General features: G+C 70.0%; 48 protein-coding genes, 2 pseudogenes and 1 riboswitch (2 of these 51 only partly in view). Of the genes and pseudogenes, 37 read left to right on the forward strand and 13 right to left on the reverse strand.

The genetic code is table 11. The annotated features are described in order from the left end of the window. From OG883_RS07955 to OG883_RS07965, 3 genes are all read left to right on the forward strand, one after another. Positions 1-580, forward strand: partial view of a FadR/GntR family transcriptional regulator gene (locus tag OG883_RS07955; protein WP_266536873.1) — the 3' portion only. 308 nt of this gene lie to the left of the window's left edge; only the last 580 of its 888 coding nucleotides appear in the window; its start codon lies beyond the left edge, outside the window; its stop codon occupies positions 578-580. Between the two features lie 339 nt (positions 581-919). Then, complete coding sequence (locus OG883_RS07960) at positions 920-2476, forward strand: RNA polymerase sigma factor (protein ID WP_266541346.1); 1557 nt, start codon at positions 920-922, stop codon at positions 2474-2476. A gap of 131 nt (positions 2477-2607) precedes the next feature. After that, positions 2608-3423: a trypsin-like serine protease gene (locus OG883_RS07965; protein WP_266536876.1), complete on the forward strand. Its 816-nt coding sequence runs from the start codon at positions 2608-2610 to the stop codon at positions 3421-3423. Between the two features lie 147 nt (positions 3424-3570). Here the strand turns inward: OG883_RS07965 and OG883_RS07970 are convergent, their stop codons facing one another. Continuing rightward, positions 3571-3801 carry a hypothetical protein gene (locus OG883_RS07970; RefSeq protein ID WP_266536878.1) on the reverse strand — a complete coding sequence of 77 codons (231 nt, stop codon included), beginning with the start codon at positions 3799-3801 and terminating at the stop codon, positions 3571-3573. A gap of 433 nt (positions 3802-4234) precedes the next feature. Between OG883_RS07970 and OG883_RS07975 the strand changes: the two genes are divergently transcribed. The 5 genes from OG883_RS07975 (at position 4235) to OG883_RS07995 (ending at position 10537) form a co-directional block, all read left to right on the forward strand. Then, positions 4235-6352: a type IIA DNA topoisomerase subunit B gene (locus tag OG883_RS07975; protein ID WP_266536881.1), complete on the forward strand. Its 2118-nt coding sequence runs from the start codon at positions 4235-4237 to the stop codon at positions 6350-6352. Positions 6353-6457: 105 nt separating this feature from the next. Then, positions 6458-7621, forward strand: coding sequence for a sensor histidine kinase (locus OG883_RS07980; protein WP_266536884.1), 1164 nt, complete (start codon positions 6458-6460; stop codon positions 7619-7621). Further along, positions 7618-8292, forward strand: coding sequence for a response regulator transcription factor (locus OG883_RS07985; RefSeq protein ID WP_266536887.1), 675 nt, complete (start codon positions 7618-7620; stop codon positions 8290-8292). Before OG883_RS07980 ends, OG883_RS07985 begins: the two co-directional genes overlap by 4 nt. A 98-nt stretch (positions 8293-8390) precedes the next feature. After that, the gene (locus OG883_RS07990) at positions 8391-8948 is read left to right on the forward strand and encodes a DUF485 domain-containing protein (RefSeq protein WP_266536890.1); all 558 of its coding nucleotides are present in this window, start codon (positions 8391-8393) and stop codon (positions 8946-8948) included. Then, positions 8945-10537 (forward strand): cation acetate symporter, encoded by a 1593-nt coding sequence (locus tag OG883_RS07995; RefSeq protein ID WP_266536893.1) that lies wholly within the window; start codon positions 8945-8947, stop codon positions 10535-10537. The genes OG883_RS07990 and OG883_RS07995 overlap by 4 nt, the downstream gene beginning before the upstream one ends. Position 10538: 1 nt before the next feature. Here OG883_RS07995 and OG883_RS08000 read toward each other — a convergent pair whose 3' ends face one another. Then, positions 10539-11219: a response regulator gene (locus tag OG883_RS08000; RefSeq protein WP_266541348.1), complete on the reverse strand. Its 681-nt coding sequence runs from the start codon at positions 11217-11219 to the stop codon at positions 10539-10541. A gap of 29 nt (positions 11220-11248) precedes the next feature. Beyond that, positions 11249-12892, reverse strand: a complete 1644-nt coding sequence (locus OG883_RS08005; RefSeq protein ID WP_266536896.1) for a sensor histidine kinase — start codon at positions 12890-12892, stop codon at positions 11249-11251. Between the two features lie 56 nt (positions 12893-12948). On the opposite strand from OG883_RS08005, the pseudogene OG883_RS08010 reads away from it, so the two are divergent. Together OG883_RS08010 and OG883_RS08015 are read left to right on the forward strand one after the other, a co-directional pair. Then, a pseudogene (locus OG883_RS08010) lies at positions 12949-13306 on the forward strand (alpha-glucosidase); the annotation flags it as partial. Positions 13307-13377: 71 nt separating this feature from the next. Beyond that, positions 13378-14460, forward strand: a complete 1083-nt coding sequence (locus OG883_RS08015) for a GTP-binding protein (protein WP_266536906.1) — start codon at positions 13378-13380, stop codon at positions 14458-14460. Here OG883_RS08015 and OG883_RS08020 read toward each other — a convergent pair. Continuing rightward, a complete protein-coding gene (locus OG883_RS08020) occupies positions 14457-16907 on the reverse strand; it encodes a DNA topoisomerase (ATP-hydrolyzing) subunit A (protein ID WP_266536909.1) in 2451 nt (816 codons plus the stop codon). The two genes, OG883_RS08015 and OG883_RS08020, sit on opposite strands and share 4 nt — an antisense overlap. A gap of 158 nt (positions 16908-17065) precedes the next feature. On the opposite strand from OG883_RS08020, the gene OG883_RS08025 reads away from it, so the two are divergent. The 4 genes from OG883_RS08025 (at position 17066) to OG883_RS08040 (ending at position 21931) form a co-directional block, all read left to right on the forward strand. Beyond that, positions 17066-18424, forward strand: coding sequence for a pitrilysin family protein (locus OG883_RS08025; RefSeq protein ID WP_266541350.1), 1359 nt, complete (start codon positions 17066-17068; stop codon positions 18422-18424). Further along, entirely contained in the window at positions 18421-19809 is a 1389-nt protein-coding gene (locus OG883_RS08030) for a pitrilysin family protein (protein WP_266536911.1), read from the forward strand. Before OG883_RS08025 ends, OG883_RS08030 begins: the two co-directional genes overlap by 4 nt. Positions 19810-20037: 228 nt before the next feature. Further along, a riboswitch (cyclic di-AMP (ydaO/yuaA leader) is annotated at positions 20038-20202 on the forward strand. 12 nt (positions 20203-20214) lie between these two features. Further along, positions 20215-20985, forward strand: a complete 771-nt coding sequence (locus tag OG883_RS08035; protein WP_266536913.1) for a M23 family metallopeptidase — start codon at positions 20215-20217, stop codon at positions 20983-20985. A 268-nt stretch (positions 20986-21253) separates the two neighbouring features. Then, positions 21254-21931: a GntR family transcriptional regulator gene (locus OG883_RS08040; RefSeq protein WP_266536915.1), complete on the forward strand. Its 678-nt coding sequence runs from the start codon at positions 21254-21256 to the stop codon at positions 21929-21931. A 182-nt stretch (positions 21932-22113) separates the two neighbouring features. On the opposite strand, the gene OG883_RS08045 is transcribed toward OG883_RS08040, so the two are convergent. After that, a complete protein-coding gene (locus OG883_RS08045; RefSeq protein WP_266536917.1) occupies positions 22114-22395 on the reverse strand; it encodes an HPr family phosphocarrier protein in 282 nt (93 codons plus the stop codon). A gap of 174 nt (positions 22396-22569) precedes the next feature. On the opposite strand from OG883_RS08045, the gene OG883_RS08050 reads away from it, so the two are divergent. From OG883_RS08050 to OG883_RS08065, 4 genes are read left to right on the forward strand one after another with little or no spacing between them, the layout of a single operon-like run. After that, entirely contained in the window at positions 22570-25545 is a 2976-nt protein-coding gene (locus OG883_RS08050; protein WP_266536919.1) for a GNAT family N-acetyltransferase, read from the forward strand. A gap of 37 nt (positions 25546-25582) precedes the next feature. Further along, on the forward strand, positions 25583-26167 hold the full coding sequence (locus OG883_RS08055; protein WP_266536922.1) for a DUF5998 family protein: 585 nt from the start codon (positions 25583-25585) through the stop codon (positions 26165-26167). Next, the gene (locus OG883_RS08060; RefSeq protein WP_266536925.1) at positions 26167-27360 is read left to right on the forward strand and encodes an alkaline phosphatase family protein; all 1194 of its coding nucleotides are present in this window, start codon (positions 26167-26169) and stop codon (positions 27358-27360) included. The genes OG883_RS08055 and OG883_RS08060 overlap by 1 nt, the downstream gene beginning before the upstream one ends. Positions 27361-27398: 38 nt before the next feature. Then, on the forward strand, positions 27399-28049 hold the full coding sequence (locus tag OG883_RS08065) for a thymidine kinase (RefSeq protein ID WP_266536928.1): 651 nt from the start codon (positions 27399-27401) through the stop codon (positions 28047-28049). 311 nt (positions 28050-28360) lie between these two features. Here the strand turns inward: OG883_RS08065 and OG883_RS08070 are convergent, their stop codons facing one another. Together OG883_RS08070 and OG883_RS08075 are read right to left on the reverse strand one after the other, a co-directional pair. Further along, complete coding sequence (locus OG883_RS08070; protein WP_266536929.1) at positions 28361-30664, reverse strand: serine/threonine-protein kinase; 2304 nt, start codon at positions 30662-30664, stop codon at positions 28361-28363. A 155-nt stretch (positions 30665-30819) separates the two neighbouring features. Then, complete coding sequence (locus OG883_RS08075; RefSeq protein WP_266536932.1) at positions 30820-32700, reverse strand: serine/threonine-protein kinase; 1881 nt, start codon at positions 32698-32700, stop codon at positions 30820-30822. Between the two features lie 339 nt (positions 32701-33039). Here OG883_RS08075 and OG883_RS08080 point away from each other — a divergent pair. After that, a pseudogene (locus tag OG883_RS08080) lies at positions 33040-33213 on the forward strand (thymidine kinase); the annotation flags it as partial. Here OG883_RS08080 and OG883_RS08085 read toward each other — a convergent pair. Beyond that, positions 33185-33958, reverse strand: a complete 774-nt coding sequence (locus OG883_RS08085; protein ID WP_266536935.1) for a VOC family protein — start codon at positions 33956-33958, stop codon at positions 33185-33187. The pseudogene OG883_RS08080 and the gene OG883_RS08085 sit on opposite strands and share 29 nt — an antisense overlap. A gap of 220 nt (positions 33959-34178) precedes the next feature. Between OG883_RS08085 and OG883_RS08090 the strand changes: the two genes are divergently transcribed. Beyond that, positions 34179-35009, forward strand: a complete 831-nt coding sequence (locus OG883_RS08090; RefSeq protein WP_266536937.1) for a sulfurtransferase — start codon at positions 34179-34181, stop codon at positions 35007-35009. Positions 35010-35138: 129 nt separating this feature from the next. Here the strand turns inward: OG883_RS08090 and sepH are convergent, their stop codons facing one another. After that, on the reverse strand, positions 35139-36191 hold the full coding sequence (sepH, locus tag OG883_RS08095; protein ID WP_266536940.1) for a septation protein SepH: 1053 nt from the start codon (positions 36189-36191) through the stop codon (positions 35139-35141). Between the two features lie 464 nt (positions 36192-36655). Here sepH and OG883_RS08100 point away from each other — a divergent pair, with 464 nt between their 5' ends. After that, positions 36656-37492, forward strand: a complete 837-nt coding sequence (locus OG883_RS08100) for a hypothetical protein (protein ID WP_266536943.1) — start codon at positions 36656-36658, stop codon at positions 37490-37492. A 19-nt stretch (positions 37493-37511) separates the two neighbouring features. Here the strand turns inward: OG883_RS08100 and OG883_RS08105 are convergent, their stop codons facing one another. Further along, positions 37512-38831 (reverse strand): D-arabinono-1,4-lactone oxidase, encoded by a 1320-nt coding sequence (locus OG883_RS08105; RefSeq protein WP_266536946.1) that lies wholly within the window; start codon positions 38829-38831, stop codon positions 37512-37514. Next, positions 38791-40035: an MFS transporter gene (locus OG883_RS08110; protein ID WP_266536949.1), complete on the reverse strand. Its 1245-nt coding sequence runs from the start codon at positions 40033-40035 to the stop codon at positions 38791-38793. Before OG883_RS08110 ends, OG883_RS08105 begins: the two co-directional genes overlap by 41 nt. A gap of 175 nt (positions 40036-40210) precedes the next feature. On the opposite strand from OG883_RS08110, the gene OG883_RS08115 reads away from it, so the two are divergent. Then, entirely contained in the window at positions 40211-41335 is a 1125-nt protein-coding gene (locus OG883_RS08115) for a ferrochelatase (protein WP_266536952.1), read from the forward strand. Between the two features lie 37 nt (positions 41336-41372). Further along, complete coding sequence (locus tag OG883_RS08120; RefSeq protein ID WP_266536955.1) at positions 41373-42173, forward strand: inositol monophosphatase family protein; 801 nt, start codon at positions 41373-41375, stop codon at positions 42171-42173. Positions 42174-42331: 158 nt separating this feature from the next. Here the strand turns inward: OG883_RS08120 and OG883_RS08125 are convergent, their stop codons facing one another. Next, on the reverse strand, positions 42332-42499 hold the full coding sequence (locus OG883_RS08125; RefSeq protein WP_266536957.1) for a hypothetical protein: 168 nt from the start codon (positions 42497-42499) through the stop codon (positions 42332-42334). Between the two features lie 324 nt (positions 42500-42823). On the opposite strand from OG883_RS08125, the gene OG883_RS08130 reads away from it, so the two are divergent. The 4 genes from OG883_RS08130 (at position 42824) to OG883_RS08145 (ending at position 46357) form a co-directional block, all read left to right on the forward strand. Then, positions 42824-43477, forward strand: coding sequence for a response regulator transcription factor (locus OG883_RS08130; RefSeq protein WP_266536959.1), 654 nt, complete (start codon positions 42824-42826; stop codon positions 43475-43477). A gap of 4 nt (positions 43478-43481) precedes the next feature. Further along, a complete protein-coding gene (locus OG883_RS08135) occupies positions 43482-44714 on the forward strand; it encodes a HAMP domain-containing sensor histidine kinase (RefSeq protein ID WP_266536962.1) in 1233 nt (410 codons plus the stop codon). Between the two features lie 404 nt (positions 44715-45118). Further along, positions 45119-45415, forward strand: coding sequence for a DUF4193 domain-containing protein (locus tag OG883_RS08140; RefSeq protein WP_108153055.1), 297 nt, complete (start codon positions 45119-45121; stop codon positions 45413-45415). Between the two features lie 15 nt (positions 45416-45430). Further along, positions 45431-46357, forward strand: coding sequence for a hypothetical protein (locus OG883_RS08145; protein WP_266536964.1), 927 nt, complete (start codon positions 45431-45433; stop codon positions 46355-46357). 39 nt (positions 46358-46396) lie between these two features. Here OG883_RS08145 and OG883_RS08150 read toward each other — a convergent pair whose 3' ends face one another. Continuing rightward, positions 46397-46855 carry a DUF3093 domain-containing protein gene (locus tag OG883_RS08150; protein WP_266536967.1) on the reverse strand — a complete coding sequence of 153 codons (459 nt, stop codon included), beginning with the start codon at positions 46853-46855 and terminating at the stop codon, positions 46397-46399. Positions 46856-46913: 58 nt separating this feature from the next. On the opposite strand from OG883_RS08150, the gene OG883_RS08155 reads away from it, so the two are divergent. The 10 genes from OG883_RS08155 to OG883_RS08200 form a co-directional block, all read left to right on the forward strand. Beyond that, entirely contained in the window at positions 46914-47540 is a 627-nt protein-coding gene (locus tag OG883_RS08155) for a PaaI family thioesterase (protein WP_266536969.1), read from the forward strand. Continuing rightward, positions 47540-48052: a dUTP diphosphatase gene (gene dut, locus OG883_RS08160; protein ID WP_266536972.1), complete on the forward strand. Its 513-nt coding sequence runs from the start codon at positions 47540-47542 to the stop codon at positions 48050-48052. Before OG883_RS08155 ends, dut begins: the two co-directional genes overlap by 1 nt. Before the next feature lies 1 nt (position 48053). After that, a complete protein-coding gene (locus OG883_RS08165) occupies positions 48054-48848 on the forward strand; it encodes a DUF3710 domain-containing protein (protein ID WP_266536974.1) in 795 nt (264 codons plus the stop codon). A gap of 290 nt (positions 48849-49138) precedes the next feature. After that, positions 49139-49228 (forward strand): K(+)-transporting ATPase subunit F, encoded by a 90-nt coding sequence (kdpF, locus tag OG883_RS08170; protein WP_266536976.1) that lies wholly within the window; start codon positions 49139-49141, stop codon positions 49226-49228. Positions 49229-49232: 4 nt separating this feature from the next. Further along, positions 49233-50897: a potassium-transporting ATPase subunit KdpA gene (gene kdpA / locus OG883_RS08175; protein ID WP_266536979.1), complete on the forward strand. Its 1665-nt coding sequence runs from the start codon at positions 49233-49235 to the stop codon at positions 50895-50897. Then, entirely contained in the window at positions 50894-53044 is a 2151-nt protein-coding gene (gene kdpB / locus OG883_RS08180) for a potassium-transporting ATPase subunit KdpB (protein ID WP_266536981.1), read from the forward strand. The genes kdpA and kdpB overlap by 4 nt, the downstream gene beginning before the upstream one ends. A gap of 5 nt (positions 53045-53049) precedes the next feature. After that, on the forward strand, positions 53050-53727 hold the full coding sequence (locus OG883_RS08185; RefSeq protein WP_266536983.1) for a potassium-transporting ATPase subunit C: 678 nt from the start codon (positions 53050-53052) through the stop codon (positions 53725-53727). Between the two features lie 252 nt (positions 53728-53979). Then, entirely contained in the window at positions 53980-56523 is a 2544-nt protein-coding gene (locus tag OG883_RS08190) for a sensor histidine kinase KdpD (RefSeq protein WP_266536985.1), read from the forward strand. Positions 56524-56597: 74 nt separating this feature from the next. Then, the gene (locus OG883_RS08195) at positions 56598-57284 is read left to right on the forward strand and encodes a response regulator (protein ID WP_266536986.1); all 687 of its coding nucleotides are present in this window, start codon (positions 56598-56600) and stop codon (positions 57282-57284) included. A 33-nt stretch (positions 57285-57317) separates the two neighbouring features. After that, a protein-coding gene (locus tag OG883_RS08200; protein WP_266536988.1) for an OB-fold nucleic acid binding domain-containing protein crosses the window boundary here: on the forward strand, positions 57318-57671 show its 5' portion. 63 nt of this gene lie beyond the right edge of the window; only the first 354 of its 417 coding nucleotides appear in the window; it begins with the start codon at positions 57318-57320; the stop codon falls past the right edge of the window.

Here is a 57671-nt window from a genome sequence, read left to right on the forward strand (position 1 = left end):
TGTCGTCCGGGAGTCCCTGCGCGTCCTCGAGGCCAAGGGCCTGGTCAGCGCCCGTCCCAACGTCGGCACCCGGGTCCGTCCGGTCAGTGACTGGAACCTGCTGGATCCCGACATCATCGAGTGGCGTGCCTTCGGCCCGCAGCGTGACGATCAGCGCCGGGAGCTGAGCGAGCTGCGGTGGACCATCGAGCCGCTCGCCGCGCGGCTCGCCGCCGGGCACGGCCGCGAGGACGTCCAGCAGCGCCTCACCGACATGATCGAGATCATGGGCCACGCCCTCGCTCAGGGTGACGGGATCACGTTCTCCCGGGCTGACGCGGAGTTCCACTCCCTGCTCATCCAGCTCGCCGGCAATCGCATGCTCGAGCACCTCTCCGGGATCGTCTCCGCAGCCCTCCAGGTCTCCGGCGGCCCGGTCACCGGCTGTGACCGCCCCACCGATGCCTCTCTGGCTCACCACGCGCGCATCGCCGACGCCCTCGCTTCCGGTGACCCGCACGCCGCGGAATCGGCCATGCGCCAACTGCTCACCGTGCACCCGGAGGTGGAGCGGGTCGTGCCCGCACCCCGCGAGCACTGATCGCAGGGCGCGGTCGGGGAGTATGAAGGCGTACGCATCGTGTGTCGCCGGATTCCACGGGGGTCCGGCGGCACGATTGTGTGGTAAACGCCCCATCTGGCCGGTTCGTCGTAGATGAGGTGTGACTCGGGCCACGTGGATTGGGCGTAACACTCCTCGAAACCGTGCGATGACCTAAGAGGTGACCGCCGAGGAGGGAATACAGCAGCCATTCAGGGCGCTGTGTCAGCTCCGAGGTCCACTCCGCGCCACCGGCACATCCGCAGCCTGGTGGTCGTCGGCTCCGGCCCGATCATGGGCGGGGCCGGAAGCCGTTTCCATCGTTCCGAGAGGTTGTTCGTGTCGGCCAGCACATCCCGTACGCTCCCGCCGGAGATCGCCGAGTCCGAGTCTGTGATGGCGCTCATCGAGCGGGGAAAGGCTGATGGGCAGATCGCCGGCGATGACGTGCGTCGGGCCTTCGAGGCTGACCAGATTCCGCCAACCCAGTGGAAGAATGTTCTGCGCAGCCTCAACCAGATCCTCGAGGAAGAGGGTGTGACGCTGATGGTCAGTGCCGCGGAGTCGCCGAAGCGCGCCCGCAAGAGCGTCGCAGCGAAGAGCCCGGCAAAGCGCACCGCCACCAAGACCGTCGCGGCCAAGACCGCCACGGCGAAGACCGTCGCGGCCTCCGCGGCGCCGACGGCCGATTCCGTCGACGTCCCGGCCGACGAGGCATCGGCGACAGCGACTGCCAAGAAGACGGCCGCCAAGAAGACGGCGGCCAAGAAGACGGCGGCGAAGAAGACCGTCGCAAAGAAGACTGTGGCCAAGAAGACCGCGGGCAAGAAGGACTCCGACGAGGCCGCCGAGGGCGAAGAGCTGCTCGATGAGGTCCAGCCCGGTGGCAAGGGCGAGGAGGAAGAGGCCGAGGGCGAGAACAAGGGCTTCGTCCTCTCAGACGACGACGAGGACGACGCGCCTGCGCAGCAGGTTGCCGTCGCCGGTGCCACCGCCGACCCGGTCAAGGACTACCTCAAGCAGATCGGCAAGGTCCCGCTCCTCAACGCCGAGCAGGAGGTCGAGCTCGCCAAGCGCATCGAGGCGGGCCTGTTCGCCGAGGACAAGCTGGCGAACTCCGACAAGCTCGCACCGAAGCTCAAGCGCGAGCTGGAGATCATCGCCGAGGACGGCCGCCGCGCCAAGAACCACCTGCTGGAGGCCAACCTCCGCCTGGTGGTCTCGCTGGCCAAGCGCTACACGGGCCGCGGCATGCTCTTCCTGGACCTGATCCAGGAGGGCAACCTCGGTCTGATCCGCGCGGTCGAGAAGTTCGACTACACCAAGGGCTACAAGTTCTCCACGTACGCCACCTGGTGGATCCGTCAGGCGATCACCCGCGCCATGGCCGACCAGGCCCGCACCATCCGTATCCCGGTGCACATGGTCGAGGTCATCAACAAGCTCGCGCGTGTGCAGCGCCAGATGCTCCAGGACCTGGGCCGCGAGCCCACCCCGGAGGAGCTGGCCAAGGAACTGGACATGACCCCCGAGAAGGTCATCGAGGTCCAGAAGTACGGCCGAGAGCCGATCTCCCTCCACACTCCCCTGGGTGAGGACGGCGACAGCGAGTTCGGAGACCTCATCGAGGACTCCGAGGCGGTCGTGCCGGCCGACGCGGTCAGCTTCACGCTCCTCCAGGAGCAGCTGCACTCGGTACTCGACACCCTGTCCGAGCGTGAGGCGGGCGTGGTCTCCATGCGCTTCGGTCTCACGGACGGCCAGCCGAAGACTCTGGACGAGATCGGCAAGGTCTACGGCGTGACGCGTGAACGCATCCGTCAGATCGAGTCCAAGACCATGTCGAAGCTGCGTCACCCGTCGCGTTCGCAGGTTCTGCGCGACTACCTCGACTAGGTCGCCTCAGCAGTACGCCGCCGAGGGCCCGGATCCCGCCAGGGAGCCGGGCCCTCGGCGTGTCCGGGTGCATGCAGCGGCGGACTGGATGACTCTGAGTGGACTGAATTTACTCAGAGTCAGGAGTCCATATGCCTCGTCCCATCGCCCGAGCATTGACGGGTGCGCTGGCCCTGACCGCCGTAGTGGCCCTGGCACCGCTCGCCTCGCCTCTGCCTGCCGTCGCCGACAGCGTGGTCGTCGGCGGCTATCCAGTGGAGGTCGACGACAGCCCCTGGGTCGTGGCGCTGTCCAGCCGTGACCGGTTCGGAGGAACCCGAGCGGGTCAGTTCTGCGGCGGAGTCCTGGTGGCGCCCACGAAGGTGATGACGGCCGCCCACTGCCTGAGCCGGGTGGTCCTCGGTCAGGAGGTGAGCGAGGTACGCGATCTGAAGGTCATCTCGGGACGCTCGCAGCTGCTCGGAGCCGGGGGCCAGGAGATCCCGGTGAGCGGCACCTGGGTCAATCCGGAGTACAACCCGCTGACGAACAGTGGGGACATGGCCGTGCTGACGCTGTCCGAGGCCCTTCCCGCATCCAGCGCGATCGGCCTGGCGGGCGTCGGTGACCCGGCCTACGTGGCGGGCACGAGCGCAACCGTCTACGGCTGGGGCGATACGAGGGGGAACGGCAGCTACGCGTCCTCGCTGCGCGCCGCGCCCGTGACGGTGCTGTCGGACGCGGAGTGCGGGCAGGCGTATCCCGGCGGCGTGGGCGGGAGGTACCTGGAGTCCACGATGCTCTGTGCGGGAGACCCACGGGGCGGGCACGACGCCTGTCAGGGCGACAGCGGAGGGCCGCTGGTGGCGCAAGGCCGACTCATCGGCCTGGTGTCCTGGGGCAGCGGCTGCGGCTTGGCGCAGAACCCCGGGGTGTACACCCGTGTCTCCGCTGTGGCTCTGCCGTAGTCCGGCTTGGCGCCGAACGCTCGGAGGATCCTGGCTTCGCGGTTACGGTATGCGAGCGGGCGACTGCCCCTGGTATTCAGGGGCAGTCGCCCGTCGGCCGGTCCTGGATCGGCCCTTGGCTCGTCGTGGATGCGAGGTGTCTGCGTGTCAGCGGTCCTCTTCACCAACGCTGGCCGGCACGGCCGTCAGTCGGTCGGTCTCATCCTGTATTTCCGCGGCGATCTTCTTGAGTTCCGGCTCGAACTTGCGCCCGTGGTGGGCACAGAAGAGCAGCTCACCACCGCTGGTCAGGACGACGCGCAGATAAGCCTGGGCGCCGCAGCGGTCGCAGCGGTCAGCGGCCGTCAGCGGGCTCGCGGGGGTCAGAACAGTAGTCACGTCGCCTCTTCTCTAGCTCGACGAGCTGTCGTACCAGGGTCAACATCCAACCAGGCCGAAAACGTTCCCGCTCGTGGCTTTTCCTCGAAACTTCTTCCCAAGGTGGCTGTCTGTTGCCGGTTGGCGGCGAATGAGCCGTATTGCTTCGCTCTACGGGTTTCGCGTTGCTTGTCTCGTTTGGCCCTCCCGGCTGGGTTGCCGGTTGTTGATGAGGACGTGCCCGGAGCCTAAATGGTTCATGCCTGGAAGGGAACGTGATGTGCACGTCACTCCATCGAGGGATCGAACACGTATGCGACGCTGGACTAGCATGAGAAATCACGAGGGTGGCGTTACATCGGCTCTACCAGGCCTCGGTACCCTCTGACGGGCGACCGACGCCGGGCCTTTACCCCACTGGGCCACATTTGAAATTCAGCGAGGAGCGAACCGCGTGACCGCCGAAACGTCCGTGCCGTCCACAGCGCTGCTGACTGCAGACCGTGACGGTTCCAACTACACCGCGCGGCACCTGCTCGTACTCGAGGGGCTCGAGGCGGTCCGCAAGCGCCCGGGCATGTACATCGGGTCCACCGACAGCCGCGGCCTGATGCACTGCCTCTGGGAGATCATCGACAACTCCGTCGACGAAGCCCTCGGCGGCCACTGCGACCACATCGAGGTGATCCTCCACGAGGACGGGTCCGTCGAGGTCAAGGACAACGGCCGGGGCATCCCCGTCGATGTCGAACCCAAGACCGGCCTTTCCGGCGTCGAGGTCGTGATGACCAAGCTGCACGCCGGCGGAAAGTTCGGCGGCGGCTCGTACGCCGCGTCGGGCGGTCTGCACGGCGTGGGTGCCTCCGTCGTCAACGCCCTTTCCGCCCGCCTCGACGTCGAGGTGGACCGCAGCGGAGCGACCCACCTGATCAGCTTCCGCCGCGGTGTCCCCGGAATGTTCACCGAGTCCGGGCCGGACGCGCCCTTCGACCCGGCGAACGGGCTGCTCAAGGGCAAGCGGGTGCCCAGGACCCGTACCGGCACGCGCGTGCGGTACTGGGCCGACCGGCAGATCTTCCTCAAGGACGCCAAGCTCTCCCTGGAGCACCTCCACCAGCGCGCCCGCCAGACCGCCTTCCTCGTGCCCGGGCTGACCCTCGTCGTCCGCGACCAGCGGGACCTGGACGGCGAGGGCAAGAGCGAGGAGATCTTCCGCTTCGACGGAGGTATCAGCGAGTTCTGCGAATACCTCGCGCAGGACAAGGCCGTCTGCGACGTGCTGCGGCTGACCGGACAGGGCACCTTCAAGGAGACCGTCCCGGTCCTCGACGACCGCGGTCATATGACCCCCACCGAGGTCACCCGCGAGCTCGGCGTCGACATCGCCATGCGCTGGGGCACCGGATACGACACCGGCGTCAAGTCCTTCGTCAACATCATCGCCACCCCCAAGGGCGGCACCCATGTGAGCGGCTTCGAGCGCTCCGTCACCAAGACGATGAACGAGGTGCTGCGCTCGGCCAAGCTGCTGCGCGTCGCCGAGGACGACATCGTCAAGGACGACGCCCTGGAGGGCCTCACCGCGGTCGTCACCGTCCGGCTTGCGGAGCCGCAGTTCGAGGGCCAGACCAAGGAGGTGCTGGGCACCTCGGCGGCGAACAGGATCGTCGCCAATGTCGTGGCCAAGGAGCTCAAGGCCTTCCTGACCTCCGCCAAGCGCGACGAAAAGGCGCAGGCCCGTGCGGTGATGGAGAAGGCCGTTGCCGCCGCCCGTACGCGTATCGCTGCCCGCCAGCACAAGGACGCACAGCGCCGGAAGACCGCCCTGGAGACCTCCTCGCTGCCGGCCAAGCTCGCCGACTGCCGCAGCGACGACGTGGAGCGCAGCGAGCTCTTCATCGTGGAGGGGGACTCCGCGCTCGGCACCGCCAAGCTCGCGCGGAACAGTGAGTTCCAGGCGCTTCTGCCGATCCGCGGAAAGATCCTGAACGTACAGAAGTCGTCCATCTCGGACATGCTCAAGAACGCCGAGTGCGGCGCGATCATCCAGGTCATAGGAGCGGGATCGGGCCGGACGTTCGACATCGACGCCGCCCGCTACGGCAAGATCGTTCTGCTGGTCGACGCCGATGTCGACGGCGCCCACATCCGCTGTCTGCTGCTGACGCTCTTCCAGCGCTATATGCGGCCCATGGTGGAGGCGGGCCGTGTGTTCGCCGCCGTACCGCCGCTGCACCGGATCGAGCTGATCCAGCCCAAAAAGGGCCAGGACAAGTACGTGTACACGTACTCCGACAGTGAGCTGCGCCAGACGCTGCTGGAGTACCAGCGCAAGGGGGTCCGCTTCAAGGACTCCATCCAGCGCTACAAGGGTCTGGGCGAGATGGACGCCGACCAGCTCGCGGAGACCACGATGGATCCCCGCCACCGCACCCTGCGCCGGATCAACATCGGGGATCTCGAGTCCTCCGAGCAGGTGTTCGACCTGCTGATGGGCAATGAGGTCGCGCCCCGCAAGGAGTTCATCACCAGCTCCGCGGCGACACTCGACCGCTCGCGCATCGACGCCTGAGACCGCCCCGTCCACCCAGGGGTGGAGCCGTGAGCTCCACCCCTGACCCGATCCCGGGCCGGGCTCCTCCTCCGTAGCATCGTGGGCGATGGAGGAGGACCCAAGGTGCCCAGCAGCAAGTGGACCGAATGGCCCACGCGGGAAGCGCTGTCCCGCCTCGGCGTACCGCGCGTCCGTATCGCCCTCGACATCGTTCTGCTTGCCGCGCTGGCGGCATTTGCGGTGTACAGCGCGTACCGCTCGGACGCATTCCACGGCTGGCGGGCGGTGCTCCCACCCATGGCTCTGCTCTGCTGCACCGCGGCCTTCCTCACCTACCACCACACGACCCTGGGCAACAGACTGCTGCCTTCTCTCGGGCTGCTTGCCGGCGTCGCCGCCTGCGGAGCAGGGTCGTACGCCGCCGGGGCCGCGATCCCGGCAGCGGTGCTGTGGGTCAGCATCTCCGTCATGGCGTTGGAGCGACTTCCGCTCGGTGCTGCCCTGGGGGCCGTCACGGTGATGGTGACCGGCTTCCTGCTGACCGATGACAGCGGTGCCCTGGGAGCAGGATTCACGACGGCCGCGGTGCTGCTCGCCGGCTATTCGCTCCGCCTCGATGCCCAGGCCCGTGGCGCCGGATTCCGGCTGCTCGCCCAGGAACGTGCCGCCCGTGAGGCGGAGGCCACCTCCGCCGCCCTCGGTGAACGGGCGCGTATCGCACGCGAGATCCACGATGTCCTCGCGCACAGCCTCTCCGCGCAGCTGGTGCATCTGGAGGCGGCCCGGCTGCAGATCGAGCGCGGCCCGGAAGGGCCGTTCCGCGAACAGATCCTGGAGCGGGTGGTGGCGGCACGCGGCATGGCCCGCGAAGGTCTCGCCGAGACTCGGCAGGCACTCTCCGCCCTGCGCGGCGAGATGGTCCCCGTCGAGGACTATCTGAGGGAGCTGGCCGTCATGGACGGGGCCCAGAACGAAGTGGCGGGGGAGCGGCGGCAGTTGCCCGCCGAGGCCTCGCAGGCCGTACGGAGAGTGGCGCAGGAGGCCCTGACGAACGTGCGCAAGCACGCGCCGGGGGCCAAGGTGCGCATGCTGCTCGTGTACGAGGAGGGTGAAGTGGTCCTGGAGGTACGGGACTCGGGCACCACAGCGAAGGCCGGTGAACTCAGGACTGCCGGCTGCGGGTACGGTCTGCTGGGGATGCGTGAGCGGGCTGAACTGCTCGGTGGCTCCCTGGAGGCGGGACCGGAGGGAGAGGGCTTCGTGGTGCGGCTGCGAGTGCCGGCATGACCGCGCAGATCGCCAGGGTGGTCGTCGCCGACGATCAGGCGGTGGTGCGCGAGGGCATTGTGATGCTGCTGGGACTGCTGCCCGGCATCGAGGTCGTCGGCTCGGCGAAGGACGGTGAGGAGGCGGTCGCCCTTGTCGCCGCACTCGCCCCCGACGTCGTGCTGATGGACCTGCGGATGCCCCGCTGCGACGGTGTGGAGGCGACCCGCCGTATCCGCGGCGAACACCCCGCCACCCAGGTCGTCGTGCTCACCACCTACGCGGACGACGACTCGCTCTTCCCCGCGCTGCGGGCGGGAGCGCGGGGCTACCTCACCAAGGACGCCGACGGCGACGAGATCGTACGGGCCATCCAGGACGTACTCGCCGGGCGGGCCGGGCTCTCACCGGTCGTACAGCGACGGCTGCTCGAGCAGATCACCGCGCAGCCCGAACCGACCGGACCGAAGCTGCCCGACGGCCTGACCGCCCGCGAGGGCGAGGTGCTGATCCTGATCGCGGAGGGCCTCGCCAACACGGACATCGCGCGCCGTCTGCACATCTCCACAGCCACCGTGAAGACCCACATCAACAACCTCTTCTCGAAGGCCGGCATCCATGACCGCGCCCAGGCGGTGCGGTACGCCTATCGGGAGGGCCTCGCGCAGCCACCCGGGACGAGCGTCACCTGATGGGGTGAAGAGCGGCGGGAGAAGAGTCCGGGATCTCCCTGATCTGTCCATTCTTGGTCAGCGAGCCGAAACGGTTCGCTGACAAGGAGAGTTGATCGGTGGAGAAGCAGGAAGGGCAGCACGCCACAGCGGTGCGGCTCGACGACCCGTGGTACGACGCGCTGGCCTCGGGCTGGGGCGAGCTGGACGGCACGGGTGCCCCCGCTCCCGTCGTGGCTCCCGCGCCGACGGACCGTGGGAGCGCCGGACCCTGCGCGGCCGACATCTACCTGGAAGTGCATCGCAGCGCCGCCTTCCAGGAGGTGCGCAGCCGCTACCGAAGGTTCGTCGTGCCCGCCGCCCTCGCCTTCCTCGCCTGGTACTTGGCGTATGTCGTCGCCGCGACCGCCACGCCCGGGCTGATGGCCAGGCCGGTGGCGGGAGCGGTGAATGTGGCGATGGTTGCGGGGCTCGGGCAGTTCCTCACCACCTTTCTGCTGACCTGGGCGTACGCGCGCCATGCGCGGCTGCGCCGGGACCGTGCGGCCCTCGAGCTGCGCTGGACCGTGTTCGATCAGACGAGGGCACAGGAAACGAGAGCACAGGAAACGAGAGCACAGGAGACCGGGGTACAGGAGACCGCGGTACCGGAGATGACGCGGGGGGCCGGGCGTTGAGCGGCGACCACCAGACCCTGGCACTGCTGCTGTTCAGTGCGTTCATTGCCGCCACCCTCGCCATCACGACCTGGGTGAGCCGCAACCGGCGTGGCTCCGCGGAGGAGTTCTACGCAGGCGGACGGCTCTTCTCGCCCATGGAGAACGGTTTCGCCATCGCCGGCGACTACATGTCCGCCGCCTCCTTCCTCGGAATCTCCGGACTCATCGCCCTCTACGGCTACGACGGAATGCTCTACTCCGTCGGTTTCCTGGTCGCCTGGCTGGTCGTGCTGCTCCTCGTCGCCGAACTCGTGCGCAACTGCGGCCGGTTCACCCTCGCCGACGTCGTCGCGTCGAGAATGAGCGAGCGACCTGTCCGTATCGCCGCGGGAACTTCTTCGGTCGCCGTGTCCGTTCTCTATCTGGTGGCGCAGATGGTGGGAGCCGGAAGCCTGGTCGCGCTGCTCCTCGGTGGTACGAGCGAGGCCGCGCGCTCGTGGACCGTGATCGGCGTGGGTGCCCTGATGGTGATCTATGTGTCGTTGGGAGGGATGCGAGCCACCACCTGGATCCAGATCGTGAAAGCCGTGCTGCTGATGGCGGGCGCGATCGCGATGACCGTGCTCGTACTGACCCGCTTCCACGGCGACTTCAACCAGCTGCTCATCTCCGCCGCCGAACGCAGTGGCCATGGCAAGGACTTCCTCTCGCCCGGCCTCAAGTACGGCGGGAGCTGGACCGCGCGCCTCGACTTCATCAGCCTCGGCCTGGCACTGGTGCTCGGTACGGCGGGACTGCCGCACATCCTGTCCCGCTTCTACACCGTGCCGACCGCGCGGGCCGCCCGCCGCTCGGTCGTCTGGTCGATCGGTCTCATCGGCAGCTTCTATCTGATGACGATCGTGCTCGGCTTCGGTGCGGCCGCCGTGCTCGGCACCGACGAGGTGCGGCAGTCGAACGCCGCCGGGAACACCGCGGTTCCGCTGCTCGCACTGGACCTCGGCGGTGGAGCGGGCTCCACCGGAGGAACGGTTCTCTTTGCCGTCGTCGCGGCGGTGGCCTTTGCGACCATCCTCGCTGTCGTCGCCGGGATCACCCTCGCCTCCTCCGCCTCGGTGGCCCACGATCTGTACGCCTCGCTCCGGTGGCGCCATGCCAAACAGCACAGCGAGGTCGCGGTGGCCAGGGTCGCCGCGGCCGGCATCGGGGTGGCCGCGATCGCGCTCGGCCTGCTCGCCCGGGACCTGAACGTCGCGTTCCTGGTGGGCCTGGCCTTCGCGGTCGCTGCCTCCGCCAACCTGCCCGTGCTGCTCTACTCGCTGTTCTGGCGGAACTTCACCACGCGCGGCGCGGTCTGGTCGGTGTACGGCGGTCTGATTCCGGCGGTGGTCCTGGTGGTGCTCTCACCAGTCGTCTCGGGGAGCCCTGAGGCACTCTTCCCGGGGATGGACTTCCATGTCTTCCCGCTGCAGAACCCGGGCCTGGTCTCCATCCCGCTGGGCTTCCTGGCGGGATGGATCGGCACCGTCACCTCGACGGAGCCGCCGGACGCGGCCAAGCACGCGGAGACGGAGGTACGTGCGCTGACGGGTGCTGGTGCGGTGTGAGTCAGACGCTCGCCGACCAGAGGTAGCGGTGTTCCGGGCGGCCCGTCTCGCCGTACCTCAGGCTCAGCCGCACCCGACTCGCCCGCTCCAGCAGCTTCAGATAGCGCTGCGCGGTCTGCCGGCTCACCCCTGCGCGTTCGGCGATCTCCTGGGTGGAGAGCGGCCCCTCGGCGGTCAGCAGCACCTGGCGTACCAGCTCCGCCGTGGTCGGTGAGTGGCCCTTGGGCAGTTCGGGGGCGACCGAGCCCGCCGACAGGGCCCCGAAGATCCGGTCCACCTCGGCCTGTTCCGCCTCGCCGCCGCCGTCCAGGGTGCGGCGCAGCCCTGCGTACGCCTCCAGCTTGGAACGCAGCCCGGCGAAGGTGAACGGCTTCACCAGGTACTGGAGCGCACCGTGGCGCATCGCCGCCTGGACGGTGGCAACATCCCGCGCCGCCGTCACCATGATCACGTCAGTCTGGTGGCCGAGCCTGCGCAGCTCCCGTACGACCGCAAGACCGTTCCCGTCCGGCAGATAGTGGTCGAGGAGGATCAGGTCCACCGGGCACTCGGCGATCCGCTCCAGGGCCCCGGCAGCCGAGTGCGCCTTCGCGCAGACCCGGAAGCCGGGCACCTTGGACACATAGGCCGCGTTGATCTCCGCGACCCGGACATCGTCGTCCACCACCAGGACGTCAATCAGTTGGCCGGTTGCCTCGGCGCCCCTGTCCGTCATCGCGCCTCCACGGCAGTGGCCAGCCCCGGTTCGGCCAGCGCCTCCGGGAGTACGACGGTGAATTCGGCGCCGCCGCCCGCCGGCTCGCGCACCCGCGCGCTGCCGCCCTGCCGCTCCGCGAGCCTGCGCACCAGCGCCAGCCCGAGACCGCGCTTGCCGTGCGCCGGAAGCTCCTTCGTGGACCAGCCCTCCGTGAAGATCAGCTCCCGCTGGCCGGGTGCGACTCCGGGGCCGCTGTCCGCGATCCGCAGCACCGCCGTACGGCCCTGCGCATACAGCTCGACCTCGATCTGCGGGTCCTGGGAGCCGGCGGCCGCGTCCAGGGCGTTGTCCACGAGATTGCCGACGACCGTCACCAGACCGCGCGGGTCCACCAGCCGGTCGGGCAGCAGTGTCCCTGGCGCGATGCGCAGCGAGACGCCGCGCTCCGCCGCCACCGTCGCCTTGCCCACCAGCAGCGCGGCCAGCAGCGGGTCATGGATCTTCTCGGTGACCTGCTCGGCGGTGGCCCGGTGCACCCCGACCACCTCGGTGACGAATTCCACCGCCTCCTCGTGCATCTCCAGTTCCAGAAGACCGAGCAGCGTGTGCAGCCGGTTGGCGTGCTCATGATCCTGTGCGCGCAGGGCGTCGATCAGTCCGCGGGTGGAGTCCAGCTCGCGGCCCAGCTGCTCCAGCTCGGTGCGGTCGCGCAGCGTGGCGACGGCGCCGCCGTCGTCGGTCGGCATCCGGTTGGCGACCAGTACCCGGCTTCCCCGTACGGTCAGCAGATCCTCGCCGGTGACCTGCCCCGCCAGTACATCGGTCGTACGGCCCTGACCCAGCACCTCGTCGAGCGGCTGCCCCATCACCTCGGGACCCAGGCCGAGCAGCCGCTGCGCCTCGTCGTTCATCAGCCGTATTCGCCCGGACGCGTCGAGGGCCACGACGCCCTCCCGGATGCCGTGCAGCATCGCCTCGCGCTCGGCCAGCAGCGCGGAGATGTCGGAGAAGGCCAGGTCGTGGGTCTGACGCTGGAGCCTGCGGGAGATCAGATACGCGGCCAGGGCCCCGACGGCCAGCGCTCCGCCCGCGTACGCGAGCAGCCCCGGGATCGCCGCGAGCAGCCGGGCGCGCACGCTGTCGTACTCGATGCCGACCGATACCGCGCCCACGATCTCACCGCCCTCGTCGCGCAGCGGCACCTTCCCCCGCGCGGAACGGCCGAGCGTCCCGCTGTCGATCTCCATCACCTCCCGGCCCGCGAGGACCTCGCTCGGATCGGTGGAGACGACACGCCCGATCTGGTCGCGCGAGGTGTGGGACCACCGCACCCCGAGCTCGTCCATGACCACGACGTACTCGGCGCCGGTGGCCTGTCTGATCCGCTCGGCCTCGGCCTGCACAGGTCCGTCGGCCGTCGGCCGCGAGCCGATCAGCTCGTCGGCGACCTCGGGGGACGCAGTGGTCTCGGCGATGGCGAGCGCCCGGCGCATCGCCTGGTCGTCGAGCTGGGCGCTGAGGGGCGCGAGAAAGAGACCGGTGGCCAGCACGGTCACACCGGTGGCGATGGCCAGCTGCATCAGCAGGACCTGCGAGAAGACCCGCTGCGGCCAGCCGAACCGCCGTCGCCGGGCGGGGGCGGTCGGTACGGGATTCATGCCTACGAACGGTAAGGGCCAGATGGCCCTTTCTGAAATCTCCGGCACAACGCAAGCGCATCCAGGAACCGACACACCTCCGCTCCGAGGGCGTGGCCCCCGGTCCTGACGGCTGCCGGGTTGCCGCTGCCCCGGACTGCGGCTGCGCCGTACTCAGGATTCGTCTCGGGTGCTCCGCCGTGGCCGCCGCAGCCCGCCGGCTCGGCCGCGTACGCCGCCGGCCGCCCAGGCCGCTGACCCTTCCTCGATGCTGAGCCTCTACCGAAAAGCTGTGCGTCTGCGCCGCACCGAACTCGCGGTTTCGGGGACGGCCCGCTGCACCGGCTGCGATCGCGAGCCGGTGTTCTGGCCTTCGCCCGCACATACCGTCCGACCTGCGTCGGCAACCTCGTGGATGACCCCGCCGAGCTCCCCGCCCCTATCCTGGGAGGCCGCCCCAGCCGCCGAGACCACGGTCGAGAACCCCCAGAGGTGCCACGTTGAGCATGCCGCAGATCCCCGTCGTCGTCCTCGCGGGCTTTCTGGGATCCGGCAAGACCACTCTGCTCAACCATCTGCTCCGCCGGAACGGAGGCAACCGGATCGGCGTGATCGTCAATGACTTCGGCTCCATCGAGATCGACGCCATGACCGTCGCAGGGCAGGTCGGCTCCACCGTCTCCCTCGGGAACGGCTGTCTGTGCTGCGCCGTGGACGCGAGCGAGCTGGACGACTATCTGGTCAGACTCACCCGGCCCGCCGCGCGGATCGATGTCATCGTCATCGAGGCGAGCGGACTTGCCGAGCCGCAGGAACTCGTACGGATGATTCTCGCCAGCGACAATCCGCGCATTGTGTACGGGGGACTGGTCGAGGTCGTCGATGCGGCCGAGTTCGAGGCCACCCGGGAGCGGCACCCCGAGATCGACCGTCATCTCGCGATCGCCGACCTGGTCGTCCTGAACAAGACGGACCGGGTGGGGCAGGCCGCGCTGGACGGCGTGCTCGGGACGCTCGGCGAGCTCAGCGGGGGCACGCCGGTGATTCCCGCGGAGTACGGGCGGGTCGATCCCGAGCTGCTCTTCGACCCCGCCGCGCGGCCGGAGCGGGAGGAGAAGGTCCGGCAGCTGTCCTTCGAGGACCTGTACACGGACGAGCACGAGTACGGGCACGACCACGGGCATGGGCACGGGCGCGCGGGTCATCTGCACGCCGCGTACGAGAGCGTCTCCGTAGCGTCGGAGGTGCCCATGCACCCCCGGCGGCTCATGGGCTTCCTGGACTCCCGGCCCGAGGGGCTCTACCGGATCAAGGGATTCGTCGACTTCGGGGCGGCCGATCCGGGCAACCGGTACGCCGTGCATGCGGTCGGCCGGTTTCTGCGGTTCTACCCCCAGCCGTGGGCGCGCGGCGGCGAGCGCCTGACCCAGCTCGTGCTGATCGGGTCGGGCATCGATGCCGACGCGCTGCGCAAGGAGCTGGAGTCCTGCGGACAGACCGGTCCGCAGGACGCCCCCGACGAGCGGAGCATGTGGGGCGTCCTGCGGTACGTACCTGCGGCAGCGGACGAGACGGCGGAGGCCGACTAGCTCGCCGGGCCCGCCAGCACGGCGATTGCCGAGGTCAGCGGCGTGCCCGAGCCGTCGCGGCGCGGGTCCGGCTCCGGGAGCTCGGCCGGGGTGCCGTTCTTCTGGGCGGCCCGGACCGGGACCGCGCCCGCCCAGGCCAGCACCAGCACGTCCTCGCCCTTGAGGAAGCGCTGGCAGCGCACGCCACCCGTGGCCCGCCCCTTGCGGGGGTACTGGTCGAAGGGCGTGAGCTTCGATGTCATGACCGAGTCGTCCAGCGTGCCGTGCGAACCCGCGATCGTGAACACCACCGCGTCCACGGCCGGGTCCACCGCCGTGAAGGAGATCACCTCGGCGCCCTCCGCCAGCTTGATACCGGCCATGCCGCCCGCGGCCCGGCCCTGCGGCCGTACCTGCGAGGCCTGGTAGCGCAGCAACTGGGCGTCGGAGGTGATGAAGACCAGGTCCTCCTCGCCCGTACGCAGCTCGGCCGCGCCGACGATCCGGTCCCCGTCCTTGAGGGTGATGACCTCCAACTCCTCCTTGTTGGAGGGGTAGTCGGGCACGACCCGCTTGACGACACCCTGCAGCGTGCCGAGCGCGAGGCCCGGTGAGGACTCGTCGAGTGTGGTCAGACAGACGAGCGTCTCGTCCGCCTCCAGGGAGAGGAACTCCGAAAGCGGCGCCCCGCCCGAGAGGTTGGGCGCGGACGCCGTGTCCGGCAGCTGCGGCAGATCGATCACCGAGACCCGCAGCAGCCGCCCGGTCGACGTCACCGCCCCCACATCACCGCGCTGCGTGGCCGGCACAGCGGAGACGATCACGTCGTGCTTGGTGCGCTTTCCGGCCTCGTCCGTCAGGGGCCGGCCATTGGCCGTACGCGCCAGTAGTCCGGTCGAGGAGAGCAGCACCCGGCACGGGTCGTCCGCGACCTCGAGCGACGCCGCCGCCACGGGCGTGCCCGCCGACTCCAGGAGGACCGTGCGCCGCTCGGTGCCGAACTTCTTGGCCACCGCGGCCAGTTCGGTCGAGACCAGCTTGCGCAGCTCGGTGTCCGAGTCCAGGATCCCGGTCAGCTCGTCGATCTCGCCGGTCAGGCGGTCGCGCTCGCTCTCCAGCTCGATCCGGTCGAACCTGGTCAGCCGGCGCAGGGGAGTGTCCAGAATGTACTGCGTCTGGATTTCGCTGAGCGAGAAGTGCTCGATCAGCCGCTCCTTGGCCTGCGCGGAATTGTCACTCGACCGGATGAGACGGATGACCTCGTCGATGTCGAGCAGCGCGACGAGCAGGCCCTCGACCAGGTGCAGCCGGTCGCGCCGCTTGGTGCGCCGGAACTCGCTGCGCCGGCGCACGACCTCGAAGCGGTGGTCGAGATAGACCTCCAGCAGCTCCTTGAGTCCGAGGGTGAGCGGCTGGCCGTCCACGAGCGCCACGTTGTTGATACCGAAGGACTCCTCCATCGGCGTCAGCTTGTAGAGCTGCTCCAGCACGGCCTCCGGAATGAAGCCGTTCTTGACCTCGATGACCAGACGCAGACCGTGCGCACGGTCGGTGAGGTCCTTGACATCCGCGATGCCCTGGAGCTTCTTCGAGGAGACCAGATCCTTGATCTTCGCGATCACCTTCTCCGGCCCGACGGCGAAGGGCAGTTCGGTGACGACCAGACCCTTGCGGCGCGCCGTGACGTTCTCCACGGAGACCGTCGCGCGGATCTTGAAGGTGCCGCGGCCGGATTCGTACGCGTCCTTGATGCCGGTCAGACCCACGATCCGGCCGCCGGTCGGCAGGTCGGGCCCGGGGACGAAACGCATCAGCGTCTCGAGGTCCGCGCCCGGGTGCTTGATCAGATGGCGGGCGGCGGCGATGACCTCGCCCAGATTGTGCGGCGGCATGTTCGTCGCCATGCCGACCGCAATCCCCGACGCGCCGTTGACCAGCAGGTTCGGATACGCGGCGGGGAGCGCCACGGGCTCCCGCTCCTGGCCGTCGTAGTTCGACTGGAAATCGACGGTGTCCTCGTCGATCGACTCCGTCATCAGGCTGGTGGCATCCGCCATCCGGCACTCGGTGTACCGCATCGCGGCCGGCGGGTCGTCGTTGCCGAGGGAGCCGAAGTTGCCATGGCCGTCGACCAGCGGCAGGCGCATCGAGAACGGCTGTGCCATCCGCACGAGGGCGTCGTAGATCGACGCGTCTCCGTGCGGGTGCAGCTTACCCATGACCTCGCCGACGACGCGGGCACACTTCACATAGCCGCGGTCGGGGCGCAGGCCCATTTCGTTCATCTGGTACACGATCCGGCGGTGCACCGGCTTCATTCCGTCACGTGCGTCCGGCAGGGCCCGGGAGTAGATCACCGAGTACGCGTACTCGAGGAAGGAGCCCTGCATTTCGTCCACGACGTCGATGTCGAGGATCTTCTCCTCGAAATCGTCCGGCGGCGGGGTCTTCGTGCTGCGGCGGGCCATCGCGGCTGCTGCTCCTTCGCGTACCAGGTCTGAACTGACGCCGACCATTGTGGACCGTCCCACTGACAACGCCGACCGCGACCCGGGAACTTCGCCAGGTGTCACTGCGCTTGCATACAGTGGCAGGACTTCTCCGTATCGCGATCGAAGGGACGTACATGCCCATGGGTCACACGGCCACAGCGCAGGCCGGTTCCGGCGGCCTGACAGCGACTGAGCACCGGCTGGACAACGGCTTGCGCGTGGTGCTCTCCGAGGACCACCTGACCCCGGTCGCCGCGGTCTGCCTCTGGTACGACGTCGGTTCGCGCCATGAGGTCAAGGACCGTACCGGCCTCGCTCACCTCTTCGAGCACCTGATGTTCCAGGGCTCCGGCCAGGTCAAGGGGAACGGCCACTTCGAGCTGGTGCAGGGGGCCGGCGGCTCGCTGAACGGCACCACCAGCTTCGAGCGCACCAACTACTTCGAGACCATGCCCACGCACCAGCTCGAGCTGGCGCTCTGGCTGGAAGCCGACCGCATGGGCTCGCTGCTCGTCGCGCTCGACGACGAGTCGATGGAGAACCAGCGCGACGTCGTCAAGAACGAGCGCCGCCAGCGGTACGACAACGTTCCGTACGGCACGGCCTTCGAGAAGCTGACCGCCCTCGCCTACCCGGAGGGCCACCCGTACCACCACACCCCGATCGGCTCGATGGCCGACCTGGACGCGGCGACCCTCGAGGACGCGCGCGCCTTCTTCCGTACGTACTACGCGCCGAACAACGCCGTGCTGTCGGTCGTCGGGGACATCGACCCGGTGCAGACGCTCGCCTGGATCGAGAAGTACTTCGGCTCCATCCCCTCCCACGACGGCAAGCAGCCGCCGCGCGACGGCTCGCTCCCGGAGAACATCGGTGAGCAACTGCGCGAGGAGATCCACGAGGAGGTACCGGCCCGGGCGCTGATGGCCGCCTACCGGCTGCCGCACGACGGAACGCGCGAGTGCGACGCCGCCGACCTGGCGCTCACCGTCCTGGGCGGCGGCGAGTCCTCGCGGCTGCACAACCGCCTGGTGCGCCGTGACCAGACGGCCGTCGCGGCCGGTTTCGGCCTGCTGCGGCTGGCCGGCGCGCCTTCGCTGGGCTGGCTGGACGTCAAGACGTCCGGCGGTGTCGAGGTGCCGCAGATCGAGGCAGCGGTCGACGAGGAGCTGGCGCGGTTCGCCGCCGAGGGGCCCACGGCCGAGGAGATGGAGCGCGCGCAGGCCCAGTTGGAGCGCGAGTGGCTCGACCGGCTGGGCACGGTCGCCGGCCGCGCCGACGAACTGTGCCGGTATGCCGTGCTGTTCGGCGACCCGCAGCTGGCGCTGACCGCCGTCCAGCGGGTGCTGGACGTCACCGCCGAGGAGGTGCAGGCGGTCGCCAAGGCCCGGCTGCGCCCGGACAACAGGGCGGTGCTGGTCTACGAGCCCCTCTCTGCCGACGACAGCGACGAGAACGCCGAGAACGACGAGCACGAGGGGGCGGACCAGTGACCGACGCTGCCGTGACCATGGACTTCCATCCGCAGCCGACGGCCGGTACTGCCCGGCCCTGGGCGTTCCCGGCCCCCGAGCGCGGCGCGCTGGACAACGCGCTGACCGTGCTGCGCTGCCACCGCCCCGGCCAGCAGGTGGTGGCCGTCGAGATCTCCCTCGACGCCCCGCTCGATGCCGAGCCCGAGGACCTCGACGGCGTTGCCACGATCATGGCGCGCGCTCTGTCGGAGGGAACGGACAAGCACACGGCGGAGGAGTTCGCCGCCGAGCTGGAGCGCTGCGGCGCCACTCTCGACGCGCACGCCGACCACCCCGGTGTCCGTGTGTCGCTGGAGGTCCCGGTCTCCAGGCTGCCCAAGGCGCTCGGTCTGCTCGCCGAGGCACTGCGTGCGCCCGCCTTCGCCGACAACGAGATCGAGCGGCTCGTACGCAACCGGCTGGACGAGATCCCGCACGAGAGTGCCAACCCGGCCCGCCGGGCCGCCAAGCAGCTGTCCAAGGAGCTCTTCCCGGCCTCCCTGCGCATGTCGCGCCCCCGCCAAGGTTCGGAGGAGACCGTGGCGCGGATCGACGCCCCGGCCGTACGGGCCTTCTACGAGGCGCATGTCCGGCCCGCCACCGCCACCGCGGTGATCGTCGGCGATCTCACCGGCGTCGACCTGGACGCCGTGCTCGCCGACACCCTCGGCACCTGGACCGGCAACACCGCGGCGCCCCGCCCCGTACCGCCGATCACCGCCGACGACACCGGCCGTGTGGTGATCGTGGACCGGCCCGGCGCCGTACAGACGCAGCTGCTCATCGGCCGCACCGGCCCGGACCGCCACGACCGCGTCTGGCCGGCGCTGGTGCTGGGCACGTACTGCCTCGGCGGCACCCTCACCTCTCGGCTGGACCGCGTCCTGCGCGAGGAGAAGGGCTACACCTACGGCGTACGGGCCTTCGGCCAGGTGCTGCGTTCCGCCCCCGACGGGACGGGTGCCTCGATGCTCGCCATCAGCGGCTCCGTGGACACCCCCAACACCGGACCGGCACTGGACGACCTCTGGAAGGTGCTGCGCACCCTCGCGGCCGGGGGGCTCACCGACGCCGAGCGCGATGTCGCCGTGCAGAACCTGGTGGGCGTCGCCCCGCTGAAGTACGAGACGGCGGCATCCGTCGCGGCCACGCTCGCCGACCAGGTCGAGCAGTACCTCCCGGACGACTTCCAGGCCCAGATGTATGCACGCCTGGCAGAGACCGGCACGGTCGAGGCGACGGCCGCGGCCATCAGTGCCTTCCCGGTGGACCGTCTGGTGACGGTGCTCGTCGGCGACGCGTCGCAGATCGAGGAGCCGGTCAGGGCGCTGGGCATCGGCGAAGTGACCGTTGTCACAGGATGATTGATCGCCCCGGCGGTCGGCCGAAGCGGCGAACAACCTGAAGAAGCAAGCGGAACCCCGGCGTCAGGTGCGATGTCGGGGTTCCGTCTTATGTCCGCTTTGCGGGAGAGGTTGCCTGTCTGCCCTGTGGCGTGCGCTACAAAACGGCCTGTCTGTTTGGCGATTGAAAGACGGCCCGCCTAGCGTCGGTCCGGCTGTCCGCCAGTAGCCCGCCGCATCCGCGGCATCGGGCAGCCATCGCCGAGTCCCCGTCAGGCGCGAGCCTGGGGAGCCGGGGACCCATTCAGTCCCTGGGGTGAATCGGACGCCTTCGCACCCGTGCGGAGGGGCCCGTAGGAGACCTTCCTGCTCCGAACCCGTCAGCTAACCCGGTAGGCGAGAAGGAAGGAAAGGATCAGCCACTTCATGGCGTTCACCCGTGCCACCGGGAAGCACCGTGCCCCGAGCCGGATGTCGCGCAGGAGCGCGAACATCGCCGGCGTCGCGGCCCTCGCCACCACCGGCGTCATCGGAACCCTCGCTTCCCCGGCGCTGGCCGCCGACTCCGACGCCACCGGCGTCGAGGACACCGGCCTGACCCAGGTCGTGGCCGCCGACTCCCTCGCCGACCAGATAGCCGACCAGGCCGAGGCCCAGGAGCGGGAGGCCGCGCAGGCCGCCGCCAAGGCGAAGGCCGAGGCTGAGGCGAAGCGCAAGGCCGAGGCCCGCGCCAAGGAGGCCCGCGAGGCCAAGGAGCGCGCCGCCCGCGAGGCCGAGCGCAAGCGTCTGAACTCCTTCCAGCTCCCCGTCTCCGGTTCGCAGGTCACCACCGGCTACCAGGCCGGCGGCTCGCTCTGGTCCTCCGGCAGCCACTCCGGCGTGGACTTCCGTGCCCCGTCCGGCAGTTCGGTCGTGGCGGTCGGCTCCGGCACCGTCGTCGAGGCCGGCTGGGGCGGCTCGTACGGCAACAACATCGTGATCAAGATGAACGACGGCTCCTACACGCAGTACGGCCACCTCGCGTCCATCGGCGTCTCGGTCGGCCAGAGCGTCACCCCGGGCCAGCAGATCGGCGTCTCCGGCTCGACCGGCAACTCCACGGGCCCGCACCTCCACTTCGAGGCCAGGACCACCGCCGAGTACGGCTCCGACATCAACCCGGTCGCGTACCTGCGCGCGCACGGCGTCAGCGTCTGACCCGCTCCTGCCTGATGCGGAACCCGCGTGGTGCTGCACCCGCCTGATCCGCGCTCCGTGTGATCCTGCGTTCCGACCGAAGGCCCCGGCTCACCGCCGGGGCCTTCGGCGTGTGCGGCCCGCGGGCATCGGTGCTCCCGGCGCAGTCCTGGCCTGAAGATATCCGTGGATTCCGGTCTGCCATCGGAAAATCTGCCTCACTGCAATAGAGTTACCGAACAGGCATCAATGGGCTGCGTTTCGCGCGGATTAAAGCGGAGGTTCGGTCATGCGCATTCCCGCGCACTCGGTATGCACGGCGATTCGCGACGACATCGTCTCCGGTGTATTCGACCGCGGCAGTCGGCTCGCCGAGGAGCAGCTGGCCCGTCGCTACGGCGTCTCCCGGGTCCCCGTGCGTGAAGCCCTGCGCACCCTGGAGTCCGAGGGGTTCGTCACCACGCGCCGCCATGCCGGTGCCTGCGTCGCCGAACCCACCGAACAGGAGGCCGCCGACCTCCTGGAGATCCGGATGCTGCTGGAGCCGCTGGGAGCGGCCCGCGCCGCCCAGCGCCGTACCGAGGCGCATCTCAAAGTCCTGCGCGGCCTGGTCAGACTGGGGCAGGAACGCGCTCGCCGCGGTCAGGGCGAGGATCTGCGCTCCCTGGGTGCCTGGTTCCACGAGACGCTCGCCCAGGCCTCCGGCAGCCCCGGGCTGACCGCCCTGCTCACCCAGCTGCGGCACAAGATCGCCTGGATGTACGCCGTGGAGCAGCCCGCCCACCCGGTCGAGTCGTGGGCCGAGCACGGCGCGATCGTGGACGCCGTGGCGCGCGGCGACGGGGAACGGGCCCGGGCGCTGACGGCCCTGCATGCCGAACGGGCCGCCGCCGCCCACCGGCTGCGCCGCCAGGAGCGGGTGAGGACTTCGCAACATGCCGTACACACGGCGAGCGTCCGGCATTAACAGCCGCGCCGTATACAAAAGGGGAGATATTCGCGGGAGCTCTATTCTGCTGCCCGAATTCATTTGACAAGGCCATGGGCCGAGACTTCCCGGCCGTGGATTGGGACCCGGAAAAGAACAGAGCCGTGGTGCCCCGAATTCGGGACACCACGGCTCTGCCGGGGCTTAATCAATGAGCCGGATCAGACGGTCTCGGGAAGCTCGTCGAGCCCCTCGGCGACCAGCTTTGCCAGACGGTCCAGGGCGGCGTCGGCGCCGTCCCCGTCGGAGGCGAGCACGATCTCCTCGCCGCCCTGCGCGCCCAGGCCGAGCACCGCGAGCATGGAGGCGGCATTGACAGGGTTGCCGTCAGCCTTGGCGATCGTCACGGGGACGCCGGCGGCCGTGGCGGCACGGACGAAGATGGAGGCGGGGCGGGCGTGAAGGCCCTCGGCCCAGCCGACATTGACGCGGCGCTCAGCCATGGTGTTGCCCTTCAAGTCTTGGCACGTACTAGCGGTTGTCTAGACCAGTCTCTCATGTGGTGCGGCGTGCTCCATGCCGACCTCGGAGCCGCAGCTGTCCGGCCGTCGGCCCTCCTCAGAGTGCCCCGCACCAACGGCCCCCGCGACCGGTGACTCGGCCGTAGGCTTTCTCCCATGCAGCCTCCGCCGGAGCAGGATCAGCACCACGCCTACCCCGATCACTGGGAGGCGGACGTGGTGCTGCGCGACGGCGGCACCGCGCGCATCAGGCCCATCACCACCGAGGACGCGGAGCGGCTGGTCAGCTTCTACGAGCAGGTCTCGGACGAGTCCAAGTACTACCGGTTCTTCGCGCCCTACCCCCGGCTCTCCGCCAAGGACGTCCACCGCTTCACCCATCACGACTACGTGGACCGGGTGGGTCTTGCGGTCATGGTGGGCGGCGAGTTCATCGCCACCGTCCGCTACGACCGGATCAACGCACAGGGCCGGCCCGCCAGTGCCCCCGCCGACGAGGCCGAGGTCGCCTTCCTGGTCCAGGACGCCCACCAGGGGCGCGGCGTCGCCTCCACCCTGCTCGAGCACATCGCCGAGGTCGCCCGCGAGCGCGGCATCCGGCGCTTCGCCGCCGAGGTGCTGCCCGCCAACAACAAGATGATCAAGGTGTTCCGGGATGCGGGCTACACCCAGAAGCGCAGCTTCGAGGATGGCTCCGTCCATCTGACCCTCGATCTCGAACCGACCGCCGAGTCCCTCGCGGTCCAGCGCGGCCGCGAGCAGCGCGCGGAGGCCCGCTCCGTGCAGCGCCTCCTCGCTCCGGGTTCGGTCGCCGTCGTCGGCGTCGGCCGCGCACCCGGTGGCGTGGGCCGCACCGCGCTGCGCAACCTTCTCGAGGCAGGGTTCACCGGCCGTACGTACGCCGTGAACCGCGCCTTCGCCGAGGACCAGGGCGAGGTGGACGGCGTCCCGGCCTTCCGCTCGGTCGGGGAGATCGGGGAGGCGGTCGACCTCGCGGTCGTCGCCGTCCCGGCCGACCGGGTGCCGGAAGCGGTGGCCGACTGCGGCGAGCACGGCGTCCAGGGCCTGGTCGTCCTCACCGCCGGATACGCCGAGAGCGGCGCCGCGGGCCGGGAACGCCAGCGCGACCTGGTGCGGCAGGCACGCTCGTACGGGATGCGGATCATCGGACCGAACTCCTTCGGCATCATCAGCACCTCGGACACCGTCCGCCTCAACGCATCCCTCGCCCCCGAGTCCCCGGCACGCGGCCGCATCGGTCTGTTCACCCAGTCCGGCGCGATCGGCATCGCCCTGCTGTCGGGCCTGCACCGGCGTGGCGCCGGCCTGTCGTCCTTCATCTCGTCGGGTAACCGCGCGGATGTGTCCGGCAATGACTTCCTGCAGTACTGGTACGAGGACCCGGACACCGATGTTGTCCTGCTGTACCTCGAATCGATCGGCAATCCACGCAAGTTCACCCGCCTCGCCCGGCGTACGGCGGCGGTGAAGCCGGTCGTCGTGGTGAAGGGGGCCCGGCACAGCGGCAGCACGCCTCCCGGGCACGCGGTGCCGGTGACCCGTATCCCCGACGCCACGGTCGGGGCCCTGCTCCGCCAGGCGGGCGTGATCCGGGTCGACACCGTCACCGAACTCGTCGACGTGGGCCTGCTGCTGGCCGGCCAGCCCCTGCCCGCAGGCCCGCGCGTGGCGATCCTCGGCAACTCCGAGTCCCTCGGCCTCCTCACATACGACGCCTGTCTCGCGGAGGGCCTGCGTCCGCGGCCGCCCCGCGACCTCACGACGGCCGCGACGCCCGCGGACTTCCGCGCCGCCCTCGCCGATGCCCTGCGGGACGACGGCTGCGACGCGGTGGTGGTGACGGCGATCCCGTGGGTCGGCGAGAACGGCGTCACGGAATCAGGTGACGGCGAGGTGCTGGCGGCGTCCCTGCACGAGGCGGCCATGGCGTCCCCCGCCAAGCCGGTGGCGGTGGTCCATGTGGAGATCGGGGGGCTGGCCGAAGCCCTGGCGGCAGCGTCGAGCACGGTGACGCGGACCACCGAGGACGGAGGCACACGGGCCACCGCGCACGCGGTCGCTGCGGCCCCCCACACCGTCGCCGGGACCTCGGCCCCCCACACCGTCGCCGGGGCCGGGGCCCCGCACACCGCCACGCCGCTTCCGACCGCCCCCACCCGTCGCCCGCCGGCTCCGACCGCATCCCCCGTTTCGGCAGCCGACCGCTACGCGGCCCCGGCCCCCGCGACGGGTCCCCACCCGGCCCGTATCCCTGCCTACCCCGCCGCCGAGCGTGCCGTCCGCGCTCTGTCCGAAGCCGTGAAGTACGCCCAGTGGCGCCGGCAGGCCGCCGAGCCCGGAAAGGTCCCCGAGTACGAGAACATCGACGAGACCGGGGCCGCCGCCCAGATCGACGCCCTCATCGCCGAGGTCACCGACCCCCGAGGCATCACCCTCGACCCCGCCGCCGCCCACGAGCTCCTGGGCCGGTACGGCATCTCCGTACGGCCTGCCCTGCCCGCGCCCGGCCCCGACGCCGCCGTGGAAGCCGCCGACCGCCTCGGCTACCCCGTCGCCCTCAAGACCACCGCCCCGCATCTGCGCCACCGCGCCGACCTCGGCGGCGTACGGCTGGATCTGGCCAACGAGCCCCAACTGCGTCAGGCGTACCGGGAGTTGACCGATGTCCTCGGCAAGCCCGAGGAGCTCCAGCCCGTCGTCCAGGCGATGGCCCCGCGCGGCGTGGACACCGTCGTACGCGCCGCCATCGATCCCGCTGTCGGCGCCGTGCTCTCCTTCGGGCTGGCCGGCGCGGCCTCCGAGCTGCTCGGCGACACCGCGCACCGCCTCGTCCCCGCCACCGACCGTGATGCCGCCGAGCTGATCAGGTCCATCCGGACAGCGCCGCTGCTCTTCGGCTGGCGAGGCTCCGCGCCCGTCGACACCCCGGCCCTCGAAGAGCTGCTGCTGCGCGTGTCACGATTGGTCGACGACCATCCGGAAGTGGTCGCGATCAGCCTCGAACCGGTCGTTGTCGCTCAGTCCGGCCTCTCCGTACTCGGCGCATCCGTGCGGCTCGCGCCCCCGCCCGCCCGCACCGACCTGGGACCCCGCAGACTCCCCAGCTACTGAGCGCTCGCCACGCCCGAGGCCCCGTAGGATGGACCGCATGGCGAAGACCGGTACGACGACCCAGGGGCTGCGCGCGGCGATCGAGCGCAGCGGCTACTACCCGGCCCTCGTGGCCGAAGCGGTGGAGGCCGCTGTCGGAGGCGAGCAGATCGCGTCGTACCTGGTGCACCAGGAGACCACCTTCGACGCGAACGAGGTGCGCCGCCATGTCACCGTCCTCGTTCTGACGGTCAACCGCTTCATCGTCAGCCACACCGACGAGCAGGCCGCCGACTCCAGCTCCCCGACGCCGTACGCCACCACCTCCACGGAATCGGTCAAGCTTGGCCGGATCTCCTCGGTCGTGGTCAGCCGCGTGGTCGCCAACCCGGAGTCGTACACCCCCGGCACCCTGCCCCGCGAGGTCGTCCTGACCATCGGCTGGGGTGCCGTCTCCCGCCTCGACCTGGAGCCCGCCGCCTGCGGCGACCCGAACTGCGAGGCGGACCACGGCTACACCGGCAACTCCACCGCCGACGATCTGAGCCTGCGCGTCAGCGAGGCCGGTGACGGCCCGGACACGGTCCGCCAGACCCTCACCTTCGCCCAGGCGCTCTCCGAAGCCACGGCAGCCACGCGCTGATGGCCCAGCCTGCAATCTGGCCGGACGACCCCGTTCCGCTCGCCCTCGACACCGCGCCCGTCCCCGAGTACGGCACGGGATCGCTCGCCGATCTGCTACCGACGCTCGCCGCCGGCCAGGGCGTACCGGGGCTCACGCAGAGCATCCCCGAGCTGACCCCCGCCGACCGGAACTGCGTCTTCCTGATCGACGGCCTCGGCTGGGAGCAGATCAAGGCCCACCCGGACGAGGCCCCGTACCTCACCTCGCTGCTGGCCACCTCGCGCGGCGGCACGGGACGGCCCATCACCGCGGGCTTCCCCGCCACCACCGCCACCTCGCTGGCCTCCGTCGGCACCGGTATGCCGCCCGGCGCACACGGCCTGCCCGGCTACACCGCGCGCAATCCGGAGACCGGCGAGCTGATGAACCAGCTGCGCTGGAAGCCGTGGACCTCCCCGCGGGTGTGGCAGCCGTACCCCACGGTCTTCCAGCTCGCCGACGAAGCGGGTGTGCACACCGCGCAGGTGTCCTCGCCGACCTTCGAGCACACCCCGCTCACCAAGATCGCACTCAGCGGCGGCAGTTTCCTGGGCCGGCTCTCCGGCGAGGAGCGCATGGATCTGGCCGCCGAGCAACTGGCCGCGGGGGACCGGTCGCTGGTCTACACGTACTACAGCGACGTCGACGGCAAGGGCCACCGCTTCGGTGTGGACTCCGACGCCTGGCGCGGCCAGCTGATGTACGTCGACCGGCTGGCGCAGCGGCTCGCCGAGCAACTTCCGCCCCGCGCCGCCCTGTACGTCACCGCGGACCACGGAATGATCGACATTCCCTTCGACGAGCAGTCGCGCATCGACTTCGACGAGGACTGGGAGCTGCGCGCCGGAGTCGCCCTGCTGGGCGGCGAGGGCCGGGCCCGCCACGTCTATGCCGTCCCCGGCGCGGAGGCCGATGTGCTCACCGTCTGGCGCGAGGTGCTGGGTGAGCAGTTCTGGGTGGCGAGCCGGGACGAGGCGATCGCGGCCGGCTGGTTCGGCGCCCGGGTGGACGAGCGGGTGTACGCACGGATCGGCGATGTCGTCGCCGCCGCCTGTGACGACGTCGTGATCACCGCATCCGTCAACGAGCCGCACGAGTCGGTGATGGTCGGGATGCACGGCTCCATGACTCCTGTGGAGCAGCTCGTCCCGCTCCTCGAAGTACGCTCGTAACCTCTCCCCACGCTGATCCGAAAGGCCGTCACTTCCTCATGCCCGAGCTGGTGTTCTTCTCCGGAACGATGGACTGCGGAAAGAGCACCCTGGCGCTCCAGATCGGGCACAACCGGTCGGCGAGGGGCCTGCAGGGTGTGATCTTCACGCGCGACGACCGGGCGGGGGAGGGAAAGCTTTCCTCACGCCTCGGTCTGGTGACCGAGGCGGTCGAGGCGGCTCCCGGTATGGATCTGTACGGGTACCTGGTGGACCAGATGTCGCAGGGCTCCAAGGTCGACTACGTGATCGTCGACGAGGCGCAGTTCCTCGCGCACGAGCAGATCGATCAGCTGGCGCGCATCGTGGACGACCTGGACCTGGACGTCTTCGCCTTCGGCATCACCACGGACTTCCGCACCAAGCTCTTCCCGGGCTCGCAGCGGCTGATCGAGCTGGCGGACCGGGTCGAGACGCTCCAGGTGGAGGCGATGTGCTGGTGCGGCGCCCGAGCCACTCACAACGCGCGCACGGCGGGTGGCGTGATGGTCGTGGAGGGCGAGCAGGTCGTCGTCGGTGACGTGGACCGTCCGGCCGAGGAGGTCGGGTATGAGGTGCTGTGCCGACGGCATCACCGGAGACGGATGACGAGTGCGGCGGCTCAGGCGGGGGCGTTGTCGCCTGATGTGCTGCCGGTCGCCTCCGCCTGACGTCCGCCTGCGACGAAGGCGAGTTCCGATGTGATGGGTGGACCTTGCGGGCCACTTGATGGCGATCGACTGCCGTCTGCTGGATCTTGCTGATGGTCGGTGAGATGCTCGCCCATGGCCGACTTGGCGAATCCAAGTCTGTGGTGCTGAACCCGAGCCGTCTCGCGCTTGTGGCATTCATTGCGTGGAGGGTTTCGCCCCCGAGTCCTTCACCGGCGGAGCGGCGGCTACGCACAGCTTCCGATCATCCAGCCCCCGACACCCTCACATGAGCAGCGGTGTCACGGTCTCCTCAGCTGGGACGAGGGCGCTCAGTCTCTGGTCAGGGAGATCCTCCCCGCGTGCAAACGTTCGTCTCCGCCGTCGAAGTAGGCGCGGTCGCCGGAGACGGTGAGGAGCGGGTCCGTGCCGGTGGTCAGGGGGGCGTCTCCCAGGGATGTGCCGGTGCGGGGGTCCAGGGCCTGCAGGGTACCGGCGTCGCTGAAGTGGACCGCGCCGCCGGTGAGTACAGGTGGCGAGGCTGCGCCAGTCGTTCCGTGTTCCCACAGCCGTTTGCCGGAGTTGGCGGTGAACGCGTACACGCGGCCAGGGTTTTCGTCGGAGTCGAATCGGTCCTTGACGCTGGCGTAGACGACGCCGTCGGAGACGAGGGGCGGGTCGGTCCATTCCGCGTCTTCGGATTCCGACCGGTACTTCCAGCGCACTTCGCCGTTTGTTGCGTCTGCGGCGTAGAACGTGCCCTCCTCACTGCCGAAGTAGACGGTGCTCCCGGCGACCGAGAGGGAGGTCACTTTGCCTCTGTTGCTGCCGCCGGTCTTGATCCGCCACAGCTGGTCGCCGGTGTCCGCATCCAGGGCGTAGAGGTAGTTCTCGTAGTCTTTCCCTCCGAGGCCGCAGTAGATGACTCCGTCTGCCACGGTGAGCGCGGTCGACAGGCCGCGGTCGACAGGGTGATTCCACAGCTCCTTGCCGGTCCCGGCGTCCAGCGCGTACAGGGCAGGCCGACCCGTCGGCCAGGGGTTGGTGAGTAGGTAGACAGTTCCCTTGGCAACAGCGACATTGGTGAACAGGTAGTCGGTTCCCTTGGGAGCAGCGCCGGTTGAGGCGTCGTCGATCTTGAAACTCCACCGTCTGTCACCGGTGTCCGCGTCCACGGAGTGCAGCGCGCCTGAGTTGCCGCTGAAGGCATAGACAACCCCGTCGGCAATGGTGACGGGTCGTGCCCCCTTCAGCCCGCCGTACTTCCACACCGGGGTGCCGCTGTCGGTGTCGAGGGCGTGCAGCGTGCCGCCATGGTCGCCGAAGTAGACCTTCCCGTCGACGATCACTGGTGGGCCGGCGGGGTCTTTCTCGTAGGACCACAGCTCTTCGAACGCCAGCTCCGTTGCCGGAGCAGCAGATCCCTTGTTCTGGGTATTGCGCCGGTCCCCGTCGAGGAGGCCGTCGGGCAGGAGCAGCGTGGCGGCGAGGACCGCCAGGACCGCGGCGACGGCGAGGCCGATCAGGGCGTGGCGCCGGGGCAGGCCCAGCAGTCGGCCGACGGAAACCGGCTGAGGAGGCGACGCGGGGAGCCCGGCAGTTGGGGCGGCCCCGACTACCGCGGTGGCGATGGCGGTTCGGGGCACGGCACCGGCTGGGGACTGATCAGTGGCGGCGGGTGGGGCGTCGGCAGGGGGCGCTTTGAGGGGTACGGTGCCGGTGGCCGTCTCCGGCAGCGGCGCCGCCTGAATGCGGGTGATGTCGATGGCCACCGATGCGGGAAGCCAGCCCGAACCGCTGAACACACCTGCCGTCGGGCAGGCCGCCGACAACTGGCCCAGTTCCTCGACCAGTCCCGGCACCGACGGGCGTTGCTGTGGATCCTTGGCGAGGCACTGGGCCACGACGTCCGCGAGTCGGGCCGGCACGCGGCTGAGGTCGGGTTCCTCGTGGACGACCCGGTAGTTCACGCCGTGCGCGGAGCCGCCTGCGAACGGCCCGGTCCCGGTCACCGCGTACGCCAGGACCGCGCCGAGGGCGAACACGTCGCCGGCGGGCCCGACGTCTTTGCCCACGAGTTGCTCGGGCGGCATGTAGCCGGGGGTGCCGACGGCGGTGCCGGTGAGGGTGAGTTTGGTGTCGTCGGCGGCCACCGAGATCCCGAAATCGATCACCCGTGGGCCGTCGGCGGCGAGCAGCACGTTCGAGGGTTTCAGGTCGCGGTGCACCACCTCGGCGCTGTGGATGGCCTCCAGTGCCTCGGCCAGCGCGGTGCCCAGTGCCAACACCGGTTGCTCCGGCCAGGCGCCACGTGCGGCGACCGCTTCGCTCAGGGACAGGCCGGGCACGTAGGCGGTGGCGAGCCACGGCGGGTCGGCCTCCGGGGCGGCGTCGAGCACGGCGGCGGTGAAGAAGCCCGTGACGCGCCGTGCGGCTTGGACCTCGCGGGCGAACCGTCGCCGGAACGTGGGGTCGTCCGCGAGCTCCTCGCGGATGATTTTCACCGCGACCGTCCGTCCACCCGGCGACCGGGCCAGGTACACCCGGCCCATGCCACCCGAGCCGAGCCTGCCGACGATCCCGTACGGGCCGGCCTGACTGGGGTCTCCTGCCTCCAGCGGTGCGAACGCCGCCACCCGTCACTCCCCTCACTGTCCCGTGCACGGCACGGGATCGACGTGTCCGATTTCCCTGCTACGCCCACGACTTGGCGTCGGCCTCGCAGGTGCGCGCTCCGACCGGTGTCAGATCACCGGGTACGTCGCTCCGCAGCACCCTCGCTCCTTGAGGGCTAGTTCACCAGCGAGACGGCGCGCAGTCGGTCGCCGTCCTCGAAGTAGACGATCCCATCGGCCACGACCGGGGTGTCCGCCCCGCTCGCGATCCGGGGGTTCCACAGCTTCCCGTCGAAGCCGCGCCGCCACACCTCCTTGCCGGTCCGGGCGTCGACGGCGTACAGGGTGCCGTCCCGGCCACCGCAGTAGACCGTGCTGCCTGCCACGGCCGGAGTCGTGATCAGGGCGCTGTCGGCCTCGAACGTCCACTGCTTCTTGCCGGTGCCGGTGTTCACGGCGTACAGCTCCTGGTCGCCATGGGCGTAGGCCCTGCTGCCGGCAACGGCGAATTCCCCCTCTCTTGCCCCCTCGCCGAGGTCGTACGTCCACAGGATCTTGCCGGTGCCGAGGTCCTGGGCCATCAGGTAGCTCAGGATGACGGAGTACGCCGCGTCGTCGAGGGTGGCAGGGACGGTCAGGATGCTTTTGGCCTTCCAGCGTGTCTCGCCGCTGTCCGCGTCCGCGGCGTACAGGGAACGGTCGCTGATGTAGTAGAGCGTCCCACCGGAGGCAGAGGTGACATTCGTGTCGTTCCCTTCCGCTTGCCTCTGCCACAGCCGGCTGCCGTCCCTGGCGTCCAGGGCCCGCAGGGTGCCTCCGGCATCGCTGCTGAGGTAGACCGCGCCGTCCGCCACAGCACCCAGTGTCAGCCCGCCGTCCAACGGGCGGGACCACAGCTGTTTCACCTTCGGGGCGCTGCGAGGCTTCTCGTCCTCGCCGGGCCCGAAGCCGTTCAGGAGTGCTGTCGTCGTGACGATGGCGAGGGCCGCGGTGACGGCGAGGCCCACCAGAACGCGGCGCCGGGTCAGACGATTCCGGCCGCTGGGGGCAGGTGGTGCAACGGCAGATTCGTCAGAGGGCTCCGCCGCGGGCGGGGTGGCCGCAGGAGCGGGCTCGGGGGTGGCCCTCTCCTCCTGGGCGGGCGCAGCGGCGTCCGGCAGCGGGGCGGCCTGGATACGGACGATCGCATCGGCCACTGGTCCGGGTAGCCAGTCGACCTCCGTGAACTGGCCGTCCGGCCGGTTGCCCGGGACCTGCGCCAGCTCTTTCAGCAGCTCTGGTATTGCGGGCCGATTGTCCGGGTTCTTTGCCAGGCACCGGGCCGTCACCTCGGCGAGCCCGGACGGCAGGCCGCCCAGCTCGGGCTCCTCGTGCATGACCCGGTAGTTCACCGCATGTCCCGCGCCGCTACCGAACGGGCCGGTGCCTGCCGCGGTGTACGCCAGCACCGCACCCAGAGCGAATACGTCAGCGGCCGGGCCGGTCTTCTCGCCACGCAGCTGCTCGGGCGGGATGAACCCGGGGGTGCCGATCACCACGCCCGTCTCTGTGAGCAGGGTGTCCTCGGCCGCCACCGAGATCCCGAAGTCGATCACCCGGGGTCCGTCCGCCGCCAGCAGTACGTTCGACGGTTTGAGATCCCGGTGCACCACGCCTGCGCGGTGGATGGCTTCCAGCGCCTCGGCCAGCGCAGCCCCCAGCTGTCGTACCGAGCGCTCCGGCCAGGCCCCGTGCTCGGCCAGCGCGTCTGCCAGGGACAGCCCGGGGACGTACTCGGTGGCCAGCCATGCCGGGCGGCCCTCCGGGGCGGCGTCGACGACTGCGGCGGTGAAGAAGCCCGTTACCCGGCGCGCCGCTGCCACTTCCCGAACGAACCGCCGCCGGAACCCCGGGTCGTCCGCCAAGACGGCCCGCACAACCTTCACCGCGACCATGCGTCCGCTCGGCGACCGGGCCAGGTACACCCGGCCCATGCCTCCCTGGCCCAGCCGCCCCGCCAGCCGGTAGCGGCCGACCTGTTCCGGGTCCCCCGAAGCCAACGGGGCAAACGCCGCCACCACACCACTCCTGCCATCTTGCCCGTGTGAGGGTCCATCTGCCGTGCACAACAAAGGACTTGAGCAACACGACCATGGTTCCGTACGCGAGCACCCAGCACACCGGACCTCGGGAAACAGGTACCGGAACCTCATTACCTCAAGAGCCGCCAGTTCCGCCTCGCCCGTCAACGACCAACTTCTCCACAGCAGCGGCTGACTCGGGAGTAGCGCGGTTCGCCGGCAACGAAGTTACGCACGGACCTGGCGGAGCTCCCGTTCGACGAGGGCGAAGCCAGAGACGTCCTTGCCCTGATGGACATGGTTCGGTCGGTGGGGTGATGGTCGTCGACCTGGGCGCCGGACGAGATCGGCTACGAGGTGCTGTGCCGGCGTCACCACCGGCGGCGGATGACGGCCGCCACCGCCCGCGCGGCGGCCCTCTCTCCGGACGTCCTGCCGGTGGAGGACCCCGAGGACCTCGAGGTCTCCGAGGTCCCCGGGATCAGCGAGCGGCCGACCGTACGATCGTGAACACCGCGCCCTCCGGGTCCGCGACGGTCGCCAGCCGCCCCCGTGAGCTCTCCCTGGGCGTCTGCAGCACATGCCCGCCGAGCGCCACCACCCGGCGCGCGGCCTCGTCGGTGTCCTCGACCTCGAAGGAGGTCATCCAGTGCGAGCCCCGGTCGCGCGGCAGCGCGTTGCCCACGCCGCGGAGGGCGGCCACCGGGCGGCCCTCCAGGCACAGCGTCAGATGGTCGAAGTCGGCCGAGACGGCCGTCTCCAGCTCGTAACCGAAGACCGCCTCGTAGAACTTGCCGACGGACGAGGTGTCCCGCGTCAGCAGCTCATTCCAGGCGGGGGTGCCATGGGTGCCGTACACCGCGGTGCCGCGGTGCGCGGCGGGCTGCCAGACACCGAAGACCGCGCCTGCCGGATCGGACCCTACGAGCAGCCGGCCCGCCTCTCCCGCGTCCAGCGGGCCGACCGCTACCGTGCCGCAGGCACTCCTGATCGCCTCGGCCGTCACATCCGCGTCGTTGGTCGCCATGTACGGCGTCCAGGCGATCGGCAGATGCCGGTCGGCCGGGAGCCGGCCGATGCCGGCGACCTCCTTGCCGTCGAGCAGCGCGCGGACGTACGGGCCCAGCTGTTGAGGGCCGGGCGAGAACTCCCAGCCGAACAGCGCTCCGTAGAAGTCCTGCGTCGCGTCAAGGCCGTGCACCATCAAGCTCACCCAGCAGGGTGTGCCGGGTGTGTGCCGAGTCGCCTCGGTCATCGTCACTCTCTCCTCGGACCATCGTGGTGGCCGTGCGGGGGGACCGGATGCGCGCCGTCGTGAGGAACGCTCCGTGCAGATGCTTGCACCACCTGGCCTCCGACGCGCCCCGGCCGCGCCGGATTTGGCGTGTTCCCGCGTGAGGATGCCCGTTTTGGTGTTTCCCGGCCATTTGGGAGGCGTTAACCGGCCAGTGGGTACCTGCGCGAGGATGGCTCACATGAAGCCCATCATCACTGCCGCCGAACTCGCGAGCGCGCTGGCCGGACCCCGTCCTCCGGTCCTTCTTGACATCCGCTGGCAGCTCGGCGGGCCACACGGACGGCCCGCGTACGAGGCCGGTCACCTCCCCGGAGCGGTCTTTGTCGACCTGGACGCGGAACTGGCGTCTCCGCCCGGCGCCGGCGGCCGGCACCCCCTGCCCGAGCCGGAGGCGTTCGGCGCGGTGATGCGCCGAGCCGGGGTGTCCGCCGATTCCTCCGTGGTGGTGTACGACGGCGGCCAGGGCTGGGCCGCGGCCCGCGCCTGGTGGCTGTTGCGCTGGACAGGCCATGCGGACGTACGGGTTCTGGACGGCGGCCTCGCGGCATGGACCGGTCCTCTGGAGAGCGAGATCCCCGTGCCCGCCGAGGGCACGTTCGCTCCCGCGCCGGGCGCGCTGCCGCTGCTGGACGCGGACGGGGCGGCCGCACAGGCCCGCGCGGGCCTGCTGCTGGACGCGCGGGCGGCGGAGCGCTACCGCGGCGACGTGGAACCGATCGACCGGGTGGCCGGCCACATCCCGGGCGCGGTCTCGGCGCCGACCACGGAGAACGTGGACAAGGAAGGCCGCTTCCTGCCGGCCGAGGCTCTCGCCGCACGCTTCTTCGAGCGGGGGGCCTCAGAGGCCACCGAGACGGTGGGCGTCTACTGCGGCTCGGGCGTCTCCGCGGCCCACGAGGCCCTGGCCCTGGAGATCGCCGGTTTCACCCCGGCGCTGTACGCGGGCTCCTGGTCGCAGTGGTCGTCGACCGACTCCCGCCCGGTGGCGACAGGTTCACAGCCGGGCTGACGCACGCCGGTTCGTCCGGGTGCGGCGTGGAGGAGCCGTTCTCGGACGAACTCCCCGCACGCAGCCCGCGGCGCAAGGGGCCCAGCACCGTCATCGGTGCCGGGCCCCTTGCGCCGCGGGTCGCGCCCGCTACTCCTGCTTCTTGCGGCGCGTGCCGAAGACGATCTCGTCCCAGCTCGGTACCGCCGCGCGGCGGCCGGGGCGGACGCCGTCCGCTTCGGCCTGCCGGTCCGTCGTGCCCGTCAGCCGGTCGCGGTGACCGGCCACCGACCGCGGCATCAGCACATCCGCGTACGCCGACCCGGCGCCCGCCGAGGCCGCCGGGGCAACCGGCTCCTCCGCCTCGGGCTCCTGCACCGGTTCGGTGGACGGCGGTTCCGTGGGCGTCGGCCGCTCGGGCACGACCATGTCGCCCCGGAAGCTCGGCACCGCCTCCAGCAGGCTGGTCAGGGAGTCCCGCTCGCTGCTGTTCTCCTCCGGCTCGGCCGGGGGCGTCGGTGCGGTCGGGCGCTCCAACTGGCGGTCCAGGGCCCGGTCCAGCGGCCGGTCCCTGGGCAGCCGTGCGATGCGCGGTACGAACGGGAAGCTCGGCTCCTGCGTCGCGATCGTGTCGTCGGTCTCGCCGATGAGCGCACGCGCCTCGTCGTCGACGGCCTGGACGAGCCGCCGCGGCGGGTCGTACGTCCAGCTCGCCGAGTGCGGTTCGCCCGCCACCCGGTAGACCAGCAGCACCTCCCAGGTGCCGTCGTCACGGCGCCAGGAGTCCCACTGCACGGTGTCCTTCTCGGCGCCGCGCAGCGTCAGCCGCTCCTGTACCGCCTCGCCGAGCTGCGGTCCGGTGTTCTCGCCGGGACGGCGTACGGGAGTCTTGCGGGCCCGCTCCGCCATGAAGGCGCGCTCCGCGAGCACAGGGCCCTCGAATCGGCGCACGCGGTCGACCGGGATCCCGGCCATCTGCGCGACCTCTTCCGCGGAGGCTCCGGCACGTATACGGGCCTGGATGTCGCGGGGGCGGAGGTGGCTCTCCACCTCGATCTCGATCTGTCCGAGGCGGGCGCGGTCATTGCGAACGGCAGCGCGCAGCCGTTCATCGATCGGAAGCGTGTACTCCGTGCTGTCCGCAGCCTTGAGCACCAGTCGTGTGCCGTCGTTGGAGACGGCCACGACACGCAGTTCGGGCATGGGGACCTCCCGGGTGGTGCCTGCCGACGTCACGTGCGTCGCTGCTTCCGCTAGTCGAGTGTGGCCTGCCCGGGTGCAGCCTGCCACAACCTTGCCGAGTTCCCCGGCGTGTCGGGCACAGGGCCCTGGATCGCCGTTATGGCACGGTTACCTGTTTGCGGCTCTGCGTGACCGACGGTCACCCTCCGCATCGGATACCCGTGCGGTACCGCGGCGCCGCCGGATCGAGCGCCGCTTTCGGCCCCCTACCTGGGGTCCGGACATCCGAGAGGGAGGCCGGGCCCAGGGCTCGCCACAGTACTCCATTCGGGCCATGAGGGTGGACCGCCGCGCCGCCGAACTTCTCCAGGGGGAGGGGAGTTGAGGCCTCGTCGCAGGTGACCGGGTGTTCTGCTTCACAGAACCGACAGAATCGGAACTATTGGCTTCGCTCACATGTCCCTACCTGGTGCACAGTGGGACAGATGGGTAAGCAGGGGCTGGAGATGCATCAGAAGCCGGACGGCACTACAAAACTGCAGGAACCGGAGAAGAAGCGGCTGGATCTCAGCCTTCCGCAGGTCGCGGGAAGTGCGCTGGCGGCCATCGCGGCGGCGGTGCTCGCCTCCAGACTCGGTGTCTACGGGACCATCATCGGCGCCGGCGTCGTCAGCGTGGTGGCCACCTGCGGCGGTTCGGTGTTCCAGCACTTCTTCCGCCGTACGGGCGAGCAGATACGCGACGTCACGGTCCAGGCGAAGCCGAAACCGAAGGGCCGGCAGGTCCAGGTCCAGGTGCCGATGGCCGGTGCCGGCCAGGAGTTCGGCGAGGCCACCACACACGGCACCCGGGTCCGGGGCTGGAAGCGCCCCGTGATCGCCGCGGCCGTCGTCTTCGGCGTCACCATGATCGGTGTCACCGGGTACGAACTGGCCTCGGGCTCCGACCTCAGCGGCGGCAAGGGGACGACCCTGACCTCGGTGGTGCGGGGCGGCGGCGGGAAGTTCCAACCGCCGGCCACCCCTTCGCAGACACCGGGACACGACCGGGAGCAGGACCGGAAGCAGAACGGGGAAGAGAGCCAGGAACAGGGGCAGGATCAGGATCAGCAGAGGGAGCAGGAGCAGGAGCAGCCACCCGGTACCGGCAGCGGCCGCTCCCCGGACACCGGTTCGGACCCGGACTCCGATACCGGGTCCACCGACCCGGCCCCCGACCCCTCGACGTCCACCGGCGGCGACCCCTCGAAGCCTCCATCCACCCCGGCGCCGGCACCGTCCGGCTCCACCGGAGGCTCGGCCCCCGACACCCCGTCGCCGTGACCGCCCCGGGCACTGTCCTCTAGGCGCCCAGAACCCGCCGCAGATAGTCGTTGCCGAACAGCCGCTCCGGATCCAGCCGGTCCCGCAACGCCGTGAACTCACCGAACCTCGGATAGACCTCGGCGAAGTACTCCGCGTCCCGCGTATGCACCTTTCCCCAGTGCGGCCGGCCACCGTGGGCGGTCATGATCCGCTCTACCGCGGTGAAGTACGAGCGGTACGGCGTGCCCCGGTACATGTGCACGGCGATGTACGCGCTCTCCCGCCCCGACGCCGTGGAGAGCGCGACGTCGTCGGCCGGAGCCGTACGCACCTCCACCGGGAAGCTGACCCGCAGCGGCGAGCGCTCGATCATCGCCCTCACCTCGCGCAGCGCGGCGACCGCGGCCTCCCGCGGCAGCGCGTACTCCATCTCCACGAACCGGACCCGGCGCGGAGAGGTGAACACCTTGTAGGGGATGTCCGTGTACGTACGGGCCGACAGGGCGCGGCTGGAGATCTTGGCAATGGCGGGAATCGTCGCGGGCACGGCCCGGCCCAGCGAATTGACCACCTGGAAGAGCCCGTTGGAAAGGAGCTCGTCCTCGATCCAGCCGGCGACCGCTCCGGGTGGCGCGGCCGGGCCCTGGCTGCGGTTGTTGCGCTTGGTGTTGCAGTTGCCGGTGTGCGGGAACCAGTAGAACTCGAAGTGCTCGTTCTCGGCGTGCAGCGCGTCGAACTCGGCCGTGACCCTCTCGAAGGTCATCGGTTCCTCACGCGCCGTCAGAAGGAAGATCGGCTCCACGGCGAAGGTGATCGCGGTGACCACGCCCAGCGCGCCGAGCCCGATGCGTGCGGCCGCGAAGACCTCCGGATTCTCCTTCTCGGAGCAGGTGAGCAGCGAGCCGTCCGCCGTGACCAGCTCAAGGGCCTTGATCTGGGCGGCTGTTGAGGCCGAGTCGCGGCCCGTGCCGTGCGTGCCGGTTGAGGTCGCGCCCGCGACCGTCTGATCCATGATGTCGCCCATGTTCGTGAGCGAAAGGCCCTCACGGGCGAGGGCCGCGTTCAGCCGCTTCAGCGGAGTGCCCGACTCCACGGTCACGGTCATCGCCGTACGGTCGATGTCCCGGATGCCGGTGAGCAGATCGGGCCGGATCAGCAGCCCGTCGGCCGCGGCGATGGCGGTGAAGGAGTGGCCCGTCCCGACCGTCTTCACCCTGAGGCCGTCCTCGGCCGCCTTCCGTACGGCGTCGGCGACCTCGCCGGCCGAGGCCGGCGAGACCTCCCGTACCGGACGGGCGCTCACATTGCCCGCCCAGTTATGCCACGTGCTGCTGCCCGTCCTGGTGGTCCCGTTCACGCTGCCCCTCCCGCGTCGGCACCGGCCTGCTGCGCAGCCGGCGGTACCCGAGGAACGCCACCGCGGCCGCGAGCGCTCCCGCCGTGACGGGCACCGCGTACCCTGCTGCCGCCCCATGCGCGTCGACCACCCAGCCGGCGGCCGAGGCGCCGAGCGCCACTCCGACCGCGAGCCCGGTACCGGTCCAGGTCATTCCCTCGGTCAGTTTGGTGCGCGGTACGTGCGCTTCGACGAGGGCCATCGTGGTCACCATCGTCGGTGCGATGGAGAGGCCCGCGACAAAGAGCGCCACGGCCAGGAACGGCAGGTTCCCGGCCAGTTGGAGGGGGATCATACTCACGGCCATCGCACACACACCCAGCACCCACCTGCGCGCAGGGTCGCCCTTGAGGTGGAGCAGCCCGAAGACCGCTCCGGCGAGGCAGGAGCCGAGGGCGTACACCGCGAGCACCAGGCTCGCCGCGGCCTTGTGGCCCTGCTCCTCAGCGAAGGCCACCGTGACGACGTCGACGCCGCCGAAGATCGCGCCGGTCGCGACGAACGTCGCCACCAGCACCTGGAGTCCGGGGGAGCGGAGCGCGGAGCCGCCGTTGTGCTGCTCGCGCGGATGCGGTACGGGCTCGGTGGCGCGCTGGGCGGTGAGCCAGAAGACGCCGGCGACCAGGAACGCTCCGGCGAGCAGCGGTCCCGCCTCCGGGAACAGGATGGTGGAGAGCCCGATGGAGATGATCGGGCCGAAGATGAAGCACACCTCGTCGGCGATCGACTCGAACGCGTACGCGGTGTGCAGCTCGCGCGGTGAGCCCTGGTAGATCTCGGCCCAGCGGGCGCGGGTCATCGCGCCCACGCTCGGCACGCTGCCGGCGCACGCGGTGAAGACGAAGAGCGTCCAGTCGGGGGCGGACTGCTGGGCGCAGATCAGCAGGCCCGCGACGGCGGCCATCGAGACCAGGGTGGCCGGGCGCAGCACGCGCCGCTGACCGTGCCGGTCGACGAGCCGGGATATCTGCGGGCCGAGGACGGCCGCCGACAGGGCGAGGGTCGCCGCCAGCGCGCCGGCCAGGCCGTACCGCCCGGTGAGCTGGGAAATCATGGTCACGATGCCGATGCCCATCATGGACAGCGGCATCCGGCCGAGGAAGCCCGCGGCGGAGAACCGTGCGGTGCCGGGGGCGGCGAAGATCGCTCTGTAGGGGCTGGGCAAGAGACGCTCCGTACTGGAGCGATGTCTCGAGGCAGGCTCCGTAAGGCATGTACTGGCTGGGACAGCTTACGGCCGGACGTGTGTGCGGCGCACCGCATATTCACGCCGCGGCACGGGCTGCCGGAGCAGGGGTCTCCGCGCCGCGGGCGGGGGGAAGGGTGGCAGGATCTGAACCATGTCCGATCAGCGCGATCCCGCCCCCTACGACGCCCTGTTGCTGCTGTCCTTCGGCGGCCCCGAGGGCCCGGACGACGTCGTCCCGTTCCTGGAGAACGTGACGCGCGGCCGCGGCATCCCCAAGGAACGGCTCAAGGAGGTGGGTCAGCACTACTTCCTGTTCGGCGGCGTCAGCCCCATCAACGACCAGAACCGCGCGCTGCTCGACGCCCTGCGCAAGGACTTCGCCGAGCACGGCCTGGACCTGCCGGTGTACTGGGGCAACCGCAACTGGGCTCCGTATCTGACCGGCACACTGCGCCAGATGACCTCGGACGGCCACCGGCGCATCGCCGTCCTCGCTACCAGCGCGTACGCCTCCTACTCGGGCTGCCGCCAGTACCGCGAGAACCTCGCCGAGGCGCTGGCCACGCTGGAGGCGGAGGGGCTCGAGCTGCCGCGCGTGGACAAGCTGCGGCACTACTTCAACCACCCCGGCTTCGTGCGCCCCATGATCGACGGCGTCCTGAAGTCCCTGGCGGAGCTGCCCGACGAGGTGCGGGCGGGGGCGCATCTGGCCTTCACCACGCACTCCATTCCGACCTCGGCGGCCGACGCGTCGGGCCCGGCCGGGGAGCACGGAGAGGGCGGAGCGTACGTCCGCGAGCACCTGGACGTGGCCCGGCTGATCGCCGACGCCGTCCGCGAGCAGACCGGCCTCGAGCACCCCTGGGAGCTCGTCTACCAGTCCCGCAGCGGCGCCTCCCACATCCCGTGGCTGGAGCCGGACATCTGTGACCACCTGGAGGAGCTGCACGGCGCGGGCGCGCCCGCGGTCGTGATGGTTCCCATCGGCTTCGTCTCGGACCACATGGAGGTCCTGTACGACCTCGACACGGAGGCCACGGCCAAGGCCGCGGAGCTCGGACTGCCGGTGCGGCGTGCCGCCACCGTGGGCGCGGATCCGCGGTTCGCCGCGGCGGTCAGGGACCTCCTCCTGGAGCGCGCGGCCGCCGAGCGGGACGTGCACGTCGAGCGCTGCGTGCTCGGGGCGCTCGGCCCCAGCCACGACCTCTGCCCGGTCGGCTGCTGTCCGGCCCGGGCGCCCAAGCCCGCGGCCGCCGGTGCCGACAGTCCGTACTGAAGGCCCGTACCCACCGCCCGTACAGCCAGGAGACCCTGTGACCGACCCTCTGACGTCCGAACTCCTCCCCCTCGCCCTGGAGGCGGCCCGCCGGGCCGGGGAGCTGCTGCGGGACGGCCGGCCGGACGACCTGGGCGTGGCCGCGACCAAGTCCAGTCCCATCGACGTCGTCACCGAGATGGACATCGCGGCGGAGAAGCTGATCACCGCCTTCCTGGCCGAGCGCCGCCCCGACGACGGCCTTCTCGGTGAGGAAGGCGCCTCCACGGCCGGCACCAGCGGCGTCCGCTGGGTCATCGACCCGCTCGACGGCACCGTCAACTATCTGTACGGTCTGCCGACCTGGGCGGTCTCCATCGCCGCCGAGCGGGACGGCGTGACGCTCGTGGGGGTGGTGGAGGCCCCGATGCGCCGTGAGACCTACCGAGCGGTGCTCGGCGGCGGCGCGTATGCGGGCGACCGGCCTCTCCACTGCCGCCCCGCGCCCCCGCTGGACCAGGCCCTGGTCTCGACCGGCTTCAACTATGTCGCGACCGTACGCACCCACCAGGCGGACGTCGCCCAGCGGCTCATCCCACGTCTGCGCGACATCCGGCGCAGCGGCTCGGCGGCCGTCGACCTCTGCGACGTCGCCGCGGGCCGGCTGGACGGCTACTACGAGCGCGGACTCCACGCCTGGGACCTCGCGGCGGGCGACCTGATCGCCCGTGAGGCGGGGGCGCTGACGGGCGGCCGCCCCGGCGAGCCCGCGAACGGTGACCTGACGGTCGCGGCGACGCCGGGTGTCTTCGAGCCGCTGCAGGCCCTTCTCGAGGAGTTCGGCGCCTGGCACGACTGAGCCCGACCCGGAGCACGGTCGACCGTCGACATCCGCTCCGGCGCCCCGGTGACGGACCGATCCACGGAATGACCGATCCGCAAAGCGGCAAGATCCGCAAAATGAGCGAGCCCCGGCGCCGTCCCGCGGCGTCGGGGCCCTGCTCGTACGATCCGGAGCTACACGGCGCCGACGTGCACACCGTGCTCGGCGGCCAGCCGGTGCAGGTCGTCCAGCTCAGCCTGCTCGACATCCGCCAGGAAGTCGTCGCCCGTCTCACGAGCCAGCGTGAGGTCGGTCTCGGCGGCCTTTATGCGCTGCAGCAGTCCTGCGGTGAAAGCGTCCATGTGCGCCCCCTCGGCGTGGGTCGGTGGCACGGGGGTGTGCCTCGGGTCCCCCCTGCCGCAGGCAAGGGGAGAAGTCGATCAACCCTGGAACAGGTCGTGGTGCGCCACATACAGGGCGTGATCGCGGGTGTACAGACGTCCTCCCCCCGCCTTCCCTCAGAGAAACCTCAAGTGGCCCGGGAATCAGATGAATTCCCGGGGTGGCCCCCCGCCCCCTCCGCCTTACAGCCGGTTTACGCGCGTAACGGGCAGGATGGACGCGCACAGCCAGTGCTGCAGACCTGCCCTGATCACGGATGACGGGCTCACAGGAAGGAACACGACGTGCGCGTACTCGTCGTCGAGGACGAGCAGCTGCTCGCCGATGCGGTGGCCACCGGACTGCGCCGGGAGGCCATGGCCGTCGACGTCGTGTACGACGGCGCCGCCGCGCTGGAACGTATCGGGGTCAACGACTATGACGTGGTCGTGCTGGACCGCGACCTTCCCCTGGTCCACGGCGACGACGTCTGCCGCAGGATCGTCGAGCTGGGCATGCCGACCCGGGTGCTGATGCTGACCGCCTCGGGCGACGTCAGCGACCGCGTGGAGGGGCTCGAGCTCGGCGCGGACGACTACCTCCCCAAGCCCTTCGCGTTCAGCGAGCTCACCGCCCGGGTGCGGGCACTCGGCCGCCGTACGACCGTGCCGCTGCCGCCCGTCCTGGAGCGCGCCGGCATCAAGCTCGACCCCAACCGCCGCGAGGTCCTCCGCGAGGGCAAGGAGATCCAGCTCGCCCCCAAGGAGTTCGCGGTCCTGGAGGTCCTGATGCGCAGCGAGGGCGCGGTCGTCTCGGCCGAGCAGCTCCTGGAGAAGGCCTGGGACGAGAACACCGACCCGTTCACCAATGTCGTCCGCGTGACGGTGATGACCCTGCGCCGCAAGCTCGGCGAGCCGCCGGTGATCGTCACCGTGCCCGGCTCCGGCTACCGGATCTGACCCGGTGGCCGCTGCCCCGGCGCCCCCCGAGGCGCCACCGAAACCGACCTGGGATCCGCGCGATCCGGTCCGCCCCTGGCTGCGACCGACCATCCGGATAAGGCTCACGCTGCTGTACGGCGGGATGTTCCTGATCGCGGGCATCCTGCTGCTGTCGATCATTTATCTGCTCACCGCACAGGCGCTCAGTGCCAACGGCGAGCTGCCCTTCGAGATCGTCACGGCCAAGGTGCAGCCCACCACCGACTGGTGTCAGCTGCCCCAGCAGGCGACCGGCCCGGAGTTCACCCGGGACGTGACCGCCTGCCTCCAGCATCAGCGCGAGATGGCGCTGGACGATCTGCTGCGCCGCTCGCTCTTCGCGCTGCTCGGCCTCAGCATCATCGCCTTCGCCTTCGGTTACGCCATGGCGGGCCGGGTCCTCTCGCCGCTCGGGAAGATCACCCGTACCGCCCGCCAGGTGGCCGGGTCCGATCTCTCCCGGCGGATCGAGCTGGACGGTCCGGACGACGAGCTCAAGGAGCTCTCGGACACCTTCGACGAGATGCTGGACCGTCTGGAGCGGGCCTTCACCGCGCAGCAGCGGTTCGTCGCGAACGCCTCGCACGAGCTGCGTACGCCGCTCGCGATCAACCGCACGCTGCTGGAGGTCCACCTCTCCGATCCCGGGGCGCCCGTGGAGCTCCAGCAGCTCGGCAAGACCCTGCTGGCCACCAACGAGCGCAGCGAGCAGCTGGTGGAGGGCCTGCTGCTGCTCGCCCGCAGCGACAACCAGATCGTCGAGCGCAAGCCGGTGGATCTGGCCGAGGTCGCCACGCGCGCCGTCGACCAGGCCCGCGGCGAGGCCGAGGCGAAGGGCGTGGAGATCCGCGGGGAGCGGGCACCGGCCGTGGTGCAGGGCAATGGCGTCCTGCTGGAGCGGATCGCCCTGAACCTGGTGCAGAACGCAGTGCGCTACAACATCCCGGAAGGCGGGTGGGTGCATGTCAGCACGGAGACCCAGCAGAGCCAGGCGCTCCTTGTGGTCTCGAACACAGGACCAGTGGTTCCCGCATACGAGATCGACAACCTCTTCGAGCCGTTCAGGCGGCTGCGGCAGGAGCGGACGGGCAGTGACAAGGGCGTCGGCCTGGGCCTTTCGATCGCCCGATCGGTGGCGCGGGCCCACGGAGGCCGTATCATCGCGGAGCCTCGTGAGGGCGGCGGCCTCGTGATGCGTGTCACCCTCCCGGTCTGAGATGCTGAGCGGTGCGAATCACAAAAATTCGCTCCGTTCGCTTTACGCGGAATTTTCGGGACTCGTACCCGAGAGGCCCGTGTGGCATCGATCACAGAGGCGAATTTCAGGCCATCTACTCTCCGTGATCAAGACTCTTGCCGGAAAGCCGGGAAAAGTCCGGGTTTCCGGGGGTCGAGATCACGGGAAGTACACGGGGTGGCGCCCGTGAAGTGCGACATTCGGACCGTGTACGGTCCCGATCGCCATCCAACTCGATCACTCTTGAGGGGTCCGGTTGGGTGTCGATTGAGTAACAGACCTTGATGTGAGGCAAAATCTCCGCCTCGGGTCGGGCACAAGTCCGGCCTCTCACGCGTTACGTGCGCTGGAGACACCGCAGATACCCAGAGGGGGAGAGCGACATGGCAACGGACTACGACACCCCACGCAAGACCGACGACGACGTCGATTCGGACAGCCTTGAGGAACTGAAGGCCCGCCGGAACGACAAGACGACCTCGGCCGTCGACGTCGACGAATTCGAGCAGGCTGAAGGCCTGGAGCTGCCCGGAGCGGACCTCTCCAACGAGGAGCTGTCCGTTCGTGTGCTGCCCCGGCAGGCCGATGAGTTCACCTGCATGAGCTGCTTCCTGGTGCACCACAGGAGCCAGCTGGCCCGCGAGAAGAACGGTCAGCCGATCTGCCGCGACTGCGACTGAAAGGTCGAGTCGGCCGTGGCAGGCGAAACACCGTCCAGGAAGCGGCGTTTTCGGCGTCAGGAGCCGTCGGAGGCGCACCAGGGCGGTACGGGCCCGGCACCGGACGCGAAGGCGTCTGCCGAGCACTCGGCCGCCCTGCTGCACCACGGCACGGTTGATGACGGCGAGCGAGGCCTGCCGGCCTCGCTCGACGGAGTCGGTCAGGCAGGGTCCCCGACCAGGACCCCAGGCCTGGCCGTCGTCAGAAAGGGCATCCGGTGGAGCGGTGAGAGCGCCAGAGCGGCGCTCACCCACATCGCCGACCGGATCATGGAGAACGCACCACGCGTACCGGTGCGCGATCTGGCGACCCTGCGCAGGCAGTTCCCCGGCCTCGCTCCCGAGCAGCTTGCCGACAAGCTGGTCGCGGGCGCGGCGAACGCCACCTCCACGGTGGGTGCGGGGATCGGCGCTGCCGCGATGCTGCCCGTGCCCCCCGCGATGCCGGCCGAGCTGGCCACGGAGATCGTCAGCGTCGCCGCGATCGAGCTGAAGCTCGTCGCCGAGCTCCACGAGGTCTACGGGATACGACCGCCCGGCAATCTCATGGACCGCAGCACCGCGTATCTGACGTCCTGGTCGGAGGAGCGCGGTATCGACGTGGCCAAGCCGGTGACGGTCAACGCCGCACTCGGCGGCCAGCTCAAGCGCGAACTGCGGCAGCAGATCATCAAGCGCACGGTCCGCAATCTGCCGACCCTGATCCCGTTCCTGGTCGGCGCGGCCGTCGGCGCGGTGATGAACCGCCGGGACACCAGAAGGGTCGCGGACCGCATCCGCAAGGACCTGCGCAGCAGGCAGGTCCCGTGGGACGCCCTGCCCCCGCTCCCGCCGCTGGAGCAGCCGGAGAACCCCCTGGACACGGGCGCGGCCGGCCATGACCACAGAGAGCTGGGGTACTGACGCGGCGCCCCGCCGTCGAGGGCGGCCGGTCCAGGGCTGTCAGGCCGCGCGGATCGCCGTGAGGGCAGCTGCGAGCGCCTTCGGGTCCCGGGTCGACAGATACACATACGGAGTCGGGTCCGCCGGATCTGTGATCTCGACCCGCAGAGCCGTCGGAATATAGCTGCGCAGCAGCATGAAGGCGCGCGGATCGGCCTTGTGCGAGCGCCAGGCCCGCGCCTCCTCCGCATCCAGAACCTCGGGCTCACCGAGCGCCGACACCGGGATCCTGGCGTCACCCGCCACCAGCGAGCCGGCTACCACCCGGATGCGGGCGGAGCCGTACGAACTCACCAGGACAGCCGCCAGCGCGGCCGCCGCGATCAGCCCGCCGAGCATCGGCAGCGTCCCCAGCGGCAGCAGCATGAGGCCGCCGGAGAGACCCGCGAGGGCGGCGATGAGCCACCAGGAACGGGGCGCGGTCAGGCGTTCTGCGTACTGCGGGGCGGAAGGCTGCATGAAACCAAGCTTGGCACGGTGCGACCTGCGGGTAGCCGCGCGGGTAAGGTCTGCGCCTGTGAGTACTGCGAACTCCCGGGGGGCGACCCCCAGCCCCAGACCCGCCGCCAGGGCCGCGGCTCTGACCCCTCCGGCCGATGCCGCAGCGCCGGTACGGCATCCCGAGGCCCCGGCCCCCGGTGAGCTCCTCGGCGCGCACTACGAGCACTGTTTCGGCTGCGGCGGGGGACAGCCCCATGGGCTGCACCTGGAGGCGCGGGCCGGCGAAGGCGTACGCGTCACCGCCGAGTTCACCGTCAAGCCCGCCCACCAGGGTGCGCCCGGCCTGGCCCACGGCGGTGTGCTCGCCACTGCGCTGGACGAGACACTCGGCTCGCTGAACTGGCTGCTGCGGGTGATCGCGGTGACAGGACGGCTGGAGACCGACTTCGTACGACCCGTGCCCGTGGACACCGTGCTGCATCTGCAGGCCAAGGTCACCGCGGTCGCCGGACGCAAGATCTACTCCCATGCAGTCGGCCGGATCGGCGGCCCCGAGGGACCCGTCGCCGTCCGCGCCGACGCCCTGTTCATCGAGGTCAAAGTCGACCACTTCATCGACAACGGCCGCCCGGAGGAGATCCAGGCCGCCATGGCCGACCCCGACCAGATCAGGCGCGCCCGCGCCTTCGAGGTGAACCCCTGATGCGTGACCCTGTCGATGTGCTGATCCGTCGCGTGGACCCCGAGGTGCCGCTGCCGTCGTACGCGCACCCCGGCGACGCCGGCGCCGATCTGGTGACCTGCGAGGCTGCCGAACTCGCGCCCGGCGAGCGGGTCGTACTGCCCACCGGAGTGTCCATCGCGCTGCCCGACGGGTACGCGGCCTTCGTACACCCCCGCTCGGGCCTCGCCGCCCGGTGCGGAGTGGCCCTGGTGAATGCCCCGGGGACGGTGGATGCCGGGTACCGTGGGGAGATCAAGGTGATCGTGGTCAATCTCGACCCGCGCGAGACTGTGCGGTTCGATCGGTTCGACCGGATTGCCCAACTGGTCGTCCAGCAGGTCGAGAAGGTGCGCTTCCACGAGGTGGCGGAGCTTCCCGGCTCTGCGCGGGCCGAGGGGGGCTTCGGGTCCACCGGCGGTCATGCCGCTGTGGACGGCTCTACGGGTGGGAATCGATACGCTTCGGTCGTATCCGACCGGGAAGGACAGTGACGTGTTCGGACGTCGCAAGAAGAGTGGTTCCGCCGAGGACGCGGCGGACGCAGCGGGCGAGGCCGGGCAGGTCGTCGACGAGCGTGACGCTCAGTACTCCGACGAGGCAGCCGAGGCTGACGAGGAGGGCTCGCCCCGCCGGGTGAACCTTCCGCCGGCGCCCCGGCCCGACGGCCCCTGGGACGTCTCCGAGGTGTCCAAGCCTGGCGAGGGCCGGGTCGATCTGGGCGGTCTGTTCGTGCCCGGAGTCGAGGGCATGGAGCTGCGCGTCGAGGTCGCCGGTGACGCGATCGTCGCCGCCACCGTCGTACTGCGCGACAGCGCCGTACAGCTGCAGGCCTTCGCGGCGCCCAAGAAGGAAGGCATCTGGGGCGAGGTCCGCGAGGAGATCGCCTCCGGCATCACCCAGCAGGGCGGCATCATCGACGAGGTCGAGGGTCCGCTGGGCTGGGAGCTGCGGGCCCAGGTGCCCGTGCAGCTGCCGGACGGCACGGGCGGTGTGCAGCTGGTGCGCTTCGTCGGCATCGACGGGCCGCGCTGGTTCCTGCGTGGAGTGATCTCCGGGCAGGGCGCCGTGCAGCCGGAGGCCGCCGGACTGCTGGAGCAGATCTTCCGGGACACCGTCGTCGTACGGGGCGAGGGGCCGATGGCGCCGCGCGACCCGATCGTCCTCAAGCTGCCGGACGACGCGCAGATGGTGCCCGAGGGCGTCCAGCAGGAGGAGCAGGAAGGGTCCCGCTTCTCCGGAGGCATGGGACAGCTGCAGCGCGGCCCCGAGATCACCGAGGTGCGCTGACGCCGCGGCCGGAAACAACCGGGCCGGTGGGCCGTACTCCCTTACGGGAGTGCGGCCCACTGGCCTTTTCGCAGGTCAGATCCCTCCCGTAAGAGAGCCGTCAAGGGCGCGCCCATGGCCGTAAGAGAGCCGTCAACGGGCGAGGGAAAGTCGCTGGAGCGAGGTTTCCTCTAGAGGTCCGAGAATCCGAACCTCTTCTAGGAGTACGCGATGGCCGACATGGCCTTCGCTGTCACCACGATCGCGGTTTTCGCGCTGGTGGCCCTCATCGCCAAGGGGGTGGCAAAGCTGTGAGTGCCGAGAACATCGTCGGCCTGATCGTGGCCGCCGCCCTGCTGGGTTACCTCGTCCTGGCCCTTGTGTACCCGGAGAGGTTCTGAGCAGATGAGTCCCGTCCTCGCCGGCGTGCTCCAGCTGCTTGCGCTGATAGCCGCGCTTGCCCTGGCGTACCGTCCACTGGGCGACTACATGGCCGGTGTCTACTCCTCGACCAGGCATCTGCGGGTCGAGAAGTGGATCTACCGGGCCATTGGCGCCAACCCGAACGCCGAGATGCGCTGGCCCGCCTATCTGCGCGGTGTCCTTGCCTTCTCGGCAGTCGGCGTCCTCTTCCTCTACGTGCTGCAGCGGATGCAGGGCAGCCTGCCCGGTTCGCTCGGCTTCTCCTCGATCGACCCGGACCAGGCGTTCAACACCGCCGCGTCCTTTGTCGCCAACACCAACTGGCAGTCGTACTACGGCGAGCAGGCCATGGGCCATGTCGTGCAGACCGGCGGCCTTGCGGTGCAGAACTTCGTGTCGGCCGCCGTCGGTATCGCTGTCGCGGTGGCTCTGGTACGGGGTTTTGCCCGCTCCCGCACCGGTGAGCTCGGCAACTTCTGGTCCGACCTGGTGCGCGGTACCGTCCGGATCCTGATCCCGGTCTCGGTGATCGGGGCGATCGTGCTGGTCGCGTGCGGTGCGATCCAGAACTTCGCCGGCATCCACGAGGTCGGCCAGTTCACGGGCGGCACCCAGCAGTGGAACGGCGGCGCGGTCGCCTCGCAGGAGGCCATCAAGGAGCTGGGCACCAACGGCGGCGGCTACTTCAATGCCAACTCCGCCCACCCCTTCGAGAACCCGAACCCGCTCTCGAACCTCTTCGAGATCTTCCTGATCCTGCTGATCCCGTTCGCGCTGACCCGCACGTTCGGCAAGATGGTCGGCTCCCTCAGGCAGGGGTACGCGATCCTCGCCGCGATGGGCGCGATCTGGATCGGCCTCACGGCGCTGATGATGTGGACCGAGTTCCATCACGGCGGCCCGGCGTTCGACATCGCCGGCGGTGCGATGGAGGGCAAGGAGACCCGCTTCGGGATCGGCGGCTCGTCGATCTTCGCGGTGGCCACCACGCTCACCTCGACGGGTGCGGTCAATTCCTTCCACTCCTCGTTCACCGGCTTCGGCGGCGGTATCACCATGCTGGGCATGCAGCTCGGCGAGATCGCGCCCGGCGGTGTGGGCTCCGGCCTCTACGGCATGCTGATCATGGCGATCATCGCGGTGTTCATCGCGGGCCTGATGGTCGGCCGCACCCCGGAGTATCTGGGCAAGAAGATCGGCACCCGCGAGATAAAGCTGGCGGCCTGCTACATCCTCATCACCCCGGCGCTGGTGCTCTGCTTCACGGCCGCGGCGATGGCGCTGCCCACTCCCGTCACGTCGATGACCAACTCGGGGGCGCACGGCTTCTCCGAGATCCTGTACGCCTACACCTCGGGTGCCAACAACAACGGCTCGGCGTTCGCGGGTCTGAACGCGGACACGCAGTGGTTCAACACCACCATCGGTCTGGCGATGCTGCTCGGCCGGTTCCTCCCGATGGTGTTCGTCCTGGCGCTGGCCGGCTCGCTCGCCGAGCAGAAGCCCGTCCCGGCCACTGCGGGCACCCTGCGCACGGAGAAGCCGCTGTTCACCGGGCTGCTGGTCGGCACGATCCTGATCATCACCGGTCTGACCTACTTCCCGGCCCTGGCGCTGGGTCCGCTCGCCGAAGGGCTCGCGTCATGAGTCCCGACATCAAGAAGCTCGAGGAGCCCGGCTCCATGTCCACCGCCACTTCGACCCGGGCGCCGCACAGCGACGTGCCCACCGGTCACAAACCCGACAGTGCACGTGTGGGCGGGGGGCTGTTCGACCCCAGGCAGCTGCTGAAGTCCTTCCCGGACGCGATGCGCAAGCTCGACCCGCGGGTGATGGTCAAGTCGCCTGTGATGTTCGTGGTCCTGATCGGCTCGGTCGTCACCACCGTGCTGGCGCTGAAGGACCCGACGGACTGGTTCGGCTGGGCGATAGCCGGCTGGCTGTGGCTGACCACGATCTTCGCCAACCTGGCGGAGGCGGTGGCCGAGGGCCGCGGCAAGGCCCAGGCCGACACCCTGCGCAAGGCGAAGACCGACACCGTCGCGCGCCGCATGGCCGGCGCGACCGAGGAGCGGGTGCCGGGCACCGAGCTGCGCATCGGTGATCTGGTGGTCTGTGAGGCGGGCGACATCATCCCCGGCGACGGTGACGTCGTCGAAGGTGTGGCGTCGGTCGACGAGTCGGCCATCACCGGTGAGTCCGCTCCGGTGATCCGTGAGTCGGGCGGTGACCGCAGCGCGGTCACCGGCGGTACGAAGGTCCTCTCCGACCGGATCGTCGTCAAGATCACGACGAAGCCGGGCGAGACGTTCATCGACCGCATGATCGCTCTGGTCGAGGGCGCGGCCCGGCAGAAGACGCCGAACGAGATCGCGCTGAACATCCTGCTCGCGTCGCTCACGATCGTCTTCCTGCTGGCGGTCGTCACGCTGCAGCCGTTCGCGATCTACGCCAAGGCCGAGCAGTCGATGATCGTGCTGACCGCTCTGCTGGTCTGTCTGATCCCGACCACCATCGGGGCGCTGCTGTCCGCGATCGGGATCGCCGGAATGGACCGGCTCGTGCAGCGCAACGTCCTGGCGATGTCCGGTCGTGCGGTCGAGGCGGCGGGCGATGTGTCGACGCTGCTGCTCGACAAGACCGGCACGATCACCCTCGGCAACCGCCAGGCCGCCGAGTTCGTCCCGGTCAAGGGCACCACCGAGGCCGCACTGGCGGACGCCGCCCAGCTCTCCTCACTCGCCGACGAAACACCCGAGGGCCGCTCGATCGTCGTCCTGGCGAAGGAGAAGTACGGCCTGCGCGAGCGCCACCAGGGCGAGCTCGAGGGCGCCGACTGGGTACCCTTCACCGCCCAGACCCGCATGTCGGGCGTCGACCTGGTCGAAAACGGCGCCGGGCGCAAGGTACGCAAGGGCGCGACCGGATCGGTCGTGGCCTGGGTGAAGGAGCGGGGCGGCAGTGTCTCCCCGGACGCGCAGACGCTCACCGACCGGATTTCCCAGGCCGGCGGCACGCCGCTGCTCGTCGCGGTCGAGGACGACAAGGGCGCCCGGGTCCTGGGGGTCATCCACCTCAAGGACGTCGTCAAGGACGGCATGCGGGAGCGGTTCGACGAGCTGCGCCGCATGGGCATCAAGACGGTCATGATCACGGGTGACAACCCGCTGACCGCGCGTGCCATCGCGCAGGAGGCCGGCGTGGACGACTTCCTTGCCGAGGCCACCCCCGAGGACAAGATGGCGCTGATCAAACGCGAGCAGGCCGGCGGCAAGCTCGTCGCGATGACCGGCGACGGCACCAACGACGCACCCGCGCTCGCCCAGGCGGACGTCGGCGTGGCCATGAACACCGGCACCTCGGCCGCCAAGGAGGCCGGGAACATGGTGGACCTGGACTCCAACCCGACCAAGCTCATCGAGATCGTCGAGATCGGCAAGCAACTCCTGATCACCAGGGGTGCGCTCACGACCTTCTCGATCGCCAACGACGTGGCGAAGTACTTCGCGATCATCCCCGCGATGTTCGCCGTCGTCCACCCGGGCCTGGACAAGCTCAACATCATGAACCTGTCCTCGCCCCAGTCCGCGATCCTCTCGGCGGTCATCTTCAACGCGCTGATCATCATCGCGCTGGTGCCGCTCGCCCTCAAGGGCGTGCGCTACCGGCCGACCAGCGCCGACAAGATGCTCCGCCGCAACCTGGGGATCTACGGGCTCGGCGGCCTGATCGCCCCGTTCATCGGCATCAAGCTCATCGACCTGCTCATCTCCCTCATCCCCGGAATCGGCTGATCGCCATGAACAACTCCGTAGGAAGCACCGCACGGCTCATCGGGGCCGGGCTGCGCGCCCTCCTCGTCCTGACCCTGATCTGCGGCGTGATCTACCCGCTGGCCGTCACCGGCGTTGCACAGGCCCTGTTCAACGACAAGGCCAACGGCTCCGAGATCAAGTCCGGGGGCAAGGTCGTCGGCTCCGAACTCATCGGCCAGACCTACAACCTGCCGAAGAAGAACCCCGACGACGCGGAGGAGGCCGCCCGCCCGGACCTGAAGTGGTTCCAGCCGCGCCCGTCCAACGGCCTGGGCTCCAACAGCGTCAACACCCAGTACTCGCTGATCCTGTCCGGCGCGACCAACCGGTCCGGCGACAACAAAGAGCTGATCCAGTGGGTCACCGACGCCAAGGCCGCCGTCGTCCAGGACAACAAGGCCAACGGCTACACACCCAAGCCCTCGGACGTGCCGGCCGACGCCGTCACCTCCTCCGGCTCCGGCCTGGACCCCCACATCTCCCCGCAGTACGCCAAGCTCCAGGTCCACCGGGTCGCCGAGAAGAACCACCTCGACGTCAAGCAGGTCGACAAGCTCGTCAAGGACAACACCGACGACCGGATCCTCGGCTTCATCGGCGAACCCCGGGTCAACGTCCTCCAGCTCAACATCGCACTCAAGGAGCTCGTCGCGAAGGGCTGACGTACCGCCGACCGGGCTGCGGCCCGTGGTGGTTCCGGGGTTCCGGGCCACTGCGGGACGCATCGGTGTCGCCCAGTGCGTCGGTGTACTCCCGTACGGATGAGGGCCGGGCGGCCCGCCCGGCCCCGTTCCGACGGGCATCAGAATCGCGTCAATACCCAGCTGACGGCCGTACCGTGTCCGATTTGTCGAAAAGGCTGGCCGTATGGTCGGCGGAGCATTTGCAGCTGTTTTCTGAAAGACAATGAGGCCATGGCACGCGGCAAGCTTCGGATCTACCTCGGTGCGGCACCCGGCGTCGGCAAGACCTACGCGATGCTCTCCGAGGCGCACCGCCGCGTCGAGCGGGGCACCGACTGCGTCGTGGCCTTCGTGGAGCACCACGGACGCACCCGCACCGAAGTGATGCTGCACGGCCTGGAGCAGATCCAGCGCCGCGAGCTCGCCTACCGCGGCACCGTCTTCACCGAAATGGACATCGACGCGGTACTCGAGCGCCGCCCCGCTGTCGCTCTTGTGGACGAACTCGCCCACACCAATGTCCCCGGCTCGCGCAACGCCAAGCGGTGGCAGGACATCGAGGAACTGCTCGCGGCCGGCATCGACGTCATATCCACGGTCAACATCCAGCACCTCGAGTCACTCGGCGACGTGGTCGACTCGATCACGGGTGTACGCCAGCGGGAGACCGTCCCCGACGAGGTCGTCCGCCGGGCGGACCAGATCGAGCTGGTCGACATGTCGCCCCAGGCGCTCCGCCGCCGGATGGCGCACGGAAACATCTACAAGTCCGACAAGGTCGACGCGGCCCTGTCCAACTACTTCCGCCCCGGAAACCTCACCGCCCTGCGTGAGCTGGCCCTGCTCTGGGTCGCCGACCGGGTCGACGAATACCTCCAGCAGTACCGCGGCGAGCACAACATCCGCTCCACCTGGCAGGCCCGTGAGCGCATTGTCGTCGGCCTCACCGGCGGACCCGAGGGCCGCACTCTCATCCGCCGCGCCTCCCGGATGGCCGCCAAGGGCTCCGGCAGCGAGATCCTCGCCGTCTACATCGCCCGCAGCGACGGACTGACCTCCGCGTCGCCCAAGGAGCTGGCGGTCCAGCGCACCCTGGTCGAGGACCTCGGAGGCACCTTCCACCACGTCATAGGCGACGACGTTCCGGCGTCCCTGCTGGAATTCGCGCGCGGCGTCAACGCCACCCAGATCGTGCTCGGCTCCAGCCGCCGCAAGACCTGGCAGTACATCTTCGGCCCCGGCGTCGGCGCGACCGTCGCCCGCGACTCCGGGCCGGACCTCGACGTCCACATCGTCACGCACGACGAGGCGGGCAAGGGCCGGGGACTGCCCGTCGCCCGTGGCGCCCGCCTCGGCCGCTCCCGGATCGTCGCCGGCTGGCTGGTCGGCGTCGCCGGGCCCGTACTGCTGGCGCTGCTGCTCACCCACGTCGACGCGGATCTCGGCCTGGCCAACGACATGCTGCTGTTCCTGTCGCTGACCGTCGCTTCGGCCCTGCTCGGCGGACTGCTTCCGTCCCTGGCCTCCGCCGCCTTCGGTTCCCTCCTCCTGAACTACTACTTCGCGCCGCCGCTGCACCAGTTCACGATCTCCGACCCCAAGAACATCGTCGCGATCACGGTCTTCTTCGGCGTGGCCATGTCGGTGGCCTCTGTCGTGGACCTGGCCGCCCGCCGCACCCACCAGGCCGCCCGGCTGCGCGCCGAGTCCGAGATCCTCTCCTTCCTGGCCGGCAGCGTGCTGCGCGGCGAGACCACGCTGGACGCCCTGCTGGAGCGGGTCCGCGAGACGTTCGCCATGGAGTCCGTGGCGCTGCTGGAGCGGCAGAGCGATGTCGAGCCCTGGACCTGCGCGGGCAGCGTCGGCCCCAGCTCCGTGACCCGCCCCGAGGACGCGGACGTGGACATGCCGGTCGGCGACGACATGGCGCTGGCCCTCTCCGGCCGTGTCCTGCCCGCCGAGGACCGCCGGGTGCTGGCCGCCTTCGCCGCCCAGGCCGCCGTCGTACTCGACCGTCAGCGGCTGGTCGGGCAGGCGGAGGAGGCCCGCAGGCTCGCCGAGGGCAATCGCATCCGTACGGCACTGCTCGCCGCCGTCAGCCATGATCTGCGTACCCCGCTGGCCGCCATCAAGGCCGCCGTCTCCTCGCTCAGGTCCGACGACGTCGCCTGGTCCGAGGAGGACGAGGCCGAACTGCTCGAAGGGATCGAGAACGGCGCCGACCGCCTCGCCCATCTCGTCGGGAACCTCCTCGACATGTCCCGGCTGCAGACGGGCACCGTCACCCCGCTGATCCGTGAGACCGACCTCGACGAGGTGGTCCCGATGGCGCTCGTCGGCGTACCGGACGACAGCGTCGGGCTGGACATTCCCGAGACGCTGCCCATGGTGGCCGTCGACCGGGGCCTGCTGGAGCGGGCGGTGGCCAACATCGTCGAGAACGCCGTCAAGTACAGCCCGGACGCGACACCCGTCACCGTGGCCGCGAGCGCGCTCGGCGAGCGCGTCGAGCTACGGGTCGTGGACCGTGGCCCCGGAGTGCCCGATGACGTGAAGGAACGGATTTTTGAACCGTTCCAGCGCTACGGTGACGCTCCACGCGGCGCCGGAGTCGGCCTCGGCCTCGCGGTCGCGCGCGGCTTCGTGGAAGCCATGGGCGGCACCCTCACCGCCGAGGACACCCCCGGCGGCGGCATGACCATGGTCCTCACGCTCAACGTGGCGCCCGGACACGCTCCGGTCAGCCCCGACCTTCCTGCCCGGGTCACCTCATGACCGGGACGACGGCACCATCGGCGACATCGGCAGCGACATCAGCAGTGGCATCAGTACAGAAAGGCAGGCCCGCAATGACCCGGGTGCTCGTGGTCGACGACGAGCCGCAGATCGTGCGCGCCCTCGTGATCAACCTGAAGGCGCGCAAGTACGAGGTGGACGCGGCCCCCGACGGTGCGACCGCGCTCCAGCTGGCCGCGGCCCGGCACCCCGACGTCATCGTTCTCGACCTCGGTCTGCCCGACATGGACGGTGTCGAGGTGATCAAGGGGCTGCGCGGCTGGACCCGCGTCCCGATCCTGGTGCTCTCCGCCCGCCACACCTCCGACGAGAAGGTCGAGGCGCTCGACGCCGGAGCCGACGACTACGTGACCAAGCCCTTCGGCATGGACGAGCTGCTGGCCCGGCTGCGCGCCGCGGTCCGCCGGGCCGAGCCGCTCGGCGGCGGTGAGGACGACGTCGTGATGGTCGAGACCGAGGGCTTCACCGTCGATCTCGCGGCGAAAAAGGTGCACCGGGACGGACGTGACGTACGCCTTACCCCGACCGAGTGGCATCTGCTGGAGGTTCTCGTACGCAACACCGGCCGGCTGGTCAGCCAGAAGCAGCTGCTTCAGGAGGTCTGGGGGCCCTCCTACGGCACGGAGACCAACTATCTGCGGGTCTACATGGCCCAGCTGCGCCGCAAGCTGGAGGCCGATCCCTCGCACCCCAAGCACTTCGTCACGGAGCCCGGCATGGGATACCGCTTCGAACGTTGATCCGGTACGGGTGGTGGCCGGTACGCTTTCGGTATGAGCGCTGTACCCCGTTCCGAGAAGCCGGACAAGTCGGCAAAGCCCGCCGGCCGCTTCCGCCGTATGCTCGACCGGCTGTCCACCTCCCAGGAGGACCTCGAGTCCGAGGAGCTCCAGGAGGATGCGGAGGCATCGGGGTGTATCCGCATTGCCGAGTGCAGTGACCGCCAGATAGTAAGGGTGACTGGTACTTTGCGCACGGTCACCCTGCGTCCGCGCGCGGGCGTGCCCGCGCTGGAGGCGGAGCTCTTCGACGGTACGGCCCCGCTGGACGTCGTCTGGCTCGGCCGGCGCTCCATAGTGGGCATCGAACCGGGCCGCAGGCTCATAGCCTCGGGCCGGATATCCATG

Source organism: Streptomyces sp. NBC_01142, from assembly GCF_026341125.1.
GTDB lineage: Bacteria > Actinomycetota > Actinomycetes > Streptomycetales > Streptomycetaceae > Streptomyces.

Excerpts from the sequence above, each read along its gene's own strand:
- OG883_RS08140 (WP_108153055.1), top strand. The coding sequence starts at position 45,119 with ATGGCAACGGACTACGACACCCCACGCAAGACCGACGACGACGTCGAT.
- kdpB (WP_266536981.1), top strand. The coding sequence starts at position 50,894 with ATGAGTCCCGACATCAAGAAGCTCGAGGAGCCCGGCTCCATGTCCACC.
- OG883_RS08085 (WP_266536935.1), bottom strand. The coding sequence starts at position 33,958 with ATGACCGAGGCGACTCGGCACACACCCGGCACACCCTGCTGGGTGAGC.
- sepH (WP_266536940.1), bottom strand. The coding sequence starts at position 36,191 with ATGCCCGAACTGCGTGTCGTGGCCGTCTCCAACGACGGCACACGACTG.
- OG883_RS08195 (WP_266536986.1), top strand. The coding sequence starts at position 56,598 with ATGACCCGGGTGCTCGTGGTCGACGACGAGCCGCAGATCGTGCGCGCC.
- OG883_RS08020 (WP_266536909.1), bottom strand. The coding sequence starts at position 16,907 with ATGGCCCGCCGCAGCACGAAGACCCCGCCGCCGGACGATTTCGAGGAG.
- OG883_RS08100 (WP_266536943.1), top strand. The coding sequence starts at position 36,656 with ATGGGTAAGCAGGGGCTGGAGATGCATCAGAAGCCGGACGGCACTACA.
- OG883_RS08115 (WP_266536952.1), top strand. The coding sequence starts at position 40,211 with ATGTCCGATCAGCGCGATCCCGCCCCCTACGACGCCCTGTTGCTGCTG.
- OG883_RS08125 (WP_266536957.1), bottom strand. The coding sequence starts at position 42,499 with ATGGACGCTTTCACCGCAGGACTGCTGCAGCGCATAAAGGCCGCCGAG.
- OG883_RS08035 (WP_266536913.1), top strand. The coding sequence starts at position 20,215 with ATGGCGTTCACCCGTGCCACCGGGAAGCACCGTGCCCCGAGCCGGATG.
- OG883_RS08050 (WP_266536919.1), top strand. The coding sequence starts at position 22,570 with ATGCAGCCTCCGCCGGAGCAGGATCAGCACCACGCCTACCCCGATCAC.
- OG883_RS08060 (WP_266536925.1), top strand. The coding sequence starts at position 26,167 with ATGGCCCAGCCTGCAATCTGGCCGGACGACCCCGTTCCGCTCGCCCTC.
- OG883_RS08150 (WP_266536967.1), bottom strand. The coding sequence starts at position 46,855 with ATGCAGCCTTCCGCCCCGCAGTACGCAGAACGCCTGACCGCGCCCCGT.
- OG883_RS08040 (WP_266536915.1), top strand. The coding sequence starts at position 21,254 with ATGCGCATTCCCGCGCACTCGGTATGCACGGCGATTCGCGACGACATC.
- OG883_RS07985 (WP_266536887.1), top strand. The coding sequence starts at position 7,618 with ATGACCGCGCAGATCGCCAGGGTGGTCGTCGCCGACGATCAGGCGGTG.
- OG883_RS08025 (WP_266541350.1), top strand. The coding sequence starts at position 17,066 with ATGCCCATGGGTCACACGGCCACAGCGCAGGCCGGTTCCGGCGGCCTG.
- OG883_RS08055 (WP_266536922.1), top strand. The coding sequence starts at position 25,583 with ATGGCGAAGACCGGTACGACGACCCAGGGGCTGCGCGCGGCGATCGAG.
- OG883_RS07965 (WP_266536876.1), top strand. The coding sequence starts at position 2,608 with ATGCCTCGTCCCATCGCCCGAGCATTGACGGGTGCGCTGGCCCTGACC.
- OG883_RS08045 (WP_266536917.1), bottom strand. The coding sequence starts at position 22,395 with ATGGCTGAGCGCCGCGTCAATGTCGGCTGGGCCGAGGGCCTTCACGCC.
- OG883_RS08065 (WP_266536928.1), top strand. The coding sequence starts at position 27,399 with ATGCCCGAGCTGGTGTTCTTCTCCGGAACGATGGACTGCGGAAAGAGC.
- OG883_RS08015 (WP_266536906.1), top strand. The coding sequence starts at position 13,378 with ATGCCGCAGATCCCCGTCGTCGTCCTCGCGGGCTTTCTGGGATCCGGC.
- OG883_RS08190 (WP_266536985.1), top strand. The coding sequence starts at position 53,980 with ATGGCACGCGGCAAGCTTCGGATCTACCTCGGTGCGGCACCCGGCGTC.
- OG883_RS08005 (WP_266536896.1), bottom strand. The coding sequence starts at position 12,892 with ATGAATCCCGTACCGACCGCCCCCGCCCGGCGACGGCGGTTCGGCTGG.
- kdpA (WP_266536979.1), top strand. The coding sequence starts at position 49,233 with ATGAGTCCCGTCCTCGCCGGCGTGCTCCAGCTGCTTGCGCTGATAGCC.
- dut (WP_266536972.1), top strand. The coding sequence starts at position 47,540 with ATGCGTGACCCTGTCGATGTGCTGATCCGTCGCGTGGACCCCGAGGTG.
- OG883_RS08185 (WP_266536983.1), top strand. The coding sequence starts at position 53,050 with ATGAACAACTCCGTAGGAAGCACCGCACGGCTCATCGGGGCCGGGCTG.
- OG883_RS08090 (WP_266536937.1), top strand. The coding sequence starts at position 34,179 with ATGAAGCCCATCATCACTGCCGCCGAACTCGCGAGCGCGCTGGCCGGA.